Genomic DNA, 51,323 nt, shown 5'->3' with positions numbered 1-51,323 from the left:
ATCCCTAGAGCCGATAGAGATAGTTTGTTCATAGAACCTCCTACTTAAAGGATATCGGCTTTTTCAAAAATAGGTTTCTCCATTTGTCTTCTTGTTGTTCTCTTCATGCAGAGCTGGCTGATTGACACAATGGCGTTGAGGACGTATCGTCAGACAATCGATGGAAACAACAACAGAAACACCGGTAACTCCTGCACCATCTCAGCCGGCTAAGGCAACCAAGCCCAAAATGAAGGCGCTGGTGGAAAAGGATGCCTGCGTTGGCTGTGAATACTGTGTCCATTGGTGTCCCGTGCCGGAATGTCTCCAGATGGAGGGGGGAGAACAGGTTGAGGGCTCTCTCCCGCTTGTGCATGTTAATATAGAAACCTGTATAGGCTGTAAACTCTGCGAGCAAAACTGCCCTTACGATGCGATCCATGTCTACAAGCTGACGCCTGATGAGATGGGGCAGGTAGCACCAACGGATGGAATTATTGAGCATCCTTGGCAGGCTTAGTCTTTTCACTTCCGGATTCATTGGTTAGCCATCTTACCTAACAAGCAAATCTTTAAGTGGAGACTCATTGGCAGTGCGGAATGATAATAAAGTTGGCTTTTGCCATTAAAGTTCCTTAATTATCAACAAATTATCCACAGGCAACTTTTCGATTTTATTTGACTTTGGCCATATCGTCCCATAAAATCCCATATTGAACCATTTAACGGTTCATAGGGGGATACCGGGGTGTTCCGTGGAAGATACGAACATATGATCGATCAGAAGGGGCGCCTCTCGATCCCTTCGCGATTTCGCGAGATTCTGGCTGCCCAAGATGAAGAAAAGCTGATCGTCACAAATTTTGATGACTGTCTTTGGGCCTATCCTGTCAAAGAATGGAAGAGGGTGGAAGAAAAGGTTGCTTCCCTTCCTCAATTCCGTTCCGAAGTGAAGTCACTCCAGAGATTTTTTATTTCTGCGGCAACGGAGTGCCCGCTAGACCCGAACGGACGGATTGTCATCCCATCAACCCTTCGTGAGTATGCGAGTCTTGAGCGCGATGTTGTTCTGGTCGGGATGACCAAGCGAATCGAAATCTGGGCGAAGTCAAGGTGGCAGAAGATTTTTGGTGATGCGGAGAGGGATCTTCATTCCTTTTCCGATAAATTGGCTGACTTGGGGCTCTAATGACATTTCAAAAAGTGGCAGACATTTCCATTTTTAGATTGGCGGGAGATATTGAGCTCTTTGAGGGAAGAGAGCTGCGCCGTAGCTTGGCGCGTCTGATCCATACCGATTGGCCCAAAATTATTCTCGACTTTGATCGTGTGGAGCATGTCGACTTCAAGGTTCTTGTTGACATGGTTTCTCTTGTTGTTGCGGCTCACACGTTGCGCGGCCAGATCAAGCTGGCCAATATGAGCCTTTATCATCGCAACATTCTCCGCGTATCCGGTGTGGAGGATTTTTTTGAAACCTTTGATTCTTTGGAGTCGGCCATCATGAGTTTTGAGGGCGGAATTGTTTCACAAGCCGGTCCTTGTTGAAGAGGTTCTTGAAGGTCTGAACCTTAAGAAAGGGGGCGTCTACCTTGACGCAACGGTCGGTACAGGAGGACACGCGGGGTTGATCCTGAGAGGTCTGGAGGGAGCAGGGCAATTAATTGGAGTCGATTGTGATGAAGAGATTCTGGAACATGCAAAACAAAGTCTTCAGGAATTTGGGGCGAGCGTTCAACTTGTCCACGGCCATTACGAGGAGTTGCCGGAGATTCTCCGGGGCTTGGGGCATACGGCCGTGGACGGGTTTTTGCTCGATCTTGGTGTTTCTTCCTTGCAGTTTGATAGGGCCGATCGGGGTTTCAGTTTCCGACAGGAGGGCCCGATTGACATGAGGATGGATCTTTCATCAACACAAACCGCCCTGGATCTGATTCGTCGCAGTTCCGAAAAAGACTTGGAGAGGATCATCCGAAATTTTGGCGAGGAGCCGCGTGCTCGGCGCGTGGCGGCAGTACTCAAAAGGACTCCGTTGCAACGTTTGCGGACCACATCAGATTTGGCGAGACTTGTTGCCTCGGTATTGCCTGGCCGCTCTAAAATTCATCCGGCAACCCGGACTTTTCAAGGACTCCGCATTGCGGTGAACAAGGAGCTCGAACGTTTGGAACGCTTCTTGGAAATTTTCCCTGGTCTTTTGTCTGAAGGGGGACGGGCCGTTTTCATTGCCTATCATTCGCTCGAAGATCGAAGGATCAAACAGAGATTGCGAACCTTAAAGCTCGGGGGGAGTTTTAAGATTCTGACTCCGAAGCCTATTCGGCCGGCTGAGCGGGAAATCGCTGAAAATCCGCGATCCCGCTCGGCCAGGCTTCGCATTGGAGAGAAGATTTAGGTGAAACCTTTTTTAAGACAACAACGTCGTCGTTCCCATGTGATCCGCTCACAGGATCTGAAGATGAGGTTCTTTGCGCGTCGTGCCGGGATTATTCTTTCCCTCTGTTTTGTTTTCGCGCTGCTCCATGTTTGGACTCGGGTTTTGGTAGTGCAAAATGGCTATCAGATTCGACAGATGATGGACGAACAGGAAAAACTGAAGGGGGAGGCGCATACCCTCCGATTGGAGTTGGCAACCCTACGGTCTCCTTTTCGTCTTGAGAAGATGGCCCAGCAGATGGGACTCAAAAAACCACCTGAAAAAACAGTAACGATGATTTCGGCGCGTGACTCATGAGACTCAAAAAAATGTTTCATGCCCGCGAAGATCGTTCGCGCATCCGAAGGCGAATGGTCGTAGTCTTTGTTTTTTTTACAGGCTCCTTTGGAATCCTCATTTATCGCTGTATTCATCTGCATCTCATTCCTGACAAGCGACTGGAGAAGATCGCCAACACCCAATACCAAGCGGTCATCCCACGGATTTCTCCCCGAGGGACCATTTATGATAGTCAGGGGCAAGAGCTTTCCGTTAGCATCCCGACAATTTCTTTGGCCGCGAGACCCCGCAAGGTGAGCGAGCCGGGGAGGCTGGCCAAGGTATTGTCCAAGCAGCTTTCCCTCCCGTTTGCGGATATTTTCTCAAAACTGACCTCCACGAAAAAATATGTCTGGATCAAAAGGCATCTGACCCCGCAGGAAGCAGACGGTCTTCATGGGTTGGATGATCCGGGTCTTGAGTGGGTTGGTGAGTCAAAACGATTTTATCCGAATCGGGAGTTGGCCAGTCAGATCCTCGGCGCGGTCAGTCTGGATGGGGCTGGTCTGGGCGGGATAGAACTGACCTATGACAAATATTTGCGTGGTGATGAAACACCGGAAGTCGCCTTTCGTGATGCCCGTGGTCGTGAGTTTGAGATGCCAAGCCTGCCGGGAGCGGGTCAGGAGCAATGGCATGATGTTTGGCTCACGATCAATCGTGCCATTCAATTTGCCGTGGAAGAAGAGCTTAAACAAAATTGTTCGAAGTTTCGTGCGAAGGCCTGCACCGGCATTGTTCTGGAAGCTCAAACGGGAGCCGTCCTCGGTATGGCGACCTATCCCAGTTTCAATCCCAATGCCTTTCAGGACTATGACTGGTCTCAATGGAAAAACCGGGCGGTGACGGACGGATTTGAGCCCGGGTCCATTTTTAAGGTGATTGTTGCAGCATCGGCCCTTGAATCGAAGGCCGTTAATCCCGACGAAAAATTTTTCTGTGAGAACGGAAGCTATCGCGTTGGCAACCGCGTGATTCACGATTCGCATCCCTACGGAATGCTCAGTTTTTCGGACATTATCAAGGTCTCCTCCAATATCGGAACTTTCAAGGTCGGTCGGCGTGTTGGGCAGAAAGAGGTTGCTTCTACTATTGGGGCGTTCGGTTTTGGTCGCAAGACCGGGATCGACTTCCCCGGAGAAACTTCCGGATTTGTCCGCCCGGTCTCCCAATGGAGAGAGGTTGAATTTGCCAACATCGCCTTTGGTCAAGGAATTCGTGTGACGCCCCTGCAGATGGTAAGGGCGATGGCGATTATTGGTGCAGGAGGGGAAGATATTCTTCCTCACTTCGTTTCCAAGGTGACTGATTCCGTTGGAAAGACGGTCTGGAAGCCGATCCTTCCATCCAAAAAAATTCTCAAAGATTCCACGGCGAGGGTTCTTTCGCAGATGCTGGTTCGTGCAACGGAAGAGGGGGGGACCGGCACGTTGGCGCAGATTCCGGGATATCATGTAGCCGGGAAAACCGGAACGGCGCAGAAAATCAAGGGACGGCAATATTCCCATTCTGATTTCATGAGTTCCTTTGTTGGTTTTGTTCCGGCCAATAATCCCCGCCTTGTTGTGCTCGTGACGGTGGATGAGCCGAGGGGGAGTTACTATGGAGGGACAGTCGCTGCTCCTGTTTTTCGCCAAATTGCCTGGACGGCCCTTCGTGAGCTGGGTGTTTCTCCGACAGAAAAAGAAAAGGGGCCTGCCTCGGTCATGACAGCCTCCCTCGCTTCGTTGAATGGGCCTGCTTCTCTTTTAGCCTCCTCCGTCGGGTCTTCTCAAAAAGGGACTCCCCGGTTCATCGGGATGTCGATGCGTGAAGTCCTTGCGGTTTTGGATGACAGGAAAATTTCGGCTGAGCTGATCGGCTCCGGTGTTGTTGTGAATCAGAATTGTCCGCCAGGAAAGGAACTGAAGAAAGGAGAGGTATGTCGGATCACGTTCCAGGCCTCTCCGTGAGGGATGAGATGAAGCTCTCAAAACTGTTTCATGGGATTATTCCGCTAAATTCCTTCTCCGGCGACTTGGAGGTTGAGGGAGTCAGTTCTGATTCTCGTCAGGTTTGTCCCGGGGATATTTTTGTAGCGATTCCGGGACATGAGAAGGATGGCCGAGCGTATGTTACGGAGGCGGTTTACAAAGGCGCCTCTGCGGTCGTTCTTTCAAAACCGGTTTCTGGAGTTACGGTGCCGCAGTTTGCTGTGGAAAATCCGCGTCTGGCCCTTCCTCAACTGGCGGCACGCTTTTATGAAGAGCCCTCGAAGCACCTTCGTTTATTTGGTATTACAGGGACCAACGGCAAGACGACATTAACCTTTCTTCTTGAATCAATTTTCAATGTGGCCGGATTTGTCCCCGGTGTTTTGGGGACAGTGAACTACCGCTACCCGGGAAAAACTCTGGAGGCCCCGAATACAACCCCCGGTCCCCTCGCTCTTCAACGTTTACTTGCCGAAATGAAGAGATCCAATGTTTCCCATGTTGTGATGGAGGTCTCCTCCCATGCACTTGACCAGGAACGGGTCCGCGAGATCCATTTTGATGGGGTCGCCTTTACCAATCTGACTTGGGATCATCTCGATTACCATACCACCCTGGAAGATTATTTTGCTGCCAAATTGCGACTTTTTACCGAGGTTCTCCCGGCGAGTAAAAAGAGGGACAAGTTCTGTGTGATCAATCGGGAGGATTCCTGGGGTCGAAAAATTGTTGGAGAATGCGGGGAGCGTCTGATCGAGGTCGGGTTTGAGCCGTCTTGTACCGTTTATGGAAAATCTTTTGAGATGGGGCCATCCGGTTCAAGACTCAAATTTGTTTTAGAGGGGAAGGAAGGGCTTCTCAACTCTTCGCTCATGGGGCGTTTTAATCTGGAAAATATTCTCGTGGCGATCGGTATGGCACATGGCGCGGGTATCTCGATGGACCAGATGATCCAGGGAATAGAGGCGGTTAGAGTGGTGCCGGGGCGACTGGAGTCGATTCCCAACAACCGCGGTTTTTTTATCTTTGTTGATTATGCCCACACGCCGGACGCGCTGGCGCGGGTGGGACAAACAGTCAAGGGAGTTGTCCCGGGTCGGCTCATCACCGTTTTTGGGTGTGGAGGGGATCGGGATCCTCACAAGAGGCCGATGATGGGCCGCGAAGTGACCCAGTTCAGTGATCTGGTGATTGTGACCTCGGACAACCCGCGGACCGAAGAGCCGGAAAAAATTATCAACGAAATCTGGAAGGGGATTCGAGAGACCAATTTTCCTCACGGAAAACTTCTCCGGATTCCGGATCGACGGGAGGCGCTGCGAAAATCGCTTGAACTGGCTCGCCCTGGCGACGGGATTCTCATTGCGGGTAAAGGGCATGAAGATTACCAGATCATCGGCAAGGAAAAATTTCATTTCAGTGATCAGGAAGTCTTGAAAGAGATCTTGGGTGGATCTGTGAAGGGTGAATCGGGGCGATGAAACTATCGATGGCAGAGGTTTTGAGGGCGACGTCAGGAAAACTGGTGGCGGGGAGGGAAGGGGCAATGATGCGGGGTGTTTCCACGGATACACGAACGATCAAGAGGGGGAATCTCTTTTTTGCGCTGCAGGGGGAGAGATTTGACGGGCATGATTATCTTCCACTGGCCTTTCGCAAAGGGGCTGGAGGGGCTGTTGTGATGAAAAATCTTTCGCCTCGTTTCAAAGGCAAAAACATTGCGCGTGTCACCGACACAACTCGTGCGCTGGGAGATCTGGCAAGTTTCTGGAGAAGGCGATTTTCGATTCCCGTTGTCGCGGTGACCGGTTCCAACGGAAAGACAACGACCAAGGAGATGATTGCGCAGATTCTCTCGGAGAAATACCCTCTCCTCAAAACCGAAGGGAATTTGAATAACGCCATTGGCCTTCCCCAGAATCTTTTCAGGTTGGGTCGGAGACATAAGGTCGCTGTCCTTGAGATGGGGATGAATGCCCCGGGAGAAATCAGGCGCCTTGTGGAGATCGCCTCTCCCCAGGTGGGGGTTATTACCAATGTCGGTCGTGCCCATCTCCAAGGAGTTGGGAGTTTGCGGGATGTCGTTCGTGCCAAGGGAGAACTGCTGGAGGGATTGCCCCGTCGTGACGGCGTTGCCTTTCTGAATGGAGATTCTCCTTATCTTTCCTCGCTACGAAAGATGAGTCATGTGCCGGTTGTTACCTTCGGATGGGGGAAGAGGTGTCATGTCAGGGGTTCGGACTTTCGGGTTCATAATCTGCGAGGGGTCAGTTTTCAGGTTCATTCTGGGGGAGAGGCGGTGAAATTCTCCCTGCCGGCCTTGGGATCTCACAATGTCGAGAATGCACTCGCAGCCATTGCTGTTGGCCGCCACTTCGGGGTTTCCTGGAATAGTCTGAAGAGAGCCCTCGCCCATTTTAAGGGGCTGAAATGGCGTCTACAGGTTGTTCGAACAAAACACTGGACGATTTTGAATGATGGCTACAACGCCAATCCCGATTCCACAGAAAAGGCGTTGGCTTTTTTGGGCCAAATTCAGGCCAGGAGGCGTGTCGCCATTTTGGGTGATATGTTTGAGTTAGGTGACCATGCCTCGCCGGAACACAAGAAAATTGGGGGCATTGTCGCCCGCACGGGAGTTGATCTTCTTGTCGGAGTCGGGAGAAGAGGACGTGATCTTTGTCAGGGGGCTGTGAGGGCTGGATTTTCCAAAGACAAGGCGTTCTTCTTTCCTCATTTGAATGGACGATCCTGTGAAAGAATCCACTCGTTGCTTGAACGGGGAGACCTTGTGCTGGTCAAAGGATCGAGGGGAATGCATCTGGAACGATTGGTGGAGGCGTTGAGACACTAAGATGTTTTACTCTCTTCTTTATTCATTGGCCGATCAATATATCGTCTTCAATCTTTTCAAATACATCACGTTTCGAACCTTTGGCGGTTTATTGACCGCTCTTCTTCTCTATTTTCTTCTGGGGCGGTGGCAGATCCGCCTCCTTCAGAGATTGCAGTGGGGGCAATCGATTCGGGAAGAGGGACCGGCTCACCATCAGGTTAAGGCAGGGACACCGACCATGGGAGGTCTCTTGATCTTTTTCTGTATCTTTGTCTCGGCCGTTCTTTGGGCTGACTTAAGAAGTGCCCCTGTCTGGGTTGCCTTGGCTGTTTATGCTGCGTTTGCCGGGATCGGTTTTGCTGATGACTGGAAAAAGATTCGTTTGAAGTCAAACAAGGGGATCCGAGGACGGTACAAGTTTCTTTTTCAAGTCGGGGCTGCGTTGATTGCGGCCATTTTTCTCTATCACAGTTTTCCGGCCGACACGCGGCTTTCCTTCCCGTTCTTTAAGATGATGCGACCTGATTTGGGGCTTTGGTATCTCCCGTTTGCGATTTTTGTGATTGTCGGTACCTCCAACGCGGTCAATCTGACCGATGGTCTCGATGGTCTCGCAACCGGTCCTTCGCTTTTGGCTTATATCTCCTATGCGGTTCTGGCGTATCTCGCCGGACATATCCGGATTTCTAATTATCTCCAGATCCCCCATATCCCCGGCGCGGGAGAGCTGGCTATCTTTGGCGGGGTCGTGGCGGGGGCCCTTCTGGGATTTCTCTGGTTTAATACCTATCCTGCGGAGATCTTCATGGGGGACGTCGGGGCACTTCCCTTGGGAGCGGCCCTTGGTCTCCTCGCGCTCATGACGAAGAACGAGATTCTATTGATTCTGATCGGTGGAATTTTTGTTCTGGAGACCGTTTCTGTGATCACCCAGGTTCTTTCTTTCCAGATTTTTGGTCGGCGGGTTTTTCAGATGGCCCCGCTCCACCATCATTATGAGCTTAAAGGATGGCAGGAGCCGAAGGTGATTGTGAGGTTTTGGATTGTTTCTCTGGTGTTGTGTTTGGTGGCATTGGGGACCTTGAAGTTGAGATAGCGGGAAAGGGGAGTGTGAGTGAGAGGAGAGATGAGGGGGTGAGGGTAGAAAATGCGCCTCAAGGGCAAAAAAGTTTTGGTGGTAGGGTTAGGGCGATCGGGAGAGGCGGCCACACGCTTTTTTCTGGATCAGGGGGCGCGTGTGGCCGTCACCGATCTCAAACAGGAAGAAGATCTCTCAAGGATTGTTCAACAATGGAAAGGACTCCCGATCGAGTGGCATTTGGGGAACAACGATGGAGATATTTTTGTGCGGCAGGATCTGATCTGTGTCTCGCCGGGGGTTTCGATGGAGATTCCCGGACTCAAGCGGGCCCACCGAAAAAGGATTCCGATTCTGGGAGAGATGGGAGTGGCGGTTTTGTACCTTCAATCTCCTTTCATCGCAGTGACCGGTACGAACGGCAAATCAACAACTTCAACCCTGATTGCCGAGTTGATCAATGCCTCGGGGCAGAAGGTGGCATTGGCCGGAAATATCGGTCGACCACTTCTGGAGGTCGTTATGGAGAATAAGAAATACGATTATGCGGTCGTGGAGGTTTCCAGTTTTCAGATGGAAACCGTGAAAAAATTCCATCCCAAGGTCGCTGTACTGCTCAATCTGACGGAGGATCATCTCGATCGTTACGCTACGTTCCGTGATTACGTTCACGCGAAAATGAGGATCCTCAAGGATCAGACCTATCGCGACTGGGTCGTTTTCAATCAGGAAAGTCAGCCGCTGAAGTCGTATCTCTCCCGGTCAAAGGCGAGACACCTTCCGTTTTCAATACATTCGATTCTCCAGGATGGCCTGTTCGTTTCCAGTGGAAGGATTGTCCGGCGTTGGAAGGGGGAGTTTGAGGATTATCCCCTGGAGAAGGTGAAGCTGATCGGTCTCCACAACGTTGAGAACATGATGGCTTCTATCGGGGTCGCACGGATTTGCGAAGTCCCATCGAAGACGATTCGTGAGGTTCTTGAGAGGTTTGAGGGCCTGCCCCACCGGATGCAGTTGGTACGCGAGCGGAACGGTGTTCTCTATTATAATGATTCAAAAGGGACCAATATCGATGCGCTGGCCAAGTCACTATCGGGTTTCAAGGACCATCAGGTGATCCTGATTGCCGGCGGAAAACATAAAGGAGGGAGTTTTGTCCCTCTGCGCTCCCTCATAGCCCAAAAGGTCAAAAGCCTCTTGTTGATTGGTGATGCCTCTCGCCTCATGGCGCGTCAACTCAAAGAGACGGCCTCCATTGCAGAGGTTGGCACTATGGAAAATGCGGTCAAAAAGGCAAGCGAGGAGGCGAAGCCGGGTGATCGGGTGCTTCTCTCGCCCGGGTGCGCCAGTTTTGACCAGTACAAAAATTTTGAGGAGAGGGGAAAACATTTTCAGGAGATTGTTGCCCAACTTACATGATGACCCTTCGCAAACCATTTGACTACACCCTGTTCCTGACGACTCTTTTTCTTGTGGCGGTCGGCATGACAATGGTCTTCTCCGCCTCCGGGATTCTGGCCAAGGAACGATTTGGAGACAGTCTCCATTTCTTGAAGAGAGAAGTCGTAATTGTTTTTGTTGGGTTCATCGGGATGGTGGTGGCCCGTATAATCCCTCTTACTTTCTATGCGCGGTTGGCCTACCCGCTCCTCTTGATCTCGATTCTCCTGATGGGACTGGTTTTTGTTCCCTCGCTCGGGGTTCGGGTCGGTGAGACCTCCCGTTGGATTCGACTTGGGCCGATTACTCTCCAGCCGTCCGAAATGGCCAAGATCGCCCTCGTTATCTATCTTGCCTATATCCTCTCCAAGAAACAGGAAAAGGTTCAGTTTCTTTTTACCTGGATCTCTCCCCTGGTTTTCTCTGGCCTTCTGATCGGCGGAGTTCTTTTGGGCAAGGATTTGGGAGGGGGTGCCGTGATGGGGGCGACCCTCTTCATTATGATGTTTGTGGGGGGGGCGAAGCCTTCCTTTCTTGCCTCTGAGATTCTCTTAGCAATGCCTGCGCTTTATTATCTGGTCGCCTCTGTCCCCTATCGACGCATGAGAATTCTTGCCTTTCTAAATCCGTGGGAACACGAACGAGGAGCCGGTTTTCAGATCATCCAGTCTTATGTGGCATTTCATGTTGGGAGTCTGTTTGGTCAGGGGTTGGGATCGGGAAAGCAGAAACTTTTTTATCTCCCGGAGGCCCATACCGATTTCATTTTCTCCGTCGTTGGGGAGGAGATGGGACTTTTAGGGACGCTGACCGTTCTGGGTCTCTTCATCATCTGGCTTTATCGCGTCTTTCGGATCTCCTGGAGAGCTCCGGATCTGTTCTCTTCCTACCTGGCGATGGGGATTGGGCTTATGGTCGGTATCCAGGTTGTCATCAATGTGGGGGTCGTGTCGGGGCTTCTTCCGACAAAAGGACTGACGCTTCCCTTTGTCAGTTACGGGGGGAGCTCCATGGTGATCTCCATGATTGCGGTCGGAATTTTGCTCAATATCGCTTCGAGGAGCAAGGCATGAATACGGTGATTGCGACAACAGGAACAGGAGGGGATCTCTTTCCGGGGATTGCAGTGGCGGAGTCACTTCGCCATCAAGGGCATAAGAAGATCCTGTTTGTTATTTCCGGATTGGGCCCGGAAGAAGAGGTCCTCCGGCAGCACCAGTTTTCGTACGAAAGAATTCGTGTCGGCCGGCTTCGGGGGAGACCGGTTCTTGAAAAAATGAACACACTCTTTCGCATACCTCTTGTTCTCTTCTGGGCCGTTTCGCTCCTCAAGAAATTTGAGGCCGATCTGGTTCTCGGGAGTGGTGGTTACAGTTCAGGTCCCGTTGTTCTGGCGGCCTGGTTTTTAAGGATTCCACGTGCCGTCATCGAACCGAATTCAATTCCGGGGCTCACCAATCGTCTCCTGACACGGTTTGCCAATCTCGTTTTTACCTCATTCCCGGGGATGGAGAAATATTTTCCCGCAAGGAAAGTGGAATGGCTCGGAACACCAACAAGGTCTGAGCTGAAGATAACTTCTCAAAAACAGACCGGCCCTTTCACCCTCTTGGTCCTGGGAGGCAGTCAAGGCGCCTCCTCTGTGAACGAGGCTATTCTCAAGATACTGCCAGGCCTCCGTGAATCAGGGCGTCAGGTACGCTTGATTCATCAGACAGGCAGGAGTGACTTTGACCGTGTGAGGCAGGCGTACAGCAAGATGGGTGTCGGAGAGGAGAAGGTCGAGGTTTCTCCCTTCATTCAGGATATGAAAAGGGCGTATTCCGAGGCGGATCTTGTGATCTCGAGGGCTGGAGGATCCACGATTGCAGAGCTTGTGGTAACGGGGCGCCCGGCCCTCTTCATTCCGTATCCCCATTCAGTCAACCAACATCAGAGGTGGAATGCGATGAAATTGGTTGAGAGGGGTGCGGCGGAGATGATTCCGGATCAGGAGATTATGTCGGATGCCGGAAGGCAAAAACTGCTCCATCGGATTCTTCATTATGAAGCGGATCGGGAGGACTTGAGGCGTCATGCGGAGGCGATGCGATCGCTCCCAGGCCGGGATGCTGCAGAGAGGATGGCTCTTCGTCTGGTTTCGTTGGTGCGTCATGTATGAACATATTCGCCGGATACATTTCGTCGGAATTGGAGGAATCGGCATGAGCGGCATTGCAGAGGTTTTGCTCAATCTTGGCTACCAGGTTTCAGGTTCTGATCTTGCCAGGTCGTCGATGACCGATCGGCTTAAGAGACGGGGGGCGAGAATTTCGATTGGACACTCTGCCTCCCACGTCGATTCAACCCAGGTGGTCGTGACCTCCTCGGCTGTCTCCCGAAAAAATCCCGAGGTTGATGAGGCACTGCGGCGTGGATTACCGGTCATCGCCCGCGCCGAGATGCTTGCGGAGCTCATGAGGATGAAATACGGCATCGCAATCGCCGGGAGCCATGGCAAGACCTCAACGACCTCGCTCATCGCGAGTGTTCTTGCGGAGGGGGGGCTGGATCCGACCATGGTGATTGGTGGGCGTCTCAAATCTCTCCGCTCCAATGCCCGTTTGGGGAAGGGGAAGTTTCTCGTGGCGGAGGCGGATGAATCGGACGGGAGCTTTCTTCATCTCGCCCCTACCATTGCTGTGATTACGAACATCGATCCCGAACATATGGATCATTATCGGGACTTTTCCTCTTTGAAGAAGACCTTTCAGGAATTTGCCGGGAAGGTCCCGTTCTACGGCCTGGCGGTCCTCTGCCTGGATCATCCCGTTGTGGCAGATATCGCCAAAAAGTTTGTTAAACGTTTTGTCACTTATGGACTGGAAAGCCGTTATGGAGAGCCTCATCTGACGGCCAAGGGGATACGGACAGTCGGTCTTGGGAGTACCTTCAAGGTGTATCGTGCGGGAAAACTTCTGGGAAAGGTTCGTCTGGCTTCCCTCCCGGGCCGACATAACGTCTTGAACAGTCTCGCGGCGATCGCGGTGGCTCAGGAGCTAGGGATCCGGTTCAGTGCAGTTCAAAGGGCACTTTCCCGGTTTCGAGGGATTTCCAGGCGGTTTGAGGTTCATCTGGAAAAACCGGTGATGGTGGTTGATGATTATGGTCATCATCCTGAAGAGATTCGTGCGACGCTTCGAACGGCCGCCTCCCTGAAAAAGGGAAGGCTCTGGGTCCTGTTTCAACCCCATCGTTACAGTCGTACCAAGCTTCTCATGAAGGAGTTCACCGAGGCGTTTGGTGATGCCGATCATCTTTTGATCACCGAAATTTATGCGGCGGGTGAACGACCGATTCAGGGGATCACCGGCAGGGCATTGACCGGAAAGATCGCCAAGGCGGTTTACTGTGATGATTTTGAGGAGATGTTGAAGGGGGTGGAGGCCGGCATGAAAAAGGGAGACATGATTGTAACATTAGGAGCCGGTGACATCTGGAAGGTGGGGCGGGAGTTGGTGAGACGGGTACAAGAAAGGTGACCCTTTTGACGGACACGATGAAGGACGAGATAAAAAAACTTTGTGGAGAGACACTTTTTGATGAGCCGATGTCGCGCTACACCACCCTGCGCGTTGGGGGGGCGGCGGATGCACTCGTTTATCCCCGACAGGTGGAGGAATTATCGAAACTCCTGCTTTGGACCAAGAGCCGGAAGATCCCTCATTTTGTCTTGGGGGCCGGTAGCAATCTGTTGGTGAGGGATAAAGGGATCCGGGGGATCGTCGTTTCACTGTCACGCGGTTTCTCGGCAATCCGCAAGGAAGACGAGAAGACGGTTTATGTGGAGACCGGTGTCGGTCTCCCCCGGTTGGTCGATTGGACCGCTCAGGAGGGGTTGTCCGGTATCGAGGCACTGGCCGGTATTCCGGGAAACGTTGGAGGAGCCCTCTTTATGAACGCCGGGACTCGTAAGGGAGAGATTGGAACCGTTGTGCAGGAAGTTACTTTTGTGGAGAAGGACGGCAAACTCGTGACTTGGCCTAAGGAGAAGATCCGGTTTGAATACCGCAAGAGTCACTTTCCTCAGGGGGCCGTTCTCCTTTCTGCGCGTCTCTCATTAAATCCGGCCTCTCCCGAATCGATCCGTGAGAAGATTCAGGCGGATCGGGAAAAACGAATCGAGACCCAGCCGCTTAATGTCCCGAACATCGGTTCTGTTTTTAAAAACCCGTCCAAGGGACATGCCGGATTTTATATTGAGGAATCGGGTCTTAAGAACGTGCGTGTGGGAGGGGCCCGTGTCTCCCCCAAGCATGCCAACTTTATTGTGAACGAGGGGCAGGCGTCTGCGCGGGATGTACTCGCTTTGGTCGGGTTGATTCGGGACAAGGTGAAGGAGAGGCATGGGGTTCTTTTGGAACCTGAGATCAGGATTGTGGGGGAGGAATGAGGTAATGCAGGATCTCAAAAAGAAAAAAGTAGGTGTGCTGATGGGGGGGCTCTCCGGTGAGAGGGAGATTTCCCTCCGGAGCGGACATGGGGTTGCCTCTGCTTTGAGGAGCCGGGGTTATTCCGTTGTGGAAATTGATGCCGACCGACGGGTCGCAGAAAAAATTTTTCAGGGAAAGATTGAGGTGGCCGTTCTCATGCTCCATGGGCGTTTTGGCGAGGATGGGACGATTCAGGGGATGCTGGAGGTGATGGGGGTTCCCTATACCGGCTCCGGACCACTCGCCTCAGCGATCGCCATGGACAAGGACCTGACCAAACGGCTTGTCCGCGGGGACCGGTTTTCGACAGCCGACTGGCGGATGATTCACGGGGCCGAGTTTCCTCAGGAATCGCCCCTTCCGCTTCCGGTGGTTGTCAAACCGAACAATGAGGGCTCTACGCTGGGCGTTTCGATTGTCAGGGAGCCGTCATCCTTCCGACCGGCACTTGAGAAGGCATTTTCTCTGGACGCCTGGGTCATGGTCGAAAAATTTGTTACCGGACGTGAATTGACGGTGGGGCTTCTTAACGGGGAACCGTTACCGATCATTGAAGTGGTGCCACGCGGTGGCTTCTACGATTACGAGGCAAAATACACCAAGGGGATGACGGAATACATTGTCCCGGCCCGGGTTTCAGAAGGGATCCAAAAGAAGACACAGGCGGTCAGCCGGGAGATTTATTGCTCCCTCCGTCTGGCCGGAGTGGCCCGACTCGACTTTATCCTGGAGGGAGAGACTCCGCAGTTTCTCGAAGCGAACACGATTCCCGGCATGACGGAGACGAGTCTTGTTCCCAAGGCGGCTGCCTCGATCGGTATCTCCTATGAGGACCTTTGTGAACGCATTCTTCAGGGGGCGACACTCAAATTATGAAGAGCTTTCTATTCAAATTCTGGTGGCTGATTCTTCTCCTCGTGGCCCTTCCGCTCCCTTGGCTCTTGCCACCGCTGCGTCCTTTTCGTCTGTCCGATATTGTTCTTTTAACACCCCCGCGGCATCTTACGGAGAAAAGTGTGATTGCGCTCTCGGGCTTGCATCGGGGAGACAATCTTCTGCGTCTCTCCTTAAAGAAGGTTCATGACCGCCTCCTCTCCTCTCCGTGGATTGAGGGTGTTGCCCTTGCCAAGGCTTTCCCAGGTCGCCTGGTGATTTCTCTGGAGGAACAGGAGCCGGTTGCTCTCATTCAATGGAATGGTCTTCATCTTGTGAACCGAGAGGGAAAGATCTTCAAGAAGCTGGAGGGGAGGGATCCCAAAAATCTGCCGATTATTACCGGTCTCAAAAAGGGGAAGGAGCAGGAGGTTGCGGGACTCGTTGGCATTATCCGTTCTTTTTATGAGCAGGAGTTGTTAAGAACGGTTGGTCTGTCAGAAATCCACTGGGATGAATCCAAAGGGGTCGTTCTTTTCACCCTTCGTCCCGTGGTGAAGGCGATTTTGGGGAAGGAAGAATGGGACAAGAGGATTGATCGTCTCTCTGGCATTTTGCCAGAAGTGCTCAATGCAAAGACAAAGAATCTCTCGATCGATTTAACCTACAACAAAAGAGTTTTTCTAAAGGGGGGGTGAGCTATGGCAAAAGAAGACAACATCATTGTCGGTCTCGATATCGGGACCACAAAGATCTCGACGGTCGTTGCGGAGATTACCGATGACGGGGTGGATATTATCGGACTCGGATCCTCCCTTTCCAAGGGGCTTCGAAAGGGGGTTGTGATCAACATAGAAAGCACTGTTGATTCGATCCGAAAATCGGTTGAAGAGGCCGAGGGGATGAGCCGAAGGAAGATCTCATCGGTCTTCACAGGGATCGCCGGTGGTCATATTCGGGGGATCAACAGCCACGGAATTGTTGCCCTCAAAGAGGGGGAGGTTCGCTCCTCCGATCTGGATCGTGTCTTTGATGCTGCCCAGGCGGTCGCGATCCCGCTGGACCGGGAGGTGATTCATGTCATTCCGCAGGAGTTTGTTGTCGATGAGCAGGACGGTATCCGGGATCCGGTCGGAATGGCCGGTGTTCGGCTGGAGGCCAAGGTTCATATCGTGACGGCGGCGGTGACCTCGGCCCAGAACATCGTCAAATGCTGTAACCGGGCGGGCTTGAATGTACAGGATATCATTCTGGAACAACTGGCCTCCGCCGAAGCAACGCTTACACCCGAGGAGAAGGAGTTGGGCGTTGTTTTGCTCGATATTGGCGGTGGGACAACCGATCTGGCAGTCTTCTCCGGAGGAAGCCTTGTTCATACGACGGTTCTTTCCATCGGGGGTAATCATGTCACGAACGATATTGCTGTCGGATTGAGGACTCCTTTTCTCGAGGCGGAGAAGATCAAGCTGCGTTACGGTTGTGCGCTGACCTCGCTTGTTCAGAAAGATGAGACGATTGAAGTCCCTTCCATCGGTGGAGGGGCGGACCGGATTCTCTCTCGACAGATCCTTTCAGAAATTGTCGAGCCCAGGATCGAAGAACTTCTGACACTTATTCGGCAGGAGATTGTCAAATCGGGCTACGAGGATCTTGTTCCGTCGGGGGTTGTGCTGACCGGTGGGAGTACGCTTTTGCCTGGAATGATCGAGATTGCCGAACAGGTGTTTAATCTTCCGGTTCGGATCGGTGTCCCTCATGGGATTGGCGGATTGGTGGAGGTCGTCAAGAGTCCTTTGTATGCAACCGGTGTCGGTCTTGTACGTTTTGGTAGCCAAAATCAGGGATCTAAGCTATTCTGCTCGCGCGAAGGGAACGTCTATTCACGAGTGAAGGAACGGATGCGCGAGTGGTTGGAAGAGATTTTTTGATGAAGTGGGGGGGAGATGTCTGAACTGATAGAAAAAAAATCGCCGGGAGGAGCCTCAATCAAAGTTTTGGGTATTGGAGGGGGTGGGGGCAACGCCATCAACACAATGATTGAGGGGAAATTGGATCGTGTTGAGTTTGTTGCGGCGAACACCGATGTTCAGGCGCTTCGAGCGAGCCTTGCAAAGACAAAAATTCAACTTGGCCGGGATTTGACGAAAGGTTTGGGGGCGGGGGCCAATCCGGAGGTTGGTCGTCGTGCCGCGATTGAGAGTGAAGAGGAGATCACCGAGATGCTTCAGGGGTGCGACCTCGTCTTTTTGACCGCTGGCATGGGGGGTGGGACGGGGACAGGGGCGATCCCCGTTATTGCCAGGATCGCCAAGGATCTGGGGGCACTGACGATTGCCGTTGTCACCAAGCCGTTTTCTTTTGAAGGGAAAAGGAGACTCCGCTATGCCGAGCAGGGGCTCGATGAATTGCGTGAAATTGTCGATACGTTGATCACTATTCCGAATGAGCGTCTCCTCGTGGTGGCCGGGAAAGAGATGCCGATGCTTGAGGCGTTCCACAAGGCGGATGAGGTCCTCCTGCATGCCGTTCAGGGGATCTCCGATTTGATCCTCGTCAAAGGATTGATCAACCTCGACTTTGCGGATGTTCGTACCGTCATGGCTGAAAAAGGGATCGCCCTGATGGGAAGCGGTGTCGCCTCGGGTGAACATCGTGCCATCGATGCAGCAACCCGGGCGATCTCATCGCCGTTGCTTGAAAATCTGTCGATGACCGGGGCAACTGGAATTCTCCTTAATGTGACCGGTGGAAAAACCCTGACGTTGCATGAGGTGAATGAAGCGGCCAAGCTGATTCAGGAGGAGGCTCACCCGGAGGCCAACATCATTTTCGGGGCTGTCATTGAGGAGTCGATGAAAGAATCGATTCGGGTGACCGTGATTGCCACCGGATTTGAAAAGAACGGGCCTGTCGTTGGATCGTCCTTTACGGCCTATCAAAAGAGAAACGATTGGATGCCGCGTCCCGCTATGGCAGAGTCCTTGGTTTCCCCATCAACAAAAGCAGCCTCAGAAGAGGGTTCACAGCTTCATAGAAACCGTGCTAAAGTCCCGATCAAGACCGATCTCAAAAAAATGCTTCAGGATTTGGGTCCGGAGGTGTTTGTACCAGACCCGGATGGAGATGAATATGACATACCGACGTTCCTTAGAAAACATGCTGACTGAATCTCCTGTATTTGAAGGAGTCCTCTCCCCTTGGCCTGCCCTGAGCCATGCCGAAGGGCGGGAGAAGGGCAAGGTTTTAATGACAACCTCTTGGGGTGAGGGCTGTTTCAAACTGGCTGTCATTTTATGGCTGGTTTTTTCTTTCGGCTGCGCTACGGCTCCAAAACAGGTTGCACGCCATCTCCCTTCCGTTGATGAGATTGATCGTGAGGAGAGGGTTCATTCCAAACTTCCCCCGCTCAAGCTTGTCATGAACGATCAGGTTCAGGAACAGATTGAATATTTTCAAGGGCCGGGGCGCGAGAAATTTGAGCTCTATCTTCAGAGATCCGGCAGGTATCTCCCGATGATTCAGAAGATCTTCCGACAGTATGGACTGCCCGAAGATCTGGCTTATCAGGCCCTTGTTGAAAGCGGGTTTAATCCGAATGCCTATTCCCGTGCCAAGGCGACTGGCAAATGGCAGTTCATGTACCGGACCGGCTTACGCTACGGCCTTCAGGTAAGCTCCTGGATTGATGAACGGAGAGATCCCGAGCGTTCCACTGATGCTGCTGCACGTCATCTCAGGGATCTCCATGAAAGTTTGGGAGACTGGTATTTGGCATTGGCTTCTTACAATGCCGGTGAGGGGAAGATCCGTCGTGCGATTCGAAAATACCACACGGTCGATTTTTGGGAGATGACGCAGCATGGACGTACCTACCTAAGACGCGAAACCAGAAACTACGTTCCCAAGATCATTGCCGCGGCACTCATCAGCAGGGATCCATCGGCTTATGGATTTGGGCGGATTGCTTACCAGAAGCCGATTCCATATCAGTTTGTCTCTCTCAGTGCGCCGATCGATCTTCGGATTGCTGCCCAATGTGCCAACAGTACCTATCAAGAACTCAAGGAATTGAATCCCGAGATAAGGAACTGGGTGACCCCACCGAATGAGAGTCAGTATCGCCTGAAAATACCGATGTCCGGTATTGAGGCGTTTGAAACCCGTTGTGGGCTTCTGACTCCCGATGAGAAGATCGCCCGTGAGGTTTATGAGGTGAAGCAGGGGGGATCGCTCAAGTTATTGGCCAATCGGTATGGAGTTCCGATCCAGTTGTTAGCGGCGGTCAATCAGACCACGACATCAACCATCTTGTCACCCGGGCAAAGAGTTTTGATCCCCTATGACGCACCGGAAGGGGAGAGGTTGCGACTCCATGGCCCCTCAGGACGTGAGTTGAGATATGCGGATAGCGGTGGGACCTTGAGATATCGTGTCCGGCGTGGCGATGGAATCCTCAAGATTGGTCGGCGACTTGGTGTCAGTCCTTCCAGACTGCGAGCGATGAACCCGCATGTCAACTGGGACAATCTGCAACAGGGGAAGACGCTTCGTCTTGTCACAAAGGCCTCAGCACCAACCTCGGCCCACCTTGAGGAGTCAACTGGTGGAGCCTCCAGTGGGGCGTTTATTCTCTACGAAGTACAGACCGGTGATACTCTATGGGAGATTGCAAAGAGATTTAATGTCTCGGTCAGGCAGCTCAAGAAATGGAATGCGTTGGTACGTCATAGGACAATCAAGGTTGGCAGTAAGCTAAAGATTCGGTCGTTCGGATCGTTACCTGAAGAAGCTTGAGCTGTGTGATCCCCTTCATTTTCAAAAGGAAAGTATTTCTCGCAGGTATTCTTCTGATAGGGGCAACGTCTGTTACAGCTGGCTCCTCACAGCCGCTGTCAGTCGATGAGAGGTTGCGTCGTGGAGAGGTTGTTTCCGAGGGTGGGTATGAGGGAGCTCTGGTCTGGGCGAAGATGATCGCTGCCATTGAGGCCCCGCCATCGCTTGTTTGGCAGATATTCATCGATTCCGACCGGTGGCTAAGCTATGAGATTCCAACCTTGCTGGATAGTCGCCTCGTTACTCCAAAGATAACGAACCAGGTCGGGGAGAGTAAGAAGGTTGGCCATTTTTACGAAATTCTTGGACGGCAGTCTTTTTCGATGAGGTCTCAAAGGCTCGTTGGAGGGGAATGGGGCCATGATGCCTTCCAGTTTTATGATGTCCCGTGGCCGGTAAAAAATCGCTGGATGATTATTCGTGTTCAGGATGATGAGACAAAAAGTTTGACCGGTCTTTACCGTGCCACGATGACGAAGGCGGCTGGGAATATCAAGTCCTTGGAGGCGGAGATGGTTCTTGCCCCTTTTGAGGGGGATCCTCGCCGGACTCGATTTGTCTATTCGGTTCGGACGGACCCGGACGCCCACGTCCCGAAATTCCTCATTCGTTGGGGTGTCAAGAGGGTGATGCCGGCCGTGATCCGAGCGATCCGTCAGGAGGCGATGAAGAGGAAGGCCAATAGGTTTCCATGATATAGTATTGTTATTCGCTACGAACTGTCTTCAAGAATGCAACCACACTCCTTATCTCTTCGGGTGTGAGAAGCTGGTCAAAATCGTGTCCCGTGCATTTGAACCCTTCGACTCGCCGGTCGACAACAGACGTGCCGAGTGAGCCCGGTTTCTCTTGTGTGTTACTTAAATCGGAATAAACCATGCCGCCACGCTCCGGATTATAGGCATCCGGAGACATCTTCCAGACAAGCGGACGCTCACTCCCTGAGATAGAGGAAAGGAGGTCAGGCCAGCAGTCGGAATAGCCGTAGGGGTAACTCTCCCAGACACCGGCTAGGCTCTGTGCCACCAACCCTTTCGGCCTTGTGTAAACGGGATGCCTTTCCTTTTGCGTAATGAATTGAGAGCGGTTGAGCCTATCCAGATAGTCTGGGTGTAACGCATTATCAAAATAATTGCGATCGAATGGTTCACTGCCGATAACGGTACTGGGGTGCGTACGGGTTTCTCTGAATTGAGAGACAATGCCGGAGGGACCCACATCAATATTGTGGCAACTCTTGCAATTCTCCTGAAAGACTTCAAAACCGGCACGTGCCAAAGTTTCGTCAATAGGGAATGGAAAAGGAGAAGGTCTCAAGCTTTGAATAAACGCATAGAGATCTTTCCAACGAGCTGTCATTTGGGCCGGTGTTCCGTTTTCAACCGGAAGCCCCGCCTTTGAGATTCCGGTATATGTGTTGTCCAGAAACCCGAGTCGGAAGAGTGTTTGCTGAAGGTGATTGTCTCTCCAGTAGCCGGGTCCGATTGGAACATTTCCGTTCCCCATGCTAAGTTCCGGTAAGCTGGCACCAAATAAGAGTTTGAGGGAAAATGCCATTTGTCGAAGCTTGCTTGGTTCAAAATCGACCGGATCCCGCAGGCTGACAAAAATGCCTCCGTGAATCCAGACAGGCACCCGCGCGATTGTATAGCCAAGGGAGTCTTCATCATAAAGCATGCCTCCCAGCCAAAGCTCAAAGCGACGCCCTATATTGAATCCGGGATCTCCTTCGCGAAGCGCCTCTCGAGCAACAAGGGCCAGCGGTTTGGGAAGCAGGTCGTCATGGTTCTTCCAACGTGCCTTCCACCAATTCCATTCAAGCGCATCGAGCACCTTTTTCATTCGGAGCGGGAATTTAGCAACTTGAATCTCTTTATTGGGGACGCCCGGACGATATTCAAATCCTGTCTTGGTCGGAACCTTTCCGGTATGACACCACCCGCAGGAGACCGGGGTTCTCACTTTGTCGGCCCAAACAACTCCCTGACCTTCCCAGTTGGTTCGACCGAGTCCGTCCGGCTTTCTTGCCAGTCCGGTGTAATTCCAGAGGACTTGGACCAACTGTTTATACATCACCTCCCCGGCCTCTTTATCCTCTTTGATGCCTGCACCGGCCGCCAGGACTTGCTGTTTTTCTTTGTCGGTCAGCGTGATGTACATCATCAGATTTGTATATTTGGTAAAGTCGTAGGCGGCGCCTGCGACACGGAGTGGATTGGGAACTCCGTGCTCAAAAATGCAGGAACCGATGAAAGGATCGCCCGTTCCAACCTTCTGTGAGTTTTTGTTTACGTAATCGACACATTGTTGATAGGATGGAAACTCCTTGGAGTAGGGAATATCACCATTGGTGGTTATCGGGGGGGCTTCCTGGCCTCGATTAGTCGATTGTGAACTGGAGGAGCAGCCAAGCAAACCTGCTGCGCCCGCCGCGGCTCCCACTAAAGCAAGAATTGGTTTCATAGGGGTCATATCATTTCTCCTTACTGCTCTAACTCGTCCAGAATTCCGTCGGTTGATATTTCTATGGTTTATTAACTTTCAATTAGTACAATTTAAAATGACCAACCATAAGTATTTCTAACTTTTTATCCGCACTACCGTACGAATAAAAAGTTGAAACACTATAGTGAATCCTTCTGCTTTTACTCTCGACTGAAGGTTATAGGTGGTGCGGAAAAGTGCTCTTTGAGGACATTTTTCGTACTCTGTGAGGGTACAGACTAAGTCCTTCGATTCATAAATTCGGTGACGAATTTATCCGCCTCCGCCAAGAAACCCCGCGGTCTTGCCGGGGGGAGGTTCATTTTACCAGCAAAGGGGAGTAGCTCAAGGGCCCGAAAATGTCCCTCCCCAGCCATCTGTACTACCAGAGGGCGTTGCCTTCTGAATCAAAATATCGGCAGCACGATACCTCAGGTCTGAGGGGTCGTGATTGATGATGCCCCCGATGGAATAGCTGTTTCCAAAAGAATCAACGGCCAGATCGAAGAAGGTGACCCCAAAATTGTAATTGAGGGCGTCTCCACGCCCATCCCAAACGCCTGGGACGAGGTTTTCCCAGAGCAGTTCGGTCCCCGGAGGATTCAATTTGCTTACCCAGGGATAATTTTTATTACTGGTTGATGAGGTCCCTTCCAGATACTTCCAGCCTGTAACGTACATGTTTCCCTCACTGCTAAAGGCCACATTATCTGCGAATCTTTGCGGGACCTGAATAGGCTCTTCAGGGTAATAAGGGGGTGAAATATCGTCTAATGTTATCCACTCGAGATGAGAGAGGTCTGTTGATGAGATTTTCTCCACGATCGCTCCCTCAGAGGCTGTAGTGGCATAGAGGTTTCCATCAGGCCCTATCGAGTGTCCGCGGAGTTTGCCGATGATCGAAGGTCGGACCGCTCGTTGCAAAAGAGCCCCGTCCGGCGAATACTTCAGGAGGAGGGCGTTGGGATATTGCAATCCACTCCCCGGGAGCGCCGAAGGATCCTGAAGATGGGTCCATCCAAGCACGTAGAGATTCCCCGCTCCATCGACGGTCATCGATGAAACATAGTCATGGGCCAACTTGCTGTCGTAGTCAGTCGATTCCCAGGCCAAGACCCGTGTCCCCGTGCCATCTAATTTATACTTTCGGACCCAGACCCTTGGGACCTCTTTTGGATCTGAACCAACAGGAGGGACAGACCACCCGGCGACGTAGACATTCCCCGCGCAATCAACTTCTATGGCCGCCGAATTTCCAACCTGGTCAATATTCTCTTCCCATATGAGATCGCCCGTAAAATTATATCCCCTCACGAAAACCCACGTGCCATCCCCGTTGATACTCCAACCACTCCCTCCCCCCGGGAGGTCTTCCTTTATACCGATGACAAAACTATTGCCCGATCCATCGACACCGATGCTGTCCAAAGATGTCGTCACTGGCTCGATCTCAGTGTAAATAGGGGTGGGTGGAATATAGATGATCCTTTTTTCCCAAATAAGGGTACCACAGCTGTCCATTTGTCTCGTGACAATACCATGGGTAGCGGCTCCATACCCTTCACGGCTTACGGTATAGAGATTTCCGGAGGCATCGAGCTCCAGACTCATGCCGACTTCATTTTGATCTTCCGATCCAGATATCAATGACCATGGAGAGCCTGATGTCGGACACAAGAGACGATTTGGATGAGGGGCACAGTTCATGGGAGGTCTTGGTCGAACACAATGAGAGGGACAATCGGCCTCGCCGTCGCAATTTTCTGTGGGAGGCTCTATGACTCCATTCCCGCAGGTTGCTGTTGCCACAGGGGTCAAGAGATCATCGACCTCCGCCACAAACCAGTCACGGGCATCTCGGAAAAGTTCCTTAAAGGTTCTTTTTCGGGGGGACTCCTTTTTACGGGTCTCCTTGACCTGCCTTGAAAGGTCTGTTGAGCCTCGTGGTATTTTTGGCCCCGGTTGTACTCCTCTCATCTTTTCCGTATTGGCCCCAAAAGAAAGATGGCTAAAAAGCAGGAGGCTCAAGACGAAGATTCCAATAACTCTTTTCATCGCATCGTAATTCCTGCAAAATGTACGCCAGAATCCGGCCCTCGTTGATTCAATAACCATCTGAATAGTAATGGTATTTTTTTACAACATGGCCGATTAAGCTCTCATTTTGATAATTTTATCAGTTTGATAAAATTGATAACTTGATCAATGGTTGATTGATCATACATGAAGGCGGTCATTTATTCAAAAATTTGGCGGGGTGGATGTCTTGGAATTGGCGGAGGTACCGCTACCCAAGTTTGGATCGGGTGAGGTCCTGGTCAAGATTATCGCTGCCGGTCTGAATCCGGTCGATTGGAAGATCCGCCTGGGACTTCTGAAAGGGCGGATGCCTCATCAGTTTCCGATCATACCCGGTTGGGAGGCCTCAGGGATTGTAGAGGCGGTTGGCTCAGAGGTCATTGGGTTTAGGAAGGGAGATGAGGTTTTCGCCTACACGCGCAAGGAGAAGATTCAGGATGGAACATACGCCGAGTTTATTGCGCTGGAGCCGAGGCATCTTGCCCTAAAACCAAAAAACTTGAGATTTGAAGAGGCGGCTGCGATCCCGCTTGCCGGTCTGACTGCCTATCAATCCCTCTTCGAAAGTCTCAAGATAAAGAAGGGAGAGACGATCCTGATACATGCCGGTGCCGGAGGGGTCGGAGGGTATGCAATTCAACTCGCCAAAAATAGTAGGGTCAAAGTTATTACCACGGCGAGTTCAAGAAACCACCAGTACGTCCAACAACTTGGGGCCGATAAGGCAATTGATTATACAAAGAAAGACTTTGTTCAGGCGGTGCTTCAGGATTTTCCTCAGGGGATCGATGCGGTTTTTGATACCGTTGGTGGTGAGTTTCAGAAAAAGAGTGCAGGTGTTTTAAAGAAGGGTGGGCGTCTTACCTCCATTTTGGAAATTGATCAGGATTACTTTTCGCAAAGGGGCATTACCCCCGGCTATGTCTTTGTGAGGCCGGAGCCGGATCATTTAAATCAATTAAGAGAGCTCGCGGAGGCAGGAAAGCTCACGGTTCATCTTCACAAGCTCTTTTCTCTGGATCAGGTTCGAGAGGCCCACCGGGAGATCGAGACGGGACATGTCAGAGGGAAGATTATCCTCTCCCTTGTTTGATTTTTGGGGATCTTGAGATGATCTATCTTTTATGGAGAGGGGTTGCCGCAGCGAGCAGTTCTTGAATGTATCGGGAGGCCTGCTCTCCGCCGTTGGAGTTTGCCGGAACCATGAGAAGATCCTCCAAATCCCTTAAGGAAAAAGTGTCCACATTATGGTTCCCAAAGGCGTAGTACTGAGGGGTGCCGTACAACTTGGTGTGGAGCTTGTAAGGGATCCGGTAAATCTCAACGCCGGCGTCAAGCATCTCCTGAAAGACCTTGTCCCTCCGGTCATCATAGAAGCGACCCAGTTTCCCGACAATCCATCGTACCTGTTTTCCTTCCCGCGCTGCCTTCTTCATCGCCTCCTTGAGAGCCTCCGTCGGTTCAAACGAATTGACAAAGGTGACTTCCCGGGAGGTTGGTGACTCCAGAAAACGGGTCAGGACGTTCTGGCAGTTCTGATTTTGATAGGGCCGGTGCAAGATGAGGCGGGCCGGTGTGCTTCCTGCTCCGATTGGATGTGGTTGATAGAGTTGGGGATCCAGAAGTCTTCTCTTTTCGTCATCTCCGAGGCGCTTCTCCTTATAATACTCAAAGCTTTCAATAAACTCGCGATGGATATCTTCAACAATTGGGCCGCGGACCGTATAACTTAAGTCCTGATAAGGACCAAGATCGATACTGAAGGTCAGTTTTTCAAACCAGTTGAATTCGGCCTTATCCGCTCTTGTGCCAAAATAGGATGTGGAGGGGTGTCTTCCTCCCCCCATGGCTACGACTCCTTCAGGAGAGTCGGCAATCAGAAACTTGGCGTGGAGCCTTGTCATGACTCCAAAGAATGTCTCATCCCAATCAAAGTATTCGTACAGTTCATGTTCGGCGACCTCAACACCGTTCTCTTCGAGTCGGTCAATATCGTCTCCATCGGTCCGGCCAAACCCGCTTGCTGTCGGAAAGATGAAATTTCCCAACGCGCCATCCAGGATGAGCTTTACAGGGATTGGCGGCGACTCATTATTTCCTCTGGCTTTTTGTATCAGGAGGTCCCGGACCTCTTTTCCAAACGGATCATCAATCAATGTGACCCCCTGAAATGAGATAAAAGATCGGGCCTCTCGGAGGACTCTCTTTAGTGCGTTTGCGGCATGCTCATTTCCGGGAAAAAGTTGAATCTTGTTCCCTTCTCGCCATCGTGACTCGGTCATTCCATCCCAGTAGAAGGTTTCCGGATCAAAATCAGGCGATTCGACCCTTGCAAGAAAACCCCGGTGGTTTTGGGCCAACGCTTTTGTATGAGAGGCCAGATCGTCCTCAAACGGGATAATCTCGATTTGGGCCTCCTGGTAAGAGGCGGGTTGATGAATCTCCCGTGTGAGGACTCCAACAACAGGGATTCCTGATTCAAACTTGAGCCGTTTGAGCTTTTCCAATTGCGTCTCATCAAATCCGTTTCCGTTGGGATCAAAGGTCCCGTCTGAAAAATCATTATAGAGGGCAGGAATTTTTAATGGCTCCAGCGCGGTTACCATTTTGGCATAGTGCTCCGTGCTAGCACCTCGATGAACGATCGCAACCGGTTGGTAACCTGCGGCTGTCAATTTCTGCAATGACTCGGTTACCCCGCTCCAAAAGAGATGATCGTCTCTAAGTCCATCCAGATCAACGGCGATGACCGGTTTTTTTGTGGAGAGAATTTGCAGGTGACCTTTTGATTGTCGAAAGTCCCGCGGATCATTTTTGATGTTGTAGAGGAGATTGAGGGGATCGGGTGACTCCACCCTGTAATGGAGGGTGGCGATACCGTCTGCATCTGTGATACCGGTTCCGAGTAAGATCTTTTGGCCATTTGTTGAATCTTTTCGGTAAAACTCCACTTCGAGACCATCCATTTTGATCGGTCGGAGCACCACTCCTGACGGGTGGAACGGACTTACTTTCAGTCGGAGGGGGATTGTTTGTCCATCGACCGCTACCTGATGAAATGGGGTTAATGTCAACGGGAGGAAATCGATTCCGCTCTTGATGGGAGGCGTTTTTCGAAAAGGGAACGCCTCATTTTTTACCTGATTGTAGATCAGGACAAAATCGGACGACCGGATCTCTTTTTTCTTTTGTAACGGGGCGAGATAGTCGAGAAATCTTTTTTGGGGAGAGTCGATCCGGCGGTATTGCCTCAAGGTGGCCAAAAACCAATCGAGGGCAGGGGGTTGCCATTGGTTGTAAGGATCTCTTTCCGATGTTGAGGCACGTGAAAGGAGAGAGAGGAGTTCTCTTTTTTCCGCTTCCTCGAAGCCGGGTGGTAGTTCTTCCAGTATTTCCTGAATCATGGTGAGGGAGCGATGGGCCCTTCGGACCTCTTCTTTGATATCAGACCAATAAAAAAGCCGCGGTCTTTTTTCAAAAACTGTTTTGAACAGTGCAAACTCTTCCGGATCCAAAACCGGATCAGGGGCATCCGGTTTTAATGTGGCCGCCAGTCGGGTCGCTGCTAAAAATTGATCTTTAACCGGTTCTTCTTCCGGTTCTATTCTCTCCAGTTGCTCGCGAACCCAGTTCCCGGCCGTTAAAGAAGAGGTTCTTGGAACAGAAGAATTTCTCACGACGCCTCATACATCGTAAGAGATCTCAAGGGGTTGCGAAAGAAGTTGGTGAACGACATGTGGATCGGCCAGCGTCGTCACATCGCCGACTTCATCCGGTTTCCCCTCCGCAATTTTCCGAAGGATTCGCCGCATGATCTTGCCGGAGCGTGTTTTAGGAAGGCCCGGGGCGAACTGGAGACGGTCCGGTTTCGCGGTTGGTCCGATCTCTTTTCGAACATGGTCGATCAATTCCTTTTGCAAGGTTGGTGAGTTAGAGAACCCCTGCTTGAGGATGACATAGGCATGGATCCCCTGTCCCTTGATTTCGTGGGGAAACCCGACCACTGCCGCCTCGGCAACGGAAGGATGAGAAACGAGGGCACTTTCAACCTCCGCGGTTCCAATGCGGTGACCGGAGACGTTCAGCACGTCATCGATACGTCCCATAAGCCAGTAATAGCCGTCTTCATCGCGACGAGCCCCGTCCCCCGTAAAATAAACGCCGGGGAAGCGGCTGAAGTAGGTCTCCTTGAATCTCTCATGGTGACCATAAACGGTCCTCATGATCCCGGGCCAGGGACGTTTCAGGACCAGCAGTCCCCCCTCATTTGTTTCGCATTCGGTCCCATCTTCCCTGAGGACTGCGGGTTCCACTCCAAAAAACGGAAGTGAGGCAGAACCTGGTTTTGTTGGCATCGCTCCGGGAAGCGGCGTGATCAGAATCCCGCCCGTTTCGGTCTGCCACCAGGTGTCGACAACAGGACACCTCCGGCCACCGATCTTTTCGTAATACCAGATCCAGGCCTCCGGATTGATCGGCTCCCCAACGGTCCCAAGAATCTTAAGTGAACTCAAATCATGCCTCTTCGGCCAATCATCCCCCTCTCGCATCAAGGCGCGAATCGCCGTTGGGGCGGTATAAAAGGTGTTTACCTTGTAGCGTTCAATAATCTCCCAGAACCGGTCTGGGTGGGGATAATTCGGGACCCCCTCAAAGAGGATGCAACTCGCACCGCAGAGGAGCGGTCCGTAAACAATATAACTATGTCCCGTGACCCAGCCGATATCGGCCGTACACCAGAAGAGGTCTTCGGGGTGGTAATCGAAGACATATTTGAATGTCTGTTCGGCGTAGATCATGTAACCGGCGGTTGTATGGAGGACCCCCTTTGGTTTACCTGTAGAACCGGAGGTATAGAGGATAAACAACGGTTCTTCGGCATCGAGGACCTCTGCTTCAGAATGAATTGAGGCGTTCTCGCTCGCCTCGTGCCACCAGAGGTCCCGTTCTGGTTTCATTGGGACCGGGTCGCCTGTTCTACGGACGACAAGACAGTGGTCGATCGCCTGTCCTGCCTTCCGGGAGAGTTCGATCGCCTCATCGACCGTTGTCTTCATCGGGATTTTTTTGGGGCCTCGAAAGCCGCCGTCGCTTGTGAGGATCACGCGACAGCCGGCATCGACAATCCGATCCTTGAGCGACTCGGCCGAAAACCCTCCAAAAATGACGGAGTGGATTGCTCCAATACGGGCGCAGGCGAGCAGGGCAACGGGGAGTTCCGGGATCATCGGCATATAGATGGCGATCCGGTCCCCCTTTTTCACGCCAAGCGATTTCAGCATGTTGGCGGCACGTCCAACCTGCTCCCAGAGTTCCTGGTAGCTGATTCGTTTCTCCTCGCCGGGTTCATTTCCGACCCAAAGGAAGGCGGTGCGATCGCGAAGTTTTGGGAGGTGTCGATCGAGGGCGTTATAACAGATATTGGTCTTTCCCCCTTCAAACCAGCGGATGTCGATGTTTCCCTTCCAGTTATAATGATGTACACGATCCCATTTTTTGAACCAGAAGAAGGAATCGGCAATCTCGCCCCAAAAACCGTTGGGGTCCTCCAGGGAACGCCGGTACATTTCCTGATACGCCGTCAGGTCTTTTAGATAGGCCCTTTTTTGGAGCGGAAGAGAGGGAGGAAAAGAACGGGATTCTTGACTTAAAGAGTCGATCTTCGTGGAAGACATGGTCGCCAAAAACCAGATTATCTATTGTCTGTCAACGTTCAGATTAACACTTTCATCAGCAGAAGCTTCAGTGCAGCATTTCGCCATGGAGTGAGAGACGAAAAGGGGCGATCTCGGCATCGAAGCTCTCTCCATCTTCGCGAATCATCTGATAGGTGCCTTTCATCGATCCGGAAGGGGTCTTGAGGGGGCAAAAACTGCTGTATTCGTGAAATTCACCCGGCTCGATCATCGGTTGTTCACCCACAATGCCCGGTCCCTTCACCTCCTCAACATGACCATGGGCATCCGTAATAATCCAGTGACGACTGATCAGCTGCGCCGGTTGATCCCCCTCATTGGAGATCCGGATCTGATAGACAAAAAAATAGATCCCCTGTTCCGGGTCGGAGCGCTCAGGGAGATACTTGCTCTCCACCTGAATACGGATTCCCTGTGTTATCGCCTCCGAAGACGGCATAAGCCTGTTTTTATCATCTCTTTTATATAGTATTTCAACTTTTTATTCGTACGGTAGTGCGGATAAAAAGTTAGAAATACTTATGGTTGGTCATTTTAAATTGTACTAATTGAAAATTGATAAACCATAAACAGCAAGGGGAGAGGTTATTTGTCGGCACGGCTTTCGTTTTTCTAATGCCCCTGTGCGCATTTTTCCGAACAGAAAGAGTGTCCCTTTTGAACAACGGCCTGTGATTGACTGACAAAGGTGCCGCAGGTCTGACAGGCGACCATGGCCTCCGTTACCCGACCCTGCGTTTCCGTTTTTCCTCCCACCGGTCCCATTTTTCGGAATTGTCTATTCAAAAAAAATCGGAGGAGGCGCGGCAATGACTGAAGAAACAGGGAGTAGAAAAGATAAATAATAAGAAAAAGGGCAAGGAGGCGAAGCATCTGTTTCTCCTACTTTATTTCTTGCTGGAGTGACAAGAGATGTTTAGAACGTAGCCTGTGACGGTTACGATTCTCATCATTTCCTATTTTGTCGCGCTGGCGGTCATCGGCTGGTTTTACTCCAAAAAGGTCCATACGGGAGAGGATTTTGCCGTTGCCGGTCGGAGTCTTCCGACCTTCATCGTTTTTGGAACAATGCTCGCGACCTGGATCGGCACCGGTTCGATTTTTGGTCATGCCGAGAAGACATTTCGGGTTGGGATCGCCGCCTGGGTTATTCTTGTGGGAGATGTTGTTGGTATTCTAGTTCTGACCCTTCTCGCACCGCGTGCAAGACGGTTTGCCAAGATCACCGTTCAGGATGTTTTGGAGGAGAGGTATCACGTCGCCGCGAGGATTCTTGGTGCCATCACATTGGTTATTGCCTACGTAACGATTGTCTCCTACCAGTATCGGGCCGCGGCCTCTGTTCTTAACTTGGTTTGGCCCGATATCCCCCACCATCTTGTCGTTAGCCTCGTTGTTATTTTCGTGATCCTCTTTACCGCCTTTGCGGGGATGTATTCCGTTGCCTACACCGACACAATTATGGGGATGACGATGATCATCGGCCTTTGTGTCACGCTTCCTGCCTTTTGGATGAAGGCAGGGGGGCTGGAGGGGATGAGGACGGTCTTGCCGCCTGATCATTTTGAGTGGATTGGGCCACTTTCTCTGAAGGAATCGATTGCGTTGTTTCTCCCTGGGGCCCTTCTTGTCCTGGGAGATGCCAATATGTATCAGCGATTTTTTTCGGCCAAGAGCGAATCAGTCGCCCGGCGGGCTACCTGGTGGATGTTGTTTGGTGTTATTCTGGTTGAGATGGCGATTGTCTTGACCGCCCTTGCTGCCTCGGCGTTGGAGTGGACCAACCCACATCTGACCCATCATGGTCGGGTCATTGCGATTGCCGCCAGGGACTTTCTGCCGCCTGTTCTTTCGGCAGTCTTGATGACAACAATCCTGGCGATCATCATGGATACCGCCACTTCCTATCTCCTGGCCCCGGCGACCTCTCTTGTGCAGGATATTTACCACCGGTTTTTTGACCGGAGCGCTTCTGCACGGAAGATTGTCTGGATGAGCCGGCTGTTTGTGGTTTTGCTGGGACTTCTGGCCTACGCCCTTTCCACCCTTTCCGATGAATTCTTGAGTGTGGCACTTTATGCCTATACGATTTACGGGACCGGCATTACCCCGGCACTCGTCGCTGCCTTTGTCTGGAAACGGGCGACGACCGCCGGTGCCCTCTCTTCTATGATTGGTGGAACCGGCATGACCCTCTTTTGGGAGCTTTCCGGTTTGTCGGCCAGAACGGAAATCGATACTGTTTTCCCGGCGTTTGGGGTATCGATTGTATTGCTCGTGGTAGTTTCGTTGCTAACCCCAGCTTCCACCAAAGTAGCGACATAAAAAGATTTAACTAACAACTCCCTCCTGTTTTTTGCGACAAGGTTGGTGATGTCACTACTCTCTCCCCCCCCAGGGGCTGTTACCGGGCCTGTACAATCCGAAAGGAGTTTTTGGGGGGCGTTGCTCGTCGCTCCCGTGCTTGCCTTTGGCTTTCGCCGTGCGGCGACCTCCCGTTCCGCCCATGTTATTCGTCATGCGGTTGCCTCGGGTGGTTCCGCCCTGTCAAACACCGTCCGCCGGTTTGCCGCTGCCAGAAAATGGAAATTACCTGTCAGCGGGACAGGACGAACATGGAAAATGGGTGTTGGTGGAGGGAGTCGCGGGGGGCTCAAGGTAGGGTGGAGTGGGCGAGGGGGACTCCGGAGCGGGATGCGTTCGGGACTTCATACCTCTACCGGCAAGTCAAAACTTCAGGGCAAGCGACTCGACCGGCTTCCGGGTGAGGCGGTTCGTATCAGGCCGCAACCGCGAGAGGATCGTCGGTCTTCTCCTACTGTTTTTACACGAATGGTCCGGGACGTCCTGGAGGGTGTTGACCCGGATGATTTTCCAAGACAGGTTCGTGGCCTGGAGCAGGCCAAGAGTGGTCTGTTGGAGCAGATTGAAAGACTTCGGACAGAGACAGGGCGTGATATTCTTACGGAGGATGGTCTTCCTGTGGAGACCGAGATCGAACTGCTCAGGAGAGGAATTGGGGAGATTCAGCGGGCCATTTCTGCCCTGCAAGTAAAACTTTAGGATTATCTCTTTGCCTTGATCGCCCGTTCAATCTCACGCACATGCGCCTTTTTCCTGAGCTCTTCCCGCTGGTCGTGCAGCTTTTTCCCCTTCGCCAGAGCGATCTCGCACTTCACTCGTCCATTTTTGAAATAGAGCTTGGTTGGGATCAGGGTGAGTCCCTTCTCCTTCATCTTGCCGAGTAATCGTTCGATCTCTTCGGCATGAAGAAGGAGTTTTCTTGTTCTGAGCGGTTCATGGTTGGTATAACTGGCGGCGGTGTAGGGCGAGATGTGACAGTTGATCAGAACGAGCTCCCCCTGGTGTCCCACAACATAGCTATCCCCCAAATTTACCTTGCCGTCCCGGAGCGACTTGACCTCGCTCCCTCTCAGGGCGAGACCGGCCTCGAATCGTTCCAGAAGCAGGTAACGGAATCCCGCCTTTCTATTGTCTACAATGATTTTTTTGCCGGAGGGGGATGATGGGTGGGGGATTTTGGCGCTCCTTTAGGTGAACCTTAGAATCTCTTCTCTGGCGTGGGGAAACGCTCTCATCAATTTGTCTTGGTTTGGATTTGCCTCAAAATCCGCGAAGTCGAAGCCGGGGGCGACGGTGCAACCGATCAAGCTGAAACGACTTCCCGGAGAGAGGTACCCTCCAAACCAGCAGCCTGCCGGGATGGTCCATTGGAGCCTCTGTCCCTTTGCAATCTCTTGGCCCATCACTACTTTTTCCACACGGTCGGGGAAAATCATGACGACGGTTAAGGGGTCGCCTAAATAGAAATGGAACAGTTCATCGGAGGCTAAACGATGGAGCTTGGATTGTTGTCCCTCCATGAGGAGATAATAGATCGCTGTTGAGAAGTTTCGGTCTCCCTTAAAGCCTTTCGGGAGGGTGTGGTGGGGAATGATCCCCTTGGCGCGGTACGTCTCCGAGTAATATCCTCCCTCGGGGTGAGGCTTCAAGTCGAATAATTTTATAATTTCTTCGGCAGAAGGTGACATGAACGTGCCTCTAGACCTTAATCGATTGCCCGTCAATGTAGGTCGCCAGGATCTCTTTTTCCGTTGTTTGATCGACCAGGTGTTGAAACAGGGCGGCCCGGCTCCTTGATTTAACCAGAGAGAGGGGGATCTTGACACAGATCAGGTCAGCCTTCTTTCCTTTTTCGATCGTTCCAATTTGATCCTGCAGCCCAAGCACGCGAGCCCCTCCCTCTGTCGCGAGACGTATGAGATCTTCCGCTGTACAGGCCGCTTTGACCGCGCGCATCTCATCCCACAAGGAGAGGGAATGCCGACCTCCCAGCCCGTTGGTTCCAAGACCCAGTGGAATCTTGGCCTTTTGAATTTTGGAGACGGGAGTTTCCCCGAGCTGAAAATATTTTTGAACACGGGGTCTCCAGACCACCTTGCTTTTGGAACGGACAAGCAATGGCAGATCTTTATCGGAGAGGTGGGGACAGCCAACAAGGATCGGTGCGCTTTCCAGAAAACCGATTGAGTGGAGGAATTCGATCGGTGTCTTCCGATGGGCGGGAGGTAATGAGTCGGTCCATCCGAGCCGGGGGAAGAGGGCCTCTGCGATCTCTCCCCTCGACTCAAAGAAAAACTGCATCTCCGCGAATGAGGTGGCGGCGTGGATCTTAACCGGGATCTTCGTCTGCCGTGCATGGACTGCAATAATTTTCAGGAGATGTCGTGAGAGGGTGTAGGCCGAGTAGGGGGCAATGCCGGCTGTGATCCGTTCCGATTGTCGGGAGAGGATCTCCTCAACGATTTCCAGCGACGCCTGATAATGGTCCGAGATCGACTCACCGGCCGAGGTCATGATCTCCGGGAACAAAACCATTCGCAATGGGGTTTCTGCAATGTCTGAAACAATACCGGTGTACCCTCCCACATCACCGATGCAGGTAGTTCCGGAGCGGAGGAGGCGTTGACTTCCTTCCTGAATATTTCGGCGGCGCTCCTCGGGGGTTATTTTTTGCTGATGTTCCAGGCAGGCAAAAAACCAGTCAATAAAACTGGGCGAGGTTGTCCCTTCAAGAGAGGAGAGCTCCAGGTGGCTGTCGGCGTTGACCAAACCTGGCATCAGAACCGCGTTATCAAATTCTTCCCGACTGGCTGTCGGGTACTTTTTCTCTATTTTTTTTCGTGGACCGGTCTCGACAATCTTTTCTTTATCAATAACAACGGCTCCTTCCCGAATCGGTGGGGAGAAAATCGGCAAAAGATAGGAGGCCGATAGAATCTTCAAGGCGATTTTAGTTGTTACCTGTTTTTTATTTTCAAATCAATCGATCATTATCAATCAGGCGGATCCCCTCCACCCAGGCGGCGATCAAGATGCGGGCCTGGTTGTCGATTTTCTTGAGAGGTTCGAGGTTATTGGAATCGACAATCTTTAAATAGTCTATCTTGAGTTGGTCTGCCTCGGCGGAAGAGATTTTTGAAATGGACTGGGAGATTATTTTTGAGGCCTCTCTTTCCCCCTCTTGGGCAATCTGTTGAGCGGATCGGAGTAGACGGGGAATTGTCAGTGCCTTCTCATAGCCAGCAGGAGAAAGTCGACGGTTGCGAGAGCTTAAGGCGAGGCCATTCCGATCCCGGATCGTTGGACAAGAGATAATAGAGATGGGCCGGTTTTGTTTCTTCACCATGTCACGGATGACCAGGTACTGCTGGTAATCTTTTTCCCCAAAGAGGGCGATCGTAGGGTTGACAGCCTCGAAGAGGCGGTGGACGACGGTACAGACACCGGCAAAATGCCCCGGACGAAATTCGCCCTCCATCAGAAGTCCAATATTTGGGACCGGAATATCTGTCTCGAGACCGTCGGGATAGATCTCATTTTCGGGTGGAGCAAAGACAAAATCGACTTTTTCCTCCTCACAAATGGTGAGATCGATTTCAAGGGGACGAGGGTATTTTTTGAAATCCTCCTCCTGATTGAACTGTGTCGGATTGACAAAGATACTGGCCACCGAGAATCCGCCCATATCCTTTGCCGTACGGAAGAGAGAGCGGTGCCCCCCATGCAGGGCGCCCATGGTCGGGACAAAAACCGTTCTCTTCCCGCTCTGCCTTATTGCTTCAAGTGCCTGATGCGTTTCTTTGGCGGATCTTGAGAGTTGCATCGATAACATTCCTCCTGACGCCATGTTCCTCGGTAGGGAAACGTTGATCTTTTACCTCTTGCCGAAAAAGGGAGACAGACTCCGTGACCACCTCAGCAAGATTAGCGTATCGCTTCAGAAACCTTGGATTAAAATCGGGGTTCATGCCGAGGAGGTCGTACAGGACCAGAACCTGTCCATCACACGAAGGCCCGCATCCGATACCGACGGTTGGAATCTTCAAGCGTCCGGTTATTTTTTGTGCCACGTCAACGGGAACTCCCTCAAGAACAACAGACCAGCATCCTGCCTCCTGCACCGCCAGGGCATCTTCCAGAAGGTGCCGCTCCTCCTGAGGAGTCTTCCCCTGAATTTTGTAGCCGCCGTATTTGTGGAATGACTGTGGTTGAAGACCGATATGCCCCATGACGGGAATACCGATCCGGTTCATCCGATGGATCAGATCAGCAACCTCAACACCCCCTTCGAGCTTGATCGACTCCGCTTTTCCCTCTTTGAGAAGACGTCCCGCATTTTTGATCGCCTCTCCCTGGCTTGACTGGTAGCTCATAAAAGGCATGTCGGTTACCAAGAGGGGGCGTGTCAGGCCGCGTGCAACGCACCGTGAATGATAAATCATCTCTTCCAGCGTAACGGGCAACGTACTCTTTTGCCCCTGAATGACCATCCCCAAGGAATCCCCCACCAAGACAATATCGACACCCGCTTCGTCAATCAGCCGTGCAAAGGAGTAGTCATAGCAGGTGACCATCACAATCTTCTCGCCCCCCCTCTTCATTTTTTGAATGAGAGGTACCGTCATTTTTTGAACAGCCTTCTTATTTTCCGATGGAGACATAGTGCTTTGGCCCTTTTTTGACGCTTAAAATCTCCCGTTTCAGATTTTCATAATCCCCGGCGTTCTTGACAAAATCGATATCCGTCACATTCACGACCAGCACGGGGGTTTCATGGTAGGTGAAGAAGAACCGGTTGTAGGCCTCCGTCAGCTGGTCGAGGTACTCTTCGTCGATATTCCTTTCATAGGCAATACCTCGTTTTCTGATATGTTTTTTCAGAACCTCCCGGGAGGCCTGGAGAAAAACAACGAGGTCCGGTTTGACCAGATTGACATCAAGAAGCGAGTAGATTTTTTCATAAAGGAAAAGCTCTTCCCGATTAAGATTGAGGGAGGCAAACAGCCGATCTTTGGCAAACAGATAGTCGGAAACGACCATTTGCGAGAAGAGATCCTGTTGACCCATCTCCTTTTGCTGGAGGTAACGGTTGATCAAAAAAAGGATCTGCGTTTTCAGGGCATGTTTGGCCCGGTCTTGATAAAAGATCGGAAGAAACGGATTTCCCCCCGCTTCCTCCAAAACCAGGCGTGCCTTGAAGTCCTCGGCCAGCTTCTTGGCGAGCGTGCTTTTCCCAACACCGATCGGCCCCTCAACGGCAATATAGCGTAACTTTTCCACGGTGGGTCGGTTTACCGAATTTGAGGGTGAATGTCTAGGCAAGGCTACCTTGAGATTCAAACAGGTTGTTGGCGAGCTCGACATACTTCTCTATGGAGATCTCTTCAGCCCGCTGGTTTGGTGAGATGTCGGCTGCCCGCATCGCTCTCTCCATCTGATCCCAGGGATGGTCGGGGAGACCTGACTTAAGACAATTATGAATCATCTTACGCCGCTGCGAGAAGGCGGCCTGGACCACTAACTCAAATGTTGGGAGGTGATGGATTGGAAAACGGGGCTCCTCATGGATCAGAAATTCAACGATGGCCGAGGAGACCTTGGGAGGGGGCGTGAAGGCGCCTGGCGGCAGCTTCATGATGATCCGATTTTGGCAAAGAATCTGGCTGAAGATCGAAAGGAGCCCGTAACTCCTGGAGCCCGGCAAGGCGACTAATCGTTCTGCCACCTCTTTTTGTACCATCAGGTAGAAGGCGGAGAAGAGGAAATCGGTTTTCAGGAGATGAAATATCACTTCGGTGGCGATGTTGTAGGGAAGATTAGCCACGACCTTCCATTTTCCTTCCCCAAGAAGTTTCTCCATTGAACAGTCCAGGATATCTCCCCCAACAATCGTCAGGTTCTTATAAGTTTCCAACTCTTTTGTAAGGAGCGCCGCAAATCGCTCATCCTTTTCCACGGCGATAACCCGTCTTGCTGTCTCGGCAAGCCTGCGTGTCAGAACACCGGGACCCGGGCCGATCTCCAATACCTGTTCCGTTGCCTTCACTCCTGCCTTCTTGACGATCTGATCGATCGTCGTCGGATTTAAAAGGAAGTGCTGACCAAGGTTCTTGCTAGCAACAAGACCCATAGGCCCCTTTCACATTTTTCAGGTCGAGACTGGCAAGGGCGTTCAGGTTCATCGGTGACGACTTCCCTTGAAGGAGATAATGCCCGCCGGTGTAGGCGATCATCGCCGCATTGTCGGTACAGAAGAGCGGAGACGGGTGAAAAAATTTTAGCGTTGCCCTTCGGCAGGACTCACTCAGTTTCTCTTTGAGACGCGAGTTGCAGGCGACACCACCCGTTAGGAGAACCGCCTTCACTTGTTTCTTCTTCGCCGCCAACATTGTTTTTTGGGTGAGATGGTCGATGACTGCCTCCTGGAAGGAGGCGCAGAGGTCCATTAATAACTGATGGTCCTGGGTTGGTTGCCCATTCTTGCCCTCGATCACTTTGCGGACCGCCGTTTTCAATCCGCTAAAGCTGAAATCATAATCAGGAAGTTTTGGCCTTGGGAATTTAATCGCCCTTGGATTTCCCTCCTTGGCAAGTCGATCAATCGCCGGACCTCCCGGATAACCAAGGCCCAGGAGCTTTGCCGTTTTATCAAACGCCTCACCTGCGGCATCATCCCGGGTCCCTCCCAGGAACTGGTAGGTCCCAAACTGTTTGACCCAGTAAAGGGCGGTATGCCCCCCGGAGACGACAAGGGCGATGTGAGGGTAGGGGATTCCGGGGTGTTCGAGAAAAGGGGCATTCAGGTGACCCTCCAGATGACTTACCCCGATAAACGGGATTTGAAGGCCCAGGGCAAGACTCTTGGCAAAAGAGAGACCGACGAGAAGGGAACCGACAAGCCCCGGGGCGTGCGTGACGGAAATCCCGTCAATTTTGTTTAAAGGGGTGTTAGCCTCCTCAAGAGTTTTTTCAACCATCGGCCGCAATATCTCGATATGACGGCGACTGGCCAGCTCCGGGACAATTCCTCCGTATGGTGTGTGAATCTCCTCCTGGGAGGCAATCTTGTTGGAAAGGAGTGTCCATCGTCTCTTGTCATGACGAAGCAGGGCGACTGCCGTTTCATCGCAAGAAGTCTCAATGCCTAAGACAATCATAAGATCTATTTGAATAGCGGTTTTCTCTTTTCGAGGAAAGCGGTTATTCCTTCTTCAAAATCGGGTGTTGTTGCCGACCAGGCGATTGCCTGCCGCTCACGCTCAAGCTGGGCCGGGAGAGGGGAATGAAGGCCCTGATAGAAGATCTGCTTTAAGCGCCGGAGGGCCTGCTGGGGGCCTTGAGATAATTTGAGGGCCAATTCCTGGGTCACTTTTTTTAATTCTTCCGGAGTGACAACATGATTGATCAATCCGATCTGCTCTGCCCTATTTGCCCCGATACTCTCACCCGCAAATAAGATCTCGGCAGCGCGCGCTGTGCCGACAAGGCGTGGCAGGAAGGAGGTGGTTCCTCCATTGGCAACAAGTCCCAGTCGGATTGTTGCAGCATTGAAGGTGGCATGGGTTGAGGCGATTCGAATATCGGTTCCTAAAGCAAGCCCCAGTGCGATTCCCCCTGTATAACCGGGGAGGGCCGCCAAGACAGGTTTTCCCCCTTTCTGCATGTTTACAACAGCTTGATTGATAATCCGGGAAATTTTGAGGAAGAATCGTTTTCTATCCCTTGTCTCTTTCATGAGACGGATATCTCCCCCTGCTGAAAAAGTATCTCCACGTCCTGAGAGGACGAGGACAGATACGGAATCATCTTTTATCCCTTTTTGGATCGCCTTTTGGAGTTCCTCTGCCATCTCCAGGTTAAAGGCGTTTTTTACCTCAGGGCGATTTAGATAGATCCAGAGAACGGGGCCATCGGTTTCAATCAGAAGATATTTTTTCATAGAGAGGATGAGGCCCACTGTTTATTTAAACTAAAATAATTTACAGGTATTTTCTCTTTATCGTGAAGATGAAACCAGATCAAAATAAAGTTAACGGGCGTCATAATGATAAAGCAAGCTCCGGCCAACAGGAGAAGTATCGTAGAAAGAGGTTCTATTTGTAACAGACAGAGGGAAGAGACGATTGCCAGGATATAAGAGGTGGGGACCAACGCCTTTTGAAAGTGAACCCGGATTCCAATCTTCTTGTCCCAAAATGAGTGCCCACTTTTTGTATACCACGGGACAAGGTCACACAGGCGGATGAAGAGGTAATTGACCAGGAGAAATGCATACAGGGTGGTGAGGTGGGTTGTGGACGGTTCCCGAAAAAATCGATAGGTATTTAAAAGTCCGACGATCTCAAGAATGCGAACCAGAAGACCCGACCGATGGAAGAGTATTTTAAACAACGTTAAAAGAAATAGTAGCGGAGGCTGATACCGCCGGTCAGATCAAATCCTGAATCAGGTGAAAACTCGGCTCCTGGGGCAAACTCGGCCCCAATTTCAAAGGCTCCATCAGCAACAACGAGAGAGGCTCCCAAGGGGAATCGCATACCGACCAGTCCCTCCCCATCGTTTCGTCCACCAAGATCGATACCGGTCTTGAGTCCCCCACCAAAATAAGGGACCAGCGAGAACTTCTCGCCGTCATAATCAAGGATTCGTCGAAGATGAAAGCTGACAGTCGGCATAATCACCAACGCCTCCTCGGCAAATCCATAACCAAACACCAGATCAAGACTGAGCTGATCCATCAGAAAAAAGCGGGAGCTGTATCCGATCGGTTCGCCAATAGAGACCCCCGTACCAAGCTTCTTGTGCTCAGCCCCCAGAGCAAAAAGGCTGCTGGAGGTGAGAAAGATAATCAGTAAAAGGACGAGGGTTTTCTTAAACATAGTTTGCATCCCATAAATCAAATCAGTTCTTTTTGGAAGATTTTTTATACTTTTGGAGGTTGGGTTTAGCAACTTGTTATGAAGAGTGACGATAACCTCTACTGAAAGCTGTTTGGGGCTTGCGTAAGGTATAAGGGGGGTCCAGGGGGGAAACCTGGATCCCCTTTTTGGTAGGGTAGGTCAGCTAGGGCCCAGTCAAACTCGTGGTGGGTCGCAAGGGTAGTTGGGAGCGGATTCTGCCGCTATTCCATGGGGTTGTTGGCGTCGCGAGTAGCGACTTTCGATGCCGTGCCATTCCCTCGGTCGTGGAGTCCTAAGGGTTGGTAGATGTGGGCAGGGAGGGAATCGAACCCCCGACGCACAGATTTTCAGTCTGTCGCTCTACCGACTGAGCTACCTGCCCCCCAAACAACAACAAACAATCTTTGGAGGGTGTCGGTATGTCAAAGGTTTCAAAAGGTGTCAAGAAAAGGGGAAGAAAGCTTTTGACGATCTTGACCAATTGTGATACACCCGCCGGACTCTTAGTCCTTCGATTCATAAATTCGGTGACGAATTTATTTACTCAGGACTAGTGCTGAGCGGGTATTTTTTTTGGCTTTGTATATACGTCATGGTAATTACGAGTCGAAGTACTTAGCAACGCTTGCGGGCCAGGGCTTCAAATCAAGTGGACAAAGGAGGTTTTAGGAATATGCCATCTGAATTCAAACCGGGGGACAAGGCGGTTTATCCTGCTCATGGGGTGGGTGAAATTAAGGCGATTGAGACCAAAGAAATTTCCGGGAGCAAACAGACTTTTTACATCCTGAAAATTCTCGATAACGGCATGACAATCATGGTGCCGAAGCAGAATGTTCAGTCGGTTGGGCTCCGTGAGATTATTGACGAGGATCAGGTTGATGAAGTCTATGAAATTCTTAAGGAAAGAGATATTGCGATCGATAACCAGACCTGGAACCGACGTTACCGGGAGTACATGGACAAAATCAAGACCGGTTCAGTTTATGAAATTGCCGAGGTTTTGCGGGACCTCTCCATTCTGAAGTTTGAGAAAGAACTCTCTTTTGGCGAGCGAAAGATGCTCGATACAGCCCGTAGCCTTTTAGTCAAGGAGCTCTCCATTGCCCAGGGAGAGGATGAGGAAGAGATCCTCAAAAAGATCACAAAAATATTCAAGTCTTGATGAAGGTTTTTGCCATTATTCCTGCAGCAGGAATCGGCAGACGCTTTGGGGCTCAAAAGCAGTTTCTGGACCTGGAAGGGCAGCCGCTTCTCTCCTATACATTGCGTGCCTTTGAGAATTCTCCTCTCATTGATGGGGTTTATCTTGCTGTTCCTGAAGGGGAGACCTCGGCGGTCCAGCAGTGGAGCCAGTGGATTGCCCGTAAAAAACCGGTTCAAATCTACCCGGGAGGAAAGGAACGTCAGGAATCGGTCCGTCTAGGGCTCAAGATATTACCTTCGTGCGATTTTGTTCTGGTTCATGATGGGGTACGGCCGTTTGTAACCCCCTCTCTCATTGAATCAGTCCTGGAAGGGGCCCAGGCGGTTGGGGGATGTATCCCGGGTCTGCCATTAAAAGAGACCACAAAAAGTGTCACAGAGGAAGGCTGGGTGAGAGAAACGATTGATCGAACCTACCTTTGGAGTATTCAGACTCCCCAGGCGTTTTCCTATGAGATCCTGAGAGAGGCTTTTGAGAAGGCAACAAAAGATAATTTCTATGGGACGGACGAGGCGATGCTCGTGGAACGCCTTGGCAGAAAAATTAAGGTGATTACAGGGCTTCCTTGGAATATAAAGATTACCACCCGGGATGATTGGGAATTGGCAAAGACATTCCTCCCGATTTGGGAAAAGGCATCTCATGAGGATCGGACAGGGTTACGACATCCATAAGCTGGTTCCCCAAAGAAAATTCGTGTTGGGAGGGGTAGAGATTCCTTTTGACAAAGGACCACTCGGCCATTCGGATGGTGATGTTCTTTTTCATGCCATCACAGATGCCCTTTTAGGGGCTGCCGGTCTGGGGGATATCGGAGGGTACTTTCCGGATACAGATCCCCGATGGAAAGACGCCTCGTCTATTCATTTTTTGAAAGAAGCATGCCTCCTGTTGTATAAGAACGGATTTCTCATTGAGAATCTTGACGGGACGGTTCACCTGGAGCGTCCTAAACTGGCGCCCTACTTAAAAAAGATAAAAGAGAACCTGTCGGAGGTGTTGCGGCTACCGGCCGATCGGATCAATATCAAGGCGAAGACAGGTGAGGGGATAGGAGAGGTCGGCCGCGGCGAAGCGGTTGTGGCGCAGGTCATCGTTTTGCTGACGGATCAATGAGCCTCACGATTTACAACAGTCTGACGCGTCGAAAAGAGAATTTTACACCGATTCATCCCCCCCATGTCCGAATGTATGTTTGCGGTATCACGGCCTACGATGAATCCCATTTGGGACATGCCCGTGCCGCCGTGGTTTTTGACACAATCTATCGGTACCTTTTGTATCGCAAGTATGATGTGACCTACGTCCGCAATTTTACCGATGTTGATGACAAGATCATCAAGAAGGCGAACGACTCTGGTCTTTCCTGTGAGGCTGTTTCTGAAAAATATATTCAATCCTACACGGAGGTCATGAAGAATTTGGGTGTTCAACCACCTCACAAGGAGCCACGAGCCAGCCTCCACATCCAGGAGATGCTCGATTTGATTCGAGAGCTTGAACAGAAGGGGTTTGCCTATCAGGTGGGAGGGGATGTCCTCTATTCCGTCCGGAGCTTTCAAGGATACGGCAATCTGTCCCATAAAAAGATTGATGAGCTCGAATCAGGGGCCCGGGTTGGAGTGGATGAGAAGAAAAAGGACCCGCTCGATTTTGTCCTCTGGAAGGGTGCCAAGCCGGGAGAGCCAAAATGGGCCTCGCCGTGGGGCGAAGGGAGGCCGGGTTGGCACCTGGAGTGCAGTGCGATGAGCATGAAGTATTTGGGAGAGAGTTTTGATATTCATGGGGGCGGAAGAGATTTGATCTTTCCTCATCATGAAAATGAGATTGCCCAGAGTGAGGCGGCCACGGGAAACCCGTTTGTTCGGTACTGGATTCACAATGGTTTTGTGAACATCGACCAGGAAAAGATGAGCAAATCGCTGGGGAACATAAAAACAGTTCGTAATATACTTTCCCATTGGCCATCGGAGGCGGTCCGTTTTTTTCTGTTGTCGAGTCATTATCGAAGCCCCCTTAATTTTAACGAATCTGTTTTGGATGATGCCGCCGAGGCGGTGACACGGTTTTATGAGACGCTTGCCAGACTCAAGTCACTCCCGGCCGGGAGTGAACCGCTGCCTGAGATGAATCTGCTCTCCACGTTTGAAAAAAACCTGGATGATGACTTCAATACCGCCCAGTTCATAGGGACTTTGTTTAACCGACTTCGCCGGCTCAATAGCTGGCTGGATAAACAAACTTCGGTTGATCCTGCCAGCCGGGATTGCTTCTTTGAGGAACTCCAAAAAAGCAGTACAGTTCTTGGCATTTTTGGAGAGGATCCGGTTCAGTTTCTGGAAAAGAGAAAGAAAAACTCGCTTGTTTCCAGTCAGCTTGCTCCGGAACAGGTTGAATCAAAAATCCGTGAAAGGTTGGAGGCAAAACGCTTGAAGGATTGGCAAAGAGCGGATGCCCTCCGCAAGGAGCTTCTCGCGAAGGGCATTGAACTTCGGGACAATCCGGACGGGACGACGACCTGGACAGTGAAGTAGCGTTTCCTTCACCCGTCCTGCGGAAAGAGGATCGACGAAATCTCTGCGAGATCCTCAAAGCTATTTGACTTGAGCCCTTTGTCCGAGAGCGTCACGAGTTGATCGTCAACCTCGAGGGCCCTCCTTAAGGTGGCTCGTTCAGTATAAGGGCGGTCCCAGTCGTAGCATTGGGCAGGTGTCTCATTATTGAGGAGATCATCGTGGCGAATCGCCCCTATGAAGGTAAACCCCTTTGAGGGATCGACCTTCCAAATCTGTTCCTCTGAATGATCGACAGTGCCAACGGATCGCCAGCCTTCATCGTTGTTAGGTGTTGTAACGACCAGATCCACGGGGATCGCCAAAAGATTTCTCTCGCTGAAATAATTGAAGGCACGGTGATCACGCAATGCCTCCGATTCGGTTCCTCGCTCACCGATCACAACACTGTCAACCAACTGAGGTTTAGAGGGATCACTCACATCAAAGAGGGAAAGTTTAACTCCGAGAAACCAGGCGAACGATTCCTGATCATCCGCCTCCTTACCGATCGTGAGGAGATGATGCTCATCAAGTGGTTTGAGGTATGTGGAAAAGCCCGGAACCTCCAACTCACCTACTTTTTCGGGGTTTTCCGGATTGGAAAGATCAATAATAAAAAGAGGATCAATCTTCTTGAAGGTCACCACATAGCCACGATCCCCCACAAAGCGGACTGCGTAGATCGCCTCACCCGCATGAAGGTCCCTCAAGGTGCCAACCATTTTGAGCTCCTCACCTTCTTGCTTCAATACAAACAGGGAGCTCTCAGTCCCGGATCTTCCGGATCGACGGAGCTGTCCGGAGGTCGTTGCAACGCGCAGATACCCCTCGTATTCATCCATGGAGAACTGGTCATTGTACTCCCCGCCTACAAACGCTGTGGAGAGGTGTCCCGGGATCATACCGGCCGCCTCAAAAGAGACCTCTGTCCCTTCCTTGTTTAGGCCAAATTTGAAGATCTGGGAATAATCCCCTCTCATGAGAGAGGTCCCGATGTAGATCGACTCCTCATTCACCGAGACGATTGGATTGGTCCCCTGAATAACGACTGATCTTGCCGAGAGGTCTGGTTTTTCTTGTTCCATTTCGAAGGAGAGAATTGAAATGAGACGGTTTTGAGATGGAACCGTTGTCATCGTTAGTCTCTTCGATTCAGAGGACTTCTCCTCATAGGGTACGAGTGTCCTCTCACAAGAACAGAAAGGGGGTAAAACAGGGAGAGATGACTCAAGAACGATATAGGCTGTGCTACCAACCGTGCGTGAGGTGATGTATCTTGCCTTGCTTAAGTTTGTCTCCTGCTGCACAACGAGTCTCCCTTTTTGGTCTTGTTTGATGAGGGTCAATTTTGTCTCAAAACTTCGATTATTAGACTCTCCAATAATGAGAAGCGTATCCCCTTTGAGGTGAAACTCCTTTGAGAGTCCCCTGATGTTGAGGCTGTCTTGGAGAAAAAATTGTTCATTTTCCAGATGGTAGAGCATCAAGGAGGAGTTAGAATCACCCGCTTTCTGCCTGACGAGATAAATCCTGTTTCCATCCACTTTAACGATATCCGCCTCCCTCACCTGAAGTGGACTGCCGGGCATCTCTTCTGGACCGTTGTCAGAGGAAGTGTCATTTACGGGCTCGCTACTGGCGGTTGCACCATCCGACTGATTCATTGGTGATGAGGCCACCGGGTTGGAGGTCGGCACGTTGGTCCCTGCCTCTTTAAATCCGTTAAGATATTGATCCAGACGTTCGCAATTTGACGGACCATCCTTGTAATCAATTCGAACCTGGGGTTGATCGGGGTCAATGATGACTTGATCGACATCATCCTCCATCGTTGCGTTACAGGCGGAAAGTGTAACGAGGAGGAGTGAAAACCCTCCGATGATCGTTCCTGACAGAATGTTTTTCATAAAGACTCCTTTCTGTTTCTTGTACCAATTATCGTTGAAAGGAGTCCCCTTGCGCTACTTGGCGAGGATGAAATTGTATTCTGAAGAATACAGCCCTCTATTGAAAACGGAGGGAGTTGATGAGGGTGTTAAAGTTTGTTCGGCCGTCTTTATCGGCGAAAATCTCGGCTACGACGTAGATGAGGCGGGATCCTTTTAAGAAAAAATACTCCTGCTGATCGCCTCCATTGGAGCCAACTGCCGGATCGTCATATTGGTAACCTGAGATGTAGCTGTTGGAAAAGGGGACAAAGCTTGTTTTCGACAGGTCAGGAAACGTCTCTTCAAGATATCCCAGCAGGCTTGCTGGTGCTGTGTCGAGGGTTACGAAGAATATCGTTACTTCAGTTTCACCATCTGTAAATACGGTTGAGGGGGCATTGGTCGTATCGATTCCCCGACTTCCAGGTGAAGAGGCGGCGACATCATCACCTCCGGCGTCTGATGCGAAGGTGTTGTCATCAACGGCCCCTGCGGTTTGTCTAATCGGAAACTCTTCTGAAAGGCTCCAGTCCTCCGAATATTCGACAACGACCCCGAATTCATCCTGGGAATAGGAGCTTGTCTCCTCCTCCTCTGATGCCGCACTTCCCGTCTCGCCATCGGCAGAGCTGGTTCCTTCACGCTGGGGATTTCCCGTCTCCGTTCCTATACCGAGACAGCCAGTGATCAGGAGAGACAGGAAGGCTAAGAGAATAAGCCACTTTGGGTAGATCACCACCGGACCTCCGTGAGGTTGAAGATCTGAAAATTGATCTGATAGACCGAATCGGCTTTTCCCTCTTCGGAGAGAAGCACATTCAACTCCCGACGGAATTCCTGGATCCTTCTCTTCGTCTCCTCAAACTTCTCCTTAGACAAGGCGACGGTCAGTGAGGAGATATCCCGCTTTTCATGAGAAGTCTTTTCGATCGATTCTGCCGCCTTCTCAATCATCTGCCGATGAAAATTCTTGATTGCAAGGGAAGCGACCTCCCGTTCGGTTGTGATATTTCTTTCCGATTGCGTCAGTTTGCCATTCTTGTCCCTTTTTATGAATCCGAGCTCGAGCAGGAGTTCAATGGCAACCCGTGCCTCATTCGGTGTGATGGCAGGGGCCAGTTTCGAGGCAATCCAGATTGGATCTTCCTTAAACTCCGGGAGGAGTACTAACTCACGAATGGCGGCGTAATACCAACGTGAAAAATAAACGAAGTAATCCTTCTCAATCTGTTTGACCTGGCGGTACCGGCGGGAGCGGGAGAGCCTTTGATAGTGCTGATTTCTTTCTTCATCCGTTGTTGCCTGATTGAAATGAACCAGGTCCTCAAAAAAGACCGATTCTTCCTTGTTGAGTCTGAGCCCCTTGATGAAGCTCTGAATCCCGTCGCCCCCCAGATTCCTCTTTCCTTCAATCACGAGCTTCAAAAAATTGGGAGAACTTAAACCGGCGAGCCTCGAAAAGGACCTGAAGGAGAAATGGGACCCCTTTTTCCCCTTTTTTTCGGAATAGTAGTCCTTGAGGTAGTGGCGGTAGTTGAGATAGTTGAAGATATCCGGCATGGCAAAGGCCTCTTAAAGGAATTATCGGCGAACGGCAGCGGCGAGTCCAGTTTATTTTTTTGTTTAATTTGTTTTTAGAATACGTATTTAATAATAACTATATGAAATATAATAATTATTTTATAAATTTTATTATAAAAAATAATTGAGAATACAATGAGGGATTCAAAAAAGTTCAAACTGGTATCAGAGTTTTCTCCCAAGGGGGATCAGCCAAGGGCGATTGCCTCACTGATAGAGGGTTTGCAAAAGGGTGAACGGCATCAAACCCTTCTGGGGGTGACGGGATCGGGCAAGACCTTTACCATGGCCCATGTCATCGCCAATCTGAACAGACCAGCGTTGGTGATTGCGCCCAACAAGACCCTGGCCGCTCAACTTTTTTCTGAATTTCGAGAGCTTTTCCCTGAAAATGCCGTTGAATATTTTGTTTCTTATTATGATTACTACCAGCCTGAGGCGTATGTTCCGGCGCAAGATCTCTATATTGAGAAAGACTCTTCCATTAATGAAGAGATTGACAAGCTCCGCCACTCGGCAACCCGTTCCATCCTGGAGAGGCGGGATACGATCATTGTTGCGTCAGTTTCTTGTATCTACGGTATTGGCTCTCCGGAGTCGTATCATGGTTTAGTCGTTTCCATTCAAAAAGGAGCGGAGTTGCCGCGGAGCCAGCTTCTGAAAGATCTGGTCAAGGTTCAATATGAGCGGAACGACTACGATTTCCATCGGGCAACATTCCGTGTTCGAGGTGATGTGGTGGAAATTTTCCCGGCCCATGAAGAACAGCGTGCGATTCGTGTCGAGTTTTTTGGTGATGAGATTGAGAGGGTCTCAGAAATTGATGCGTTACGAGGGACGGTCCTAAGAGATTTGGATCAAATGACAATCTATCCTGCGTCCCATTTTGTAACTCGCGAGGAACAGACCCGGCGGGCGATCCAGACAATCCGGGAAGAGCTTCAGGAGCAACTGACCTTCCTCCGAAATCATGCCAAATTGCTCGAGGCCCAGCGCCTGGAACAGAGGACCAACTTTGATCTGGAGCTCATGGAAGAGATGGGATTCTGTAAGGGGATTGAGAATTATTCACGCCATCTGACGGGTCGTGGCCCGGGCGAGCCTCCTCCAACACTCATCGATTATTATTCGCGCGATTTTCTACTCATTATTGATGAGAGCCACATAACGATCCCCCAACTCAACGGGATGTACAATGGAGACAGGAGCCGGAAGCAGACGCTTGTTGAGTATGGATTTCGCCTCCCCTCGGCGAAGGATAATCGTCCCCTGAAGTTTGAAGAGTTTGAGAAGTTGGCGAATCAGACGGTCTATGTTTCAGCGACCCCGGCCGATTATGAACTCAAGAAGTCCAAGGGTTTCGTTGTCGAACAACTGTTGAGGCCAACGGGCCTGCTCGACCCAAAACCGGTTGTTCGCCCGGTGGCTCGGCAGGTCGCTGATCTGGAGAAGGAGATTCGGGCCCGCGTTGAACGAAAGGAAAGGGTTTTGGTAACGACACTGACCAAAAAAATGGCCGAGGATCTGACCCGTTTCTATCAGGAGAAAGGGATACGTGTGAAATACCTTCATGCCGATGTGGAGACACTGGAGCGGGTAGAGATTTTGCGTTCCCTCCGGCTGGGGGAATTTGATGTCCTGATTGGGATCAATCTTCTGCGCGAGGGATTGGATTTGCCCGAGGTCTCGCTCGTTGCGATCCTTGATGCCGACAAAGAGGGCTTTTTGAGATCGGAACGGTCACTCATCCAGACCTTTGGTCGCGCGGCACGGAATGCCAATGGCGAGGTGATTCTTTATGCCGATCAGGAGACCGAATCGATGAAGAAGGCGCTGGCAGAAACCCGGCGGCGCCGGGAGGTCCAGGCCGAATACAACACGAAGCATGGGATTACCCCGACGTCGATTAAGAAGAATATCAGTGAGGCCCTTCGGTCTGTTTACGAAAAGGATTATTTTACCGTTCCTGTTGAAAAGCAAGGTGTTGGACAAGAGGTGTCGGCCGATCAACTGGCGACCACCATTCAAGAGTTGAAGGAGAAGATGAAGAAGGCCGCTACCGCTATGGAGTTTGAAAAGGCTGCCGAGATTCGGGATCAAATCCGGGTGTTGAGAGACCGGGAGCTGACCTTGGGAATCAAGGTTTGAACTCCTAAATTGCGGTTGCCCTGAGCAGAGCGTGTTGGTAGGATGCCTGCCATTACCATGCTGCATCTTTGGGAGAAACGAGTGATACGAGGCAGCGGCTGACGAACGAGGAGGCGTACTTGATGGTGCGTTGACGACGTGA

48 protein-coding genes and 1 tRNA gene are annotated in these 51,323 nt (G+C 51.2%); 28 read left to right on the top strand and 21 right to left on the bottom strand.

What is annotated here, in order from left to right; genetic code table 11:
- The first annotated feature begins 160 nt into the window (after positions 1-160).
- The 20 genes from HYT77_04505 to HYT77_04410 all read left to right on the top strand — a co-directional run bounded on the left by HYT77_04505 (position 161) and on the right by HYT77_04410 (position 20,934).
- On the top strand, positions 161-499 hold the full coding sequence (locus tag HYT77_04505) for a 4Fe-4S binding protein (protein MBI2067255.1): 339 nt from the start codon (positions 161-163) through the stop codon (positions 497-499).
- Positions 500-727: 228 nt separating this feature from the next.
- Positions 728-1,168, top strand: coding sequence for a division/cell wall cluster transcriptional repressor MraZ (gene mraZ / locus HYT77_04500; GenBank protein ID MBI2067254.1), 441 nt, complete (start codon positions 728-730; stop codon positions 1,166-1,168).
- Positions 1,168-1,527, top strand: a complete 360-nt coding sequence (locus HYT77_04495; protein ID MBI2067253.1) for an STAS domain-containing protein — start codon at positions 1,168-1,170, stop codon at positions 1,525-1,527. Before mraZ ends, HYT77_04495 begins: the two co-directional genes overlap by 1 nt.
- The gene (gene rsmH, locus HYT77_04490) at positions 1,502-2,374 is read left to right on the top strand and encodes a 16S rRNA (cytosine(1402)-N(4))-methyltransferase RsmH (GenBank protein ID MBI2067252.1); all 873 of its coding nucleotides are present in this window, start codon (positions 1,502-1,504) and stop codon (positions 2,372-2,374) included. The genes HYT77_04495 and rsmH overlap by 26 nt, the downstream gene beginning before the upstream one ends.
- Positions 2,375-2,713: a cell division protein FtsL gene (locus HYT77_04485; protein ID MBI2067251.1), complete on the top strand. Its 339-nt coding sequence runs from the start codon at positions 2,375-2,377 to the stop codon at positions 2,711-2,713.
- Positions 2,710-4,686 (top strand): transpeptidase family protein, encoded by a 1,977-nt coding sequence (locus HYT77_04480; protein MBI2067250.1) that lies wholly within the window; start codon positions 2,710-2,712, stop codon positions 4,684-4,686. The genes HYT77_04485 and HYT77_04480 overlap by 4 nt, the downstream gene beginning before the upstream one ends.
- Complete coding sequence (locus HYT77_04475) at positions 4,656-6,188, top strand: UDP-N-acetylmuramoyl-L-alanyl-D-glutamate--2,6-diaminopimelate ligase (GenBank protein ID MBI2067249.1); 1,533 nt, start codon at positions 4,656-4,658, stop codon at positions 6,186-6,188. Before HYT77_04480 ends, HYT77_04475 begins: the two co-directional genes overlap by 31 nt.
- Positions 6,185-7,561, top strand: coding sequence for a UDP-N-acetylmuramoyl-tripeptide--D-alanyl-D-alanine ligase (locus HYT77_04470; GenBank protein MBI2067248.1), 1,377 nt, complete (start codon positions 6,185-6,187; stop codon positions 7,559-7,561). Before HYT77_04475 ends, HYT77_04470 begins: the two co-directional genes overlap by 4 nt.
- A gap of 1 nt (position 7,562) precedes the next feature.
- Complete coding sequence (locus HYT77_04465; GenBank protein ID MBI2067247.1) at positions 7,563-8,639, top strand: phospho-N-acetylmuramoyl-pentapeptide-transferase; 1,077 nt, start codon at positions 7,563-7,565, stop codon at positions 8,637-8,639.
- Positions 8,640-8,690: 51 nt separating this feature from the next.
- Positions 8,691-10,040, top strand: coding sequence for a UDP-N-acetylmuramoyl-L-alanine--D-glutamate ligase (gene murD / locus HYT77_04460; GenBank protein MBI2067246.1), 1,350 nt, complete (start codon positions 8,691-8,693; stop codon positions 10,038-10,040).
- A complete protein-coding gene (gene ftsW / locus HYT77_04455; protein ID MBI2067245.1) occupies positions 10,037-11,134 on the top strand; it encodes a putative lipid II flippase FtsW in 1,098 nt (365 codons plus the stop codon). Before murD ends, ftsW begins: the two co-directional genes overlap by 4 nt.
- A complete protein-coding gene (murG, locus tag HYT77_04450) occupies positions 11,131-12,222 on the top strand; it encodes an undecaprenyldiphospho-muramoylpentapeptide beta-N-acetylglucosaminyltransferase (GenBank protein MBI2067244.1) in 1,092 nt (363 codons plus the stop codon). The genes ftsW and murG overlap by 4 nt, the downstream gene beginning before the upstream one ends.
- Positions 12,215-13,582 carry a UDP-N-acetylmuramate--L-alanine ligase gene (locus HYT77_04445; protein MBI2067243.1) on the top strand — a complete coding sequence of 456 codons (1,368 nt, stop codon included), beginning with the start codon at positions 12,215-12,217 and terminating at the stop codon, positions 13,580-13,582. The genes murG and HYT77_04445 overlap by 8 nt, the downstream gene beginning before the upstream one ends.
- A 17-nt stretch (positions 13,583-13,599) precedes the next feature.
- On the top strand, positions 13,600-14,493 hold the full coding sequence (murB, locus tag HYT77_04440; GenBank protein ID MBI2067242.1) for a UDP-N-acetylmuramate dehydrogenase: 894 nt from the start codon (positions 13,600-13,602) through the stop codon (positions 14,491-14,493).
- Positions 14,494-14,497: 4 nt separating this feature from the next.
- A complete protein-coding gene (locus HYT77_04435) occupies positions 14,498-15,409 on the top strand; it encodes a D-alanine--D-alanine ligase (GenBank protein ID MBI2067241.1) in 912 nt (303 codons plus the stop codon).
- Complete coding sequence (locus HYT77_04430) at positions 15,406-16,104, top strand: FtsQ-type POTRA domain-containing protein (GenBank protein ID MBI2067240.1); 699 nt, start codon at positions 15,406-15,408, stop codon at positions 16,102-16,104. The genes HYT77_04435 and HYT77_04430 overlap by 4 nt, the downstream gene beginning before the upstream one ends.
- Positions 16,105-16,107: 3 nt before the next feature.
- Positions 16,108-17,334, top strand: coding sequence for a cell division protein FtsA (ftsA, locus tag HYT77_04425; GenBank protein MBI2067239.1), 1,227 nt, complete (start codon positions 16,108-16,110; stop codon positions 17,332-17,334).
- A gap of 15 nt (positions 17,335-17,349) precedes the next feature.
- Complete coding sequence (gene ftsZ / locus HYT77_04420) at positions 17,350-18,573, top strand: cell division protein FtsZ (GenBank protein MBI2067238.1); 1,224 nt, start codon at positions 17,350-17,352, stop codon at positions 18,571-18,573.
- On the top strand, positions 18,536-20,200 hold the full coding sequence (locus HYT77_04415) for a LysM peptidoglycan-binding domain-containing protein (GenBank protein ID MBI2067237.1): 1,665 nt from the start codon (positions 18,536-18,538) through the stop codon (positions 20,198-20,200). The genes ftsZ and HYT77_04415 overlap by 38 nt, the downstream gene beginning before the upstream one ends.
- Before the next feature lie 5 nt (positions 20,201-20,205).
- A complete protein-coding gene (locus HYT77_04410; GenBank protein MBI2067236.1) occupies positions 20,206-20,934 on the top strand; it encodes a hypothetical protein in 729 nt (242 codons plus the stop codon).
- A 10-nt stretch (positions 20,935-20,944) separates the two neighbouring features.
- Here HYT77_04410 and HYT77_04405 read toward each other — a convergent pair whose 3' ends face one another.
- Together HYT77_04405 and HYT77_04400 are read right to left on the bottom strand one after the other, a co-directional pair.
- Positions 20,945-22,702 carry a c-type cytochrome gene (locus HYT77_04405; protein ID MBI2067235.1) on the bottom strand — a complete coding sequence of 586 codons (1,758 nt, stop codon included), beginning with the start codon at positions 22,700-22,702 and terminating at the stop codon, positions 20,945-20,947.
- Between the two features lie 366 nt (positions 22,703-23,068).
- Complete coding sequence (locus HYT77_04400; GenBank protein MBI2067234.1) at positions 23,069-24,778, bottom strand: SBBP repeat-containing protein; 1,710 nt, start codon at positions 24,776-24,778, stop codon at positions 23,069-23,071.
- 211 nt (positions 24,779-24,989) lie between these two features.
- Between HYT77_04400 and HYT77_04395 the strand changes: the two genes are divergently transcribed.
- A complete protein-coding gene (locus HYT77_04395; protein ID MBI2067233.1) occupies positions 24,990-25,895 on the top strand; it encodes an NADP-dependent oxidoreductase in 906 nt (301 codons plus the stop codon).
- A 22-nt stretch (positions 25,896-25,917) separates the two neighbouring features.
- Here HYT77_04395 and HYT77_04390 read toward each other — a convergent pair whose 3' ends face one another.
- The 4 genes from HYT77_04390 to HYT77_04375 form a co-directional block, all read right to left on the bottom strand.
- Positions 25,918-28,479, bottom strand: coding sequence for a phosphatidylserine/phosphatidylglycerophosphate/cardiolipin synthase family protein (locus HYT77_04390; protein MBI2067232.1), 2,562 nt, complete (start codon positions 28,477-28,479; stop codon positions 25,918-25,920).
- A gap of 6 nt (positions 28,480-28,485) precedes the next feature.
- Positions 28,486-30,477, bottom strand: a complete 1,992-nt coding sequence (acs, locus tag HYT77_04385; protein ID MBI2067231.1) for an acetate--CoA ligase — start codon at positions 30,475-30,477, stop codon at positions 28,486-28,488.
- 67 nt (positions 30,478-30,544) lie between these two features.
- Entirely contained in the window at positions 30,545-30,937 is a 393-nt protein-coding gene (gene apaG / locus HYT77_04380) for a Co2+/Mg2+ efflux protein ApaG (GenBank protein ID MBI2067230.1), read from the bottom strand.
- Between the two features lie 173 nt (positions 30,938-31,110).
- Entirely contained in the window at positions 31,111-31,212 is a 102-nt protein-coding gene (locus tag HYT77_04375) for a hypothetical protein (protein MBI2067229.1), read from the bottom strand.
- 216 nt (positions 31,213-31,428) lie between these two features.
- On the opposite strand from HYT77_04375, the gene HYT77_04370 reads away from it, so the two are divergent.
- Both HYT77_04370 and HYT77_04365 read left to right on the top strand, forming a co-directional pair.
- Positions 31,429-32,823 (top strand): sodium:solute symporter family protein, encoded by a 1,395-nt coding sequence (locus HYT77_04370; protein ID MBI2067228.1) that lies wholly within the window; start codon positions 31,429-31,431, stop codon positions 32,821-32,823.
- A gap of 48 nt (positions 32,824-32,871) precedes the next feature.
- Positions 32,872-33,561, top strand: coding sequence for a hypothetical protein (locus HYT77_04365; protein ID MBI2067227.1), 690 nt, complete (start codon positions 32,872-32,874; stop codon positions 33,559-33,561).
- Between the two features lie 2 nt (positions 33,562-33,563).
- Here HYT77_04365 and smpB read toward each other — a convergent pair whose 3' ends face one another.
- The 12 genes from smpB to HYT77_04305 all read right to left on the bottom strand — a co-directional run bounded on the left by smpB (position 33,564) and on the right by HYT77_04305 (position 42,144).
- A complete protein-coding gene (gene smpB / locus HYT77_04360; GenBank protein ID MBI2067226.1) occupies positions 33,564-34,037 on the bottom strand; it encodes an SsrA-binding protein SmpB in 474 nt (157 codons plus the stop codon).
- A gap of 12 nt (positions 34,038-34,049) precedes the next feature.
- Entirely contained in the window at positions 34,050-34,550 is a 501-nt protein-coding gene (locus HYT77_04355) for a cupin domain-containing protein (GenBank protein MBI2067225.1), read from the bottom strand.
- Between the two features lie 10 nt (positions 34,551-34,560).
- Positions 34,561-35,805 (bottom strand): amidohydrolase family protein, encoded by a 1,245-nt coding sequence (locus HYT77_04350; protein MBI2067224.1) that lies wholly within the window; start codon positions 35,803-35,805, stop codon positions 34,561-34,563.
- Positions 35,806-35,836: 31 nt separating this feature from the next.
- The gene (locus HYT77_04345) at positions 35,837-36,685 is read right to left on the bottom strand and encodes a pantoate--beta-alanine ligase (protein ID MBI2067223.1); all 849 of its coding nucleotides are present in this window, start codon (positions 36,683-36,685) and stop codon (positions 35,837-35,839) included.
- Complete coding sequence (gene panB / locus HYT77_04340; GenBank protein MBI2067222.1) at positions 36,642-37,523, bottom strand: 3-methyl-2-oxobutanoate hydroxymethyltransferase; 882 nt, start codon at positions 37,521-37,523, stop codon at positions 36,642-36,644. Before panB ends, HYT77_04345 begins: the two co-directional genes overlap by 44 nt.
- Positions 37,504-38,226: a deoxynucleoside kinase gene (locus HYT77_04335; GenBank protein MBI2067221.1), complete on the bottom strand. Its 723-nt coding sequence runs from the start codon at positions 38,224-38,226 to the stop codon at positions 37,504-37,506. Before HYT77_04335 ends, panB begins: the two co-directional genes overlap by 20 nt.
- On the bottom strand, positions 38,177-38,992 hold the full coding sequence (gene rsmA / locus HYT77_04330; GenBank protein ID MBI2067220.1) for a ribosomal RNA small subunit methyltransferase A: 816 nt from the start codon (positions 38,990-38,992) through the stop codon (positions 38,177-38,179). Before rsmA ends, HYT77_04335 begins: the two co-directional genes overlap by 50 nt.
- A complete protein-coding gene (gene tsaD / locus HYT77_04325; GenBank protein ID MBI2067219.1) occupies positions 38,976-40,019 on the bottom strand; it encodes a tRNA (adenosine(37)-N6)-threonylcarbamoyltransferase complex transferase subunit TsaD in 1,044 nt (347 codons plus the stop codon). The genes rsmA and tsaD overlap by 17 nt, the downstream gene beginning before the upstream one ends.
- A 5-nt stretch (positions 40,020-40,024) precedes the next feature.
- Entirely contained in the window at positions 40,025-40,801 is a 777-nt protein-coding gene (locus HYT77_04320) for an enoyl-CoA hydratase/isomerase family protein (protein ID MBI2067218.1), read from the bottom strand.
- Positions 40,798-41,253 (bottom strand): hypothetical protein, encoded by a 456-nt coding sequence (locus tag HYT77_04315; protein ID MBI2067217.1) that lies wholly within the window; start codon positions 41,251-41,253, stop codon positions 40,798-40,800. Before HYT77_04315 ends, HYT77_04320 begins: the two co-directional genes overlap by 4 nt.
- A 2-nt stretch (positions 41,254-41,255) precedes the next feature.
- On the bottom strand, positions 41,256-41,741 hold the full coding sequence (locus HYT77_04310; GenBank protein ID MBI2067216.1) for a hypothetical protein: 486 nt from the start codon (positions 41,739-41,741) through the stop codon (positions 41,256-41,258).
- A 330-nt stretch (positions 41,742-42,071) separates the two neighbouring features.
- Positions 42,072-42,144, bottom strand: a tRNA-Phe gene (locus HYT77_04305).
- Between the two features lie 291 nt (positions 42,145-42,435).
- Here HYT77_04305 and HYT77_04300 point away from each other — a divergent pair.
- Genes HYT77_04300 through HYT77_04285 form a run of 4 tightly spaced genes read left to right on the top strand, consistent with a single transcriptional unit; the run spans position 42,436 to position 45,503 of the window.
- Positions 42,436-42,927 (top strand): CarD family transcriptional regulator, encoded by a 492-nt coding sequence (locus HYT77_04300; GenBank protein MBI2067215.1) that lies wholly within the window; start codon positions 42,436-42,438, stop codon positions 42,925-42,927.
- Positions 42,927-43,643 carry a 2-C-methyl-D-erythritol 4-phosphate cytidylyltransferase gene (ispD, locus tag HYT77_04295; GenBank protein MBI2067214.1) on the top strand — a complete coding sequence of 239 codons (717 nt, stop codon included), beginning with the start codon at positions 42,927-42,929 and terminating at the stop codon, positions 43,641-43,643. Before HYT77_04300 ends, ispD begins: the two co-directional genes overlap by 1 nt.
- Positions 43,561-44,085 carry a 2-C-methyl-D-erythritol 2,4-cyclodiphosphate synthase gene (locus HYT77_04290; protein ID MBI2067213.1) on the top strand — a complete coding sequence of 175 codons (525 nt, stop codon included), beginning with the start codon at positions 43,561-43,563 and terminating at the stop codon, positions 44,083-44,085. Before ispD ends, HYT77_04290 begins: the two co-directional genes overlap by 83 nt.
- A complete protein-coding gene (locus HYT77_04285) occupies positions 44,082-45,503 on the top strand; it encodes a cysteine--tRNA ligase (protein ID MBI2067212.1) in 1,422 nt (473 codons plus the stop codon). Before HYT77_04290 ends, HYT77_04285 begins: the two co-directional genes overlap by 4 nt.
- Positions 45,504-45,511: 8 nt before the next feature.
- Here HYT77_04285 and HYT77_04280 read toward each other — a convergent pair whose 3' ends face one another.
- From HYT77_04280 to HYT77_04270, 3 genes are all read right to left on the bottom strand, one after another.
- Positions 45,512-47,431: a beta-propeller domain-containing protein gene (locus tag HYT77_04280; protein ID MBI2067211.1), complete on the bottom strand. Its 1,920-nt coding sequence runs from the start codon at positions 47,429-47,431 to the stop codon at positions 45,512-45,514.
- Between the two features lie 97 nt (positions 47,432-47,528).
- Complete coding sequence (locus tag HYT77_04275) at positions 47,529-48,191, bottom strand: hypothetical protein (protein MBI2067210.1); 663 nt, start codon at positions 48,189-48,191, stop codon at positions 47,529-47,531.
- A complete protein-coding gene (locus HYT77_04270; GenBank protein MBI2067209.1) occupies positions 48,185-49,012 on the bottom strand; it encodes a TIGR02147 family protein in 828 nt (275 codons plus the stop codon). Before HYT77_04270 ends, HYT77_04275 begins: the two co-directional genes overlap by 7 nt.
- Positions 49,013-49,168: 156 nt before the next feature.
- Between HYT77_04270 and uvrB the strand changes: the two genes are divergently transcribed.
- A complete protein-coding gene (gene uvrB, locus HYT77_04265) occupies positions 49,169-51,181 on the top strand; it encodes an excinuclease ABC subunit UvrB (protein ID MBI2067208.1) in 2,013 nt (670 codons plus the stop codon).
- Positions 51,182-51,323 lie beyond the last annotated feature (142 nt).

The sequence above is a fragment of the Deltaproteobacteria bacterium genome (assembly GCA_016180855.1).
GTDB lineage: Bacteria > UBA10199 > UBA10199 > JACPAL01 > JACPAL01 > JACPAL01.
The sequence above is the reverse complement of the archived record's forward strand: the minus strand, read 5'-3'. Positions and strand labels throughout refer to the sequence as shown.

What these genes read in the sequence shown, in the direction of transcription:
- HYT77_04505 (MBI2067255.1), top strand. Translation starts at nt 161, where the DNA reads ATGGAAACAACAACAGAAACACCGGTAACTCCTGCACCATCTCAGCCG.
- HYT77_04495 (MBI2067253.1), top strand. Translation starts at nt 1,168, where the DNA reads ATGACATTTCAAAAAGTGGCAGACATTTCCATTTTTAGATTGGCGGGA.
- HYT77_04480 (MBI2067250.1), top strand. Translation starts at nt 2,710, where the DNA reads ATGAGACTCAAAAAAATGTTTCATGCCCGCGAAGATCGTTCGCGCATC.
- HYT77_04475 (MBI2067249.1), top strand. Translation starts at nt 4,656, where the DNA reads ATGTCGGATCACGTTCCAGGCCTCTCCGTGAGGGATGAGATGAAGCTC.
- HYT77_04470 (MBI2067248.1), top strand. Translation starts at nt 6,185, where the DNA reads ATGAAACTATCGATGGCAGAGGTTTTGAGGGCGACGTCAGGAAAACTG.
- HYT77_04465 (MBI2067247.1), top strand. Translation starts at nt 7,563, where the DNA reads ATGTTTTACTCTCTTCTTTATTCATTGGCCGATCAATATATCGTCTTC.
- murD (MBI2067246.1), top strand. Translation starts at nt 8,691, where the DNA reads ATGCGCCTCAAGGGCAAAAAAGTTTTGGTGGTAGGGTTAGGGCGATCG.
- ftsW (MBI2067245.1), top strand. Translation starts at nt 10,037, where the DNA reads ATGATGACCCTTCGCAAACCATTTGACTACACCCTGTTCCTGACGACT.
- murG (MBI2067244.1), top strand. Translation starts at nt 11,131, where the DNA reads ATGAATACGGTGATTGCGACAACAGGAACAGGAGGGGATCTCTTTCCG.
- HYT77_04445 (MBI2067243.1), top strand. Translation starts at nt 12,215, where the DNA reads ATGTATGAACATATTCGCCGGATACATTTCGTCGGAATTGGAGGAATC.
- murB (MBI2067242.1), top strand. Translation starts at nt 13,600, where the DNA reads ATGAAGGACGAGATAAAAAAACTTTGTGGAGAGACACTTTTTGATGAG.
- HYT77_04435 (MBI2067241.1), top strand. Translation starts at nt 14,498, where the DNA reads ATGCAGGATCTCAAAAAGAAAAAAGTAGGTGTGCTGATGGGGGGGCTC.
- HYT77_04430 (MBI2067240.1), top strand. Translation starts at nt 15,406, where the DNA reads ATGAAGAGCTTTCTATTCAAATTCTGGTGGCTGATTCTTCTCCTCGTG.
- ftsA (MBI2067239.1), top strand. Translation starts at nt 16,108, where the DNA reads ATGGCAAAAGAAGACAACATCATTGTCGGTCTCGATATCGGGACCACA.
- ftsZ (MBI2067238.1), top strand. Translation starts at nt 17,350, where the DNA reads ATGTCTGAACTGATAGAAAAAAAATCGCCGGGAGGAGCCTCAATCAAA.
- HYT77_04415 (MBI2067237.1), top strand. Translation starts at nt 18,536, where the DNA reads ATGACATACCGACGTTCCTTAGAAAACATGCTGACTGAATCTCCTGTA.
- HYT77_04405 (MBI2067235.1), bottom strand. Translation starts at nt 22,702, where the DNA reads ATGAAACCAATTCTTGCTTTAGTGGGAGCCGCGGCGGGCGCAGCAGGT.
- HYT77_04400 (MBI2067234.1), bottom strand. Translation starts at nt 24,778, where the DNA reads ATGAAAAGAGTTATTGGAATCTTCGTCTTGAGCCTCCTGCTTTTTAGC.
- acs (MBI2067231.1), bottom strand. Translation starts at nt 30,477, where the DNA reads ATGTCTTCCACGAAGATCGACTCTTTAAGTCAAGAATCCCGTTCTTTT.
- apaG (MBI2067230.1), bottom strand. Translation starts at nt 30,937, where the DNA reads ATGCCGTCTTCGGAGGCGATAACACAGGGAATCCGTATTCAGGTGGAG.
- HYT77_04375 (MBI2067229.1), bottom strand. Translation starts at nt 31,212, where the DNA reads ATGGTCGCCTGTCAGACCTGCGGCACCTTTGTCAGTCAATCACAGGCC.
- HYT77_04365 (MBI2067227.1), top strand. Translation starts at nt 32,872, where the DNA reads ATGTCACTACTCTCTCCCCCCCCAGGGGCTGTTACCGGGCCTGTACAA.
- HYT77_04355 (MBI2067225.1), bottom strand. Translation starts at nt 34,550, where the DNA reads ATGTCACCTTCTGCCGAAGAAATTATAAAATTATTCGACTTGAAGCCT.
- HYT77_04345 (MBI2067223.1), bottom strand. Translation starts at nt 36,685, where the DNA reads ATGCAACTCTCAAGATCCGCCAAAGAAACGCATCAGGCACTTGAAGCA.
- panB (MBI2067222.1), bottom strand. Translation starts at nt 37,523, where the DNA reads ATGTCTCCATCGGAAAATAAGAAGGCTGTTCAAAAAATGACGGTACCT.
- HYT77_04335 (MBI2067221.1), bottom strand. Translation starts at nt 38,226, where the DNA reads ATGTCGAGCTCGCCAACAACCTGTTTGAATCTCAAGGTAGCCTTGCCT.
- rsmA (MBI2067220.1), bottom strand. Translation starts at nt 38,992, where the DNA reads ATGGGTCTTGTTGCTAGCAAGAACCTTGGTCAGCACTTCCTTTTAAAT.
- tsaD (MBI2067219.1), bottom strand. Translation starts at nt 40,019, where the DNA reads ATGATTGTCTTAGGCATTGAGACTTCTTGCGATGAAACGGCAGTCGCC.
- HYT77_04320 (MBI2067218.1), bottom strand. Translation starts at nt 40,801, where the DNA reads ATGAAAAAATATCTTCTGATTGAAACCGATGGCCCCGTTCTCTGGATC.
- HYT77_04310 (MBI2067216.1), bottom strand. Translation starts at nt 41,741, where the DNA reads ATGTTTAAGAAAACCCTCGTCCTTTTACTGATTATCTTTCTCACCTCC.
- HYT77_04300 (MBI2067215.1), top strand. Translation starts at nt 42,436, where the DNA reads ATGCCATCTGAATTCAAACCGGGGGACAAGGCGGTTTATCCTGCTCAT.
- ispD (MBI2067214.1), top strand. Translation starts at nt 42,927, where the DNA reads ATGAAGGTTTTTGCCATTATTCCTGCAGCAGGAATCGGCAGACGCTTT.
- HYT77_04290 (MBI2067213.1), top strand. Translation starts at nt 43,561, where the DNA reads ATGATTGGGAATTGGCAAAGACATTCCTCCCGATTTGGGAAAAGGCAT.
- HYT77_04285 (MBI2067212.1), top strand. Translation starts at nt 44,082, where the DNA reads ATGAGCCTCACGATTTACAACAGTCTGACGCGTCGAAAAGAGAATTTT.
- HYT77_04280 (MBI2067211.1), bottom strand. Translation starts at nt 47,431, where the DNA reads ATGAAAAACATTCTGTCAGGAACGATCATCGGAGGGTTTTCACTCCTC.
- HYT77_04270 (MBI2067209.1), bottom strand. Translation starts at nt 49,012, where the DNA reads ATGCCGGATATCTTCAACTATCTCAACTACCGCCACTACCTCAAGGAC.
- uvrB (MBI2067208.1), top strand. Translation starts at nt 49,169, where the DNA reads ATGAGGGATTCAAAAAAGTTCAAACTGGTATCAGAGTTTTCTCCCAAG.